This window comes from Roseovarius sp. YIN77 (assembly GCF_057219155.1).
Genome location: NZ_JBXVVI010000001.1, coordinates 171,789 through 228,920, shown reverse-complemented (window position 1 = coordinate 228,920; position 57,132 = coordinate 171,789). Strand labels below are relative to the sequence as shown.

Annotated in this window: 55 protein-coding genes and 1 tRNA gene (1 of these 56 cut by a window edge); 34 read left to right on the top strand and 22 right to left on the bottom strand. The window is 53.2% G+C overall.

Translation table 11 applies throughout. From position 1 onward, the window contains the following. Positions 1–221: 221 nt before the first annotated feature. The 5 genes from AC2D8P_RS01085 to purC form a co-directional block, all read right to left on the bottom strand. Positions 222–1,553: a sigma-54-dependent transcriptional regulator gene (locus tag AC2D8P_RS01085; protein WP_484699708.1), complete on the bottom strand. Its 1,332-nt coding sequence runs from the start codon at positions 1,551–1,553 to the stop codon at positions 222–224. A 7-nt stretch (positions 1,554–1,560) separates the two neighbouring features. Continuing rightward, positions 1,561–3,318, bottom strand: a complete 1,758-nt coding sequence (locus tag AC2D8P_RS01080) for a sensor histidine kinase (RefSeq protein ID WP_484700568.1) — start codon at positions 3,316–3,318, stop codon at positions 1,561–1,563. A 79-nt stretch (positions 3,319–3,397) separates the two neighbouring features. Next, entirely contained in the window at positions 3,398–4,066 is a 669-nt protein-coding gene (gene purQ / locus AC2D8P_RS01075; protein WP_484699706.1) for a phosphoribosylformylglycinamidine synthase subunit PurQ, read from the bottom strand. Then, complete coding sequence (gene purS / locus AC2D8P_RS01070; protein WP_484699704.1) at positions 4,066–4,305, bottom strand: phosphoribosylformylglycinamidine synthase subunit PurS; 240 nt, start codon at positions 4,303–4,305, stop codon at positions 4,066–4,068. The genes purQ and purS overlap by 1 nt, the downstream gene beginning before the upstream one ends. A 14-nt stretch (positions 4,306–4,319) precedes the next feature. Continuing rightward, positions 4,320–5,084 carry a phosphoribosylaminoimidazolesuccinocarboxamide synthase gene (purC, locus tag AC2D8P_RS01065; protein ID WP_484699702.1) on the bottom strand — a complete coding sequence of 255 codons (765 nt, stop codon included), beginning with the start codon at positions 5,082–5,084 and terminating at the stop codon, positions 4,320–4,322. A gap of 157 nt (positions 5,085–5,241) precedes the next feature. Between purC and AC2D8P_RS01060 the strand changes: the two genes are divergently transcribed. The 3 genes from AC2D8P_RS01060 (at position 5,242) to AC2D8P_RS01050 (ending at position 6,926) form a co-directional block, all read left to right on the top strand. After that, entirely contained in the window at positions 5,242–5,556 is a 315-nt protein-coding gene (locus tag AC2D8P_RS01060; protein ID WP_484699700.1) for a DUF1476 domain-containing protein, read from the top strand. Positions 5,557–5,683: 127 nt separating this feature from the next. Then, on the top strand, positions 5,684–6,694 hold the full coding sequence (gene bmt / locus AC2D8P_RS01055; RefSeq protein WP_484699698.1) for a betaine--homocysteine S-methyltransferase: 1,011 nt from the start codon (positions 5,684–5,686) through the stop codon (positions 6,692–6,694). Then, positions 6,648–6,926 (top strand): methionine synthase, encoded by a 279-nt coding sequence (locus AC2D8P_RS01050; protein ID WP_484699696.1) that lies wholly within the window; start codon positions 6,648–6,650, stop codon positions 6,924–6,926. Before bmt ends, AC2D8P_RS01050 begins: the two co-directional genes overlap by 47 nt. Here the strand turns inward: AC2D8P_RS01050 and AC2D8P_RS01045 are convergent. Continuing rightward, positions 6,923–7,990 (bottom strand): PA0069 family radical SAM protein, encoded by a 1,068-nt coding sequence (locus tag AC2D8P_RS01045; protein ID WP_484699694.1) that lies wholly within the window; start codon positions 7,988–7,990, stop codon positions 6,923–6,925. The genes AC2D8P_RS01050 and AC2D8P_RS01045 overlap by 4 nt on opposite strands. Positions 7,991–8,209: 219 nt before the next feature. On the opposite strand from AC2D8P_RS01045, the gene AC2D8P_RS01040 reads away from it, so the two are divergent. Both AC2D8P_RS01040 and AC2D8P_RS01035 read left to right on the top strand, forming a co-directional pair. Continuing rightward, on the top strand, positions 8,210–8,911 hold the full coding sequence (locus AC2D8P_RS01040) for a corrinoid protein (protein ID WP_484699692.1): 702 nt from the start codon (positions 8,210–8,212) through the stop codon (positions 8,909–8,911). An 84-nt stretch (positions 8,912–8,995) separates the two neighbouring features. After that, positions 8,996–9,634 (top strand): DUF1638 domain-containing protein, encoded by a 639-nt coding sequence (locus AC2D8P_RS01035; protein WP_484699690.1) that lies wholly within the window; start codon positions 8,996–8,998, stop codon positions 9,632–9,634. Between the two features lie 98 nt (positions 9,635–9,732). Here the strand turns inward: AC2D8P_RS01035 and AC2D8P_RS01030 are convergent, their stop codons facing one another. Next, positions 9,733–10,164, bottom strand: coding sequence for a SufE family protein (locus AC2D8P_RS01030; RefSeq protein ID WP_484699688.1), 432 nt, complete (start codon positions 10,162–10,164; stop codon positions 9,733–9,735). A 127-nt stretch (positions 10,165–10,291) separates the two neighbouring features. Here AC2D8P_RS01030 and AC2D8P_RS01025 point away from each other — a divergent pair, with 127 nt between their 5' ends. Beyond that, positions 10,292–10,741: a hypothetical protein gene (locus AC2D8P_RS01025; RefSeq protein WP_484699686.1), complete on the top strand. Its 450-nt coding sequence runs from the start codon at positions 10,292–10,294 to the stop codon at positions 10,739–10,741. Positions 10,742–10,820: 79 nt separating this feature from the next. Here AC2D8P_RS01025 and AC2D8P_RS01020 read toward each other — a convergent pair whose 3' ends face one another. The 3 genes from AC2D8P_RS01020 to prfA form a co-directional block, all read right to left on the bottom strand. Beyond that, positions 10,821–11,372, bottom strand: coding sequence for a DUF4167 domain-containing protein (locus AC2D8P_RS01020; RefSeq protein ID WP_484699684.1), 552 nt, complete (start codon positions 11,370–11,372; stop codon positions 10,821–10,823). A 234-nt stretch (positions 11,373–11,606) separates the two neighbouring features. Next, positions 11,607–12,440 (bottom strand): peptide chain release factor N(5)-glutamine methyltransferase, encoded by an 834-nt coding sequence (gene prmC / locus AC2D8P_RS01015; protein WP_484699682.1) that lies wholly within the window; start codon positions 12,438–12,440, stop codon positions 11,607–11,609. Then, positions 12,437–13,492, bottom strand: a complete 1,056-nt coding sequence (gene prfA, locus AC2D8P_RS01010; protein ID WP_484699680.1) for a peptide chain release factor 1 — start codon at positions 13,490–13,492, stop codon at positions 12,437–12,439. The genes prmC and prfA overlap by 4 nt, the downstream gene beginning before the upstream one ends. 62 nt (positions 13,493–13,554) lie before the next feature. Here prfA and AC2D8P_RS01005 point away from each other — a divergent pair, with 62 nt between their 5' ends. From AC2D8P_RS01005 to AC2D8P_RS00990, 4 genes are all read left to right on the top strand, one after another. Continuing rightward, positions 13,555–13,842, top strand: a complete 288-nt coding sequence (locus AC2D8P_RS01005) for a hypothetical protein (protein ID WP_484699678.1) — start codon at positions 13,555–13,557, stop codon at positions 13,840–13,842. An 87-nt stretch (positions 13,843–13,929) separates the two neighbouring features. Next, positions 13,930–14,760: a nucleoside triphosphate pyrophosphohydrolase gene (gene mazG, locus AC2D8P_RS01000; RefSeq protein WP_484699676.1), complete on the top strand. Its 831-nt coding sequence runs from the start codon at positions 13,930–13,932 to the stop codon at positions 14,758–14,760. Between the two features lie 57 nt (positions 14,761–14,817). Then, positions 14,818–15,852, top strand: coding sequence for a Fe(3+) ABC transporter substrate-binding protein (locus AC2D8P_RS00995; RefSeq protein ID WP_484699674.1), 1,035 nt, complete (start codon positions 14,818–14,820; stop codon positions 15,850–15,852). A gap of 207 nt (positions 15,853–16,059) precedes the next feature. Next, on the top strand, positions 16,060–17,364 hold the full coding sequence (locus AC2D8P_RS00990; protein WP_484699672.1) for an isoprenylcysteine carboxylmethyltransferase family protein: 1,305 nt from the start codon (positions 16,060–16,062) through the stop codon (positions 17,362–17,364). A gap of 51 nt (positions 17,365–17,415) precedes the next feature. On the opposite strand, the gene AC2D8P_RS00985 is transcribed toward AC2D8P_RS00990, so the two are convergent. After that, positions 17,416–19,074: an NAD+ synthase gene (locus AC2D8P_RS00985; RefSeq protein WP_484699670.1), complete on the bottom strand. Its 1,659-nt coding sequence runs from the start codon at positions 19,072–19,074 to the stop codon at positions 17,416–17,418. Positions 19,075–19,310: 236 nt separating this feature from the next. Between AC2D8P_RS00985 and AC2D8P_RS00980 the strand changes: the two genes are divergently transcribed. From AC2D8P_RS00980 to AC2D8P_RS00945, 8 genes are all read left to right on the top strand, one after another. Beyond that, the gene (locus AC2D8P_RS00980; protein WP_484700567.1) at positions 19,311–20,672 is read left to right on the top strand and encodes an MORN repeat-containing protein; all 1,362 of its coding nucleotides are present in this window, start codon (positions 19,311–19,313) and stop codon (positions 20,670–20,672) included. Between the two features lie 245 nt (positions 20,673–20,917). Next, positions 20,918–22,465: a 2-isopropylmalate synthase gene (locus tag AC2D8P_RS00975; RefSeq protein ID WP_484699668.1), complete on the top strand. Its 1,548-nt coding sequence runs from the start codon at positions 20,918–20,920 to the stop codon at positions 22,463–22,465. Positions 22,466–22,678: 213 nt separating this feature from the next. Next, entirely contained in the window at positions 22,679–23,719 is a 1,041-nt protein-coding gene (locus AC2D8P_RS00970) for a rod shape-determining protein (protein WP_484699666.1), read from the top strand. A 25-nt stretch (positions 23,720–23,744) separates the two neighbouring features. Further along, the gene (gene mreC, locus AC2D8P_RS00965) at positions 23,745–24,659 is read left to right on the top strand and encodes a rod shape-determining protein MreC (RefSeq protein WP_484699664.1); all 915 of its coding nucleotides are present in this window, start codon (positions 23,745–23,747) and stop codon (positions 24,657–24,659) included. Continuing rightward, the gene (locus AC2D8P_RS00960; protein ID WP_484699662.1) at positions 24,652–25,182 is read left to right on the top strand and encodes a rod shape-determining protein MreD; all 531 of its coding nucleotides are present in this window, start codon (positions 24,652–24,654) and stop codon (positions 25,180–25,182) included. Before mreC ends, AC2D8P_RS00960 begins: the two co-directional genes overlap by 8 nt. After that, entirely contained in the window at positions 25,179–27,098 is a 1,920-nt protein-coding gene (gene mrdA, locus AC2D8P_RS00955) for a penicillin-binding protein 2 (RefSeq protein WP_484699660.1), read from the top strand. The genes AC2D8P_RS00960 and mrdA overlap by 4 nt, the downstream gene beginning before the upstream one ends. Next, positions 27,095–28,234 carry a rod shape-determining protein RodA gene (rodA, locus tag AC2D8P_RS00950; protein WP_484699658.1) on the top strand — a complete coding sequence of 380 codons (1,140 nt, stop codon included), beginning with the start codon at positions 27,095–27,097 and terminating at the stop codon, positions 28,232–28,234. The genes mrdA and rodA overlap by 4 nt, the downstream gene beginning before the upstream one ends. Before the next feature lie 3 nt (positions 28,235–28,237). Next, positions 28,238–29,170 (top strand): 2-hydroxyacid dehydrogenase, encoded by a 933-nt coding sequence (locus AC2D8P_RS00945; RefSeq protein WP_484699655.1) that lies wholly within the window; start codon positions 28,238–28,240, stop codon positions 29,168–29,170. Here AC2D8P_RS00945 and AC2D8P_RS00940 read toward each other — a convergent pair. After that, positions 29,167–29,961, bottom strand: coding sequence for an SseB family protein (locus tag AC2D8P_RS00940; RefSeq protein WP_484699653.1), 795 nt, complete (start codon positions 29,959–29,961; stop codon positions 29,167–29,169). The genes AC2D8P_RS00945 and AC2D8P_RS00940 overlap by 4 nt on opposite strands. Positions 29,962–30,028: 67 nt before the next feature. Further along, a complete protein-coding gene (locus AC2D8P_RS00935; RefSeq protein ID WP_484699651.1) occupies positions 30,029–30,631 on the bottom strand; it encodes a uracil-DNA glycosylase family protein in 603 nt (200 codons plus the stop codon). Between the two features lie 76 nt (positions 30,632–30,707). On the opposite strand from AC2D8P_RS00935, the gene AC2D8P_RS00930 reads away from it, so the two are divergent. The 8 genes from AC2D8P_RS00930 to AC2D8P_RS00895 all read left to right on the top strand — a co-directional run bounded on the left by AC2D8P_RS00930 (position 30,708) and on the right by AC2D8P_RS00895 (position 40,031). Next, the gene (locus AC2D8P_RS00930) at positions 30,708–31,052 is read left to right on the top strand and encodes an ArsR/SmtB family transcription factor (RefSeq protein WP_484699649.1); all 345 of its coding nucleotides are present in this window, start codon (positions 30,708–30,710) and stop codon (positions 31,050–31,052) included. After that, positions 31,045–32,085, top strand: coding sequence for a permease (locus tag AC2D8P_RS00925; RefSeq protein ID WP_484699648.1), 1,041 nt, complete (start codon positions 31,045–31,047; stop codon positions 32,083–32,085). Before AC2D8P_RS00930 ends, AC2D8P_RS00925 begins: the two co-directional genes overlap by 8 nt. A 340-nt stretch (positions 32,086–32,425) precedes the next feature. Continuing rightward, entirely contained in the window at positions 32,426–33,079 is a 654-nt protein-coding gene (locus AC2D8P_RS00920; RefSeq protein WP_484699646.1) for an ABC transporter ATP-binding protein, read from the top strand. Beyond that, complete coding sequence (locus tag AC2D8P_RS00915; protein ID WP_484699644.1) at positions 33,063–34,616, top strand: KpsE/RkpR family capsule polysaccharide export protein; 1,554 nt, start codon at positions 33,063–33,065, stop codon at positions 34,614–34,616. The genes AC2D8P_RS00920 and AC2D8P_RS00915 overlap by 17 nt, the downstream gene beginning before the upstream one ends. A gap of 1 nt (position 34,617) precedes the next feature. Beyond that, complete coding sequence (gene kdsA, locus AC2D8P_RS00910; protein ID WP_484699642.1) at positions 34,618–35,451, top strand: 3-deoxy-8-phosphooctulonate synthase; 834 nt, start codon at positions 34,618–34,620, stop codon at positions 35,449–35,451. Between the two features lie 9 nt (positions 35,452–35,460). Then, complete coding sequence (locus AC2D8P_RS00905) at positions 35,461–36,960, top strand: phosphomannomutase/phosphoglucomutase (protein WP_484699640.1); 1,500 nt, start codon at positions 35,461–35,463, stop codon at positions 36,958–36,960. An 88-nt stretch (positions 36,961–37,048) separates the two neighbouring features. Beyond that, positions 37,049–37,123 (top strand) — tRNA-Gln (locus AC2D8P_RS00900). Between the two features lie 517 nt (positions 37,124–37,640). Beyond that, positions 37,641–40,031 (top strand): hypothetical protein, encoded by a 2,391-nt coding sequence (locus AC2D8P_RS00895; RefSeq protein ID WP_484699638.1) that lies wholly within the window; start codon positions 37,641–37,643, stop codon positions 40,029–40,031. Positions 40,032–40,560: 529 nt separating this feature from the next. Here AC2D8P_RS00895 and AC2D8P_RS00890 read toward each other — a convergent pair. Both AC2D8P_RS00890 and AC2D8P_RS00885 read right to left on the bottom strand, forming a co-directional pair. Beyond that, positions 40,561–41,181 carry a hypothetical protein gene (locus AC2D8P_RS00890; RefSeq protein WP_484699636.1) on the bottom strand — a complete coding sequence of 207 codons (621 nt, stop codon included), beginning with the start codon at positions 41,179–41,181 and terminating at the stop codon, positions 40,561–40,563. Positions 41,182–41,420: 239 nt separating this feature from the next. Further along, positions 41,421–42,047: a ribbon-helix-helix domain-containing protein gene (locus AC2D8P_RS00885; protein WP_484699634.1), complete on the bottom strand. Its 627-nt coding sequence runs from the start codon at positions 42,045–42,047 to the stop codon at positions 41,421–41,423. A 134-nt stretch (positions 42,048–42,181) separates the two neighbouring features. Between AC2D8P_RS00885 and AC2D8P_RS00880 the strand changes: the two genes are divergently transcribed. Then, complete coding sequence (locus AC2D8P_RS00880; RefSeq protein WP_484699631.1) at positions 42,182–42,877, top strand: recombinase family protein; 696 nt, start codon at positions 42,182–42,184, stop codon at positions 42,875–42,877. On the opposite strand, the gene AC2D8P_RS00875 is transcribed toward AC2D8P_RS00880, so the two are convergent. From AC2D8P_RS00875 to AC2D8P_RS00865, 3 genes are all read right to left on the bottom strand, one after another. Then, the gene (locus AC2D8P_RS00875) at positions 42,856–43,197 is read right to left on the bottom strand and encodes a hypothetical protein (RefSeq protein ID WP_484699629.1); all 342 of its coding nucleotides are present in this window, start codon (positions 43,195–43,197) and stop codon (positions 42,856–42,858) included. The two genes, AC2D8P_RS00880 and AC2D8P_RS00875, sit on opposite strands and share 22 nt — an antisense overlap. Positions 43,198–43,433: 236 nt before the next feature. After that, positions 43,434–44,765, bottom strand: coding sequence for a hypothetical protein (locus AC2D8P_RS00870; RefSeq protein WP_484699628.1), 1,332 nt, complete (start codon positions 44,763–44,765; stop codon positions 43,434–43,436). Between the two features lie 509 nt (positions 44,766–45,274). After that, positions 45,275–47,011: a DUF6538 domain-containing protein gene (locus AC2D8P_RS00865; protein WP_484699626.1), complete on the bottom strand. Its 1,737-nt coding sequence runs from the start codon at positions 47,009–47,011 to the stop codon at positions 45,275–45,277. A 910-nt stretch (positions 47,012–47,921) separates the two neighbouring features. Here AC2D8P_RS00865 and ettA point away from each other — a divergent pair. Continuing rightward, the gene (gene ettA / locus AC2D8P_RS00860) at positions 47,922–49,577 is read left to right on the top strand and encodes an energy-dependent translational throttle protein EttA (protein WP_484699624.1); all 1,656 of its coding nucleotides are present in this window, start codon (positions 47,922–47,924) and stop codon (positions 49,575–49,577) included. A 533-nt stretch (positions 49,578–50,110) separates the two neighbouring features. On the opposite strand, the gene AC2D8P_RS00855 is transcribed toward ettA, so the two are convergent. Both AC2D8P_RS00855 and AC2D8P_RS00850 read right to left on the bottom strand, forming a co-directional pair. After that, positions 50,111–50,665 carry an REP-associated tyrosine transposase gene (locus AC2D8P_RS00855; protein WP_484699622.1) on the bottom strand — a complete coding sequence of 185 codons (555 nt, stop codon included), beginning with the start codon at positions 50,663–50,665 and terminating at the stop codon, positions 50,111–50,113. A 35-nt stretch (positions 50,666–50,700) separates the two neighbouring features. Further along, entirely contained in the window at positions 50,701–51,057 is a 357-nt protein-coding gene (locus AC2D8P_RS00850) for a BrnA antitoxin family protein (protein ID WP_484699621.1), read from the bottom strand. Positions 51,058–51,235: 178 nt separating this feature from the next. Here AC2D8P_RS00850 and AC2D8P_RS00845 point away from each other — a divergent pair, with 178 nt between their 5' ends. From AC2D8P_RS00845 to AC2D8P_RS00835, 3 genes are all read left to right on the top strand, one after another. Beyond that, positions 51,236–51,367: a hypothetical protein gene (locus tag AC2D8P_RS00845; RefSeq protein ID WP_484699620.1), complete on the top strand. Its 132-nt coding sequence runs from the start codon at positions 51,236–51,238 to the stop codon at positions 51,365–51,367. Positions 51,368–51,434: 67 nt separating this feature from the next. After that, a complete protein-coding gene (locus AC2D8P_RS00840) occupies positions 51,435–51,800 on the top strand; it encodes a hypothetical protein (RefSeq protein ID WP_484699618.1) in 366 nt (121 codons plus the stop codon). Positions 51,801–51,840: 40 nt separating this feature from the next. Then, positions 51,841–52,407, top strand: a complete 567-nt coding sequence (locus AC2D8P_RS00835; RefSeq protein WP_484699617.1) for a gamma-glutamylcyclotransferase family protein — start codon at positions 51,841–51,843, stop codon at positions 52,405–52,407. On the opposite strand, the gene AC2D8P_RS00830 is transcribed toward AC2D8P_RS00835, so the two are convergent. Further along, complete coding sequence (locus AC2D8P_RS00830; protein ID WP_484699615.1) at positions 52,381–53,778, bottom strand: MATE family efflux transporter; 1,398 nt, start codon at positions 53,776–53,778, stop codon at positions 52,381–52,383. The genes AC2D8P_RS00835 and AC2D8P_RS00830 overlap by 27 nt on opposite strands. Positions 53,779–54,014: 236 nt before the next feature. Between AC2D8P_RS00830 and AC2D8P_RS00825 the strand changes: the two genes are divergently transcribed. Both AC2D8P_RS00825 and AC2D8P_RS00820 read left to right on the top strand, forming a co-directional pair. Then, positions 54,015–54,284, top strand: coding sequence for a PepSY domain-containing protein (locus AC2D8P_RS00825; protein ID WP_484699614.1), 270 nt, complete (start codon positions 54,015–54,017; stop codon positions 54,282–54,284). 59 nt (positions 54,285–54,343) lie between these two features. Further along, a complete protein-coding gene (locus AC2D8P_RS00820) occupies positions 54,344–54,859 on the top strand; it encodes a helix-turn-helix transcriptional regulator (protein WP_484699612.1) in 516 nt (171 codons plus the stop codon). Here the strand turns inward: AC2D8P_RS00820 and gltX are convergent. After that, positions 54,856–56,181 carry a glutamate--tRNA ligase gene (gltX, locus tag AC2D8P_RS00815; RefSeq protein WP_484699611.1) on the bottom strand — a complete coding sequence of 442 codons (1,326 nt, stop codon included), beginning with the start codon at positions 56,179–56,181 and terminating at the stop codon, positions 54,856–54,858. The genes AC2D8P_RS00820 and gltX overlap by 4 nt on opposite strands. Positions 56,182–56,306: 125 nt before the next feature. Between gltX and AC2D8P_RS00810 the strand changes: the two genes are divergently transcribed. Continuing rightward, positions 56,307–57,132 carry the 5' portion of a class I SAM-dependent methyltransferase gene (locus AC2D8P_RS00810; protein WP_484699610.1) on the top strand. Its footprint extends 29 nt past the window's final position, so only the first 826 of its 855 coding nucleotides appear in the window; its start codon is at positions 56,307–56,309; its stop codon lies beyond the right edge, outside the window.

Genomic DNA, 57,132 nt, shown 5'->3' with positions numbered 1-57,132 from the left:
TTGGGTCCACGGGCAAATATCGGTCTTTCGACCCAATCGGTCTGTTGTGAAATCAGCGGTTTTTACCTGCTGCGCCTCACGAACAGCGAAACTTTCTATGCGGTCCGTATGTTGACGGAACCCTGCACGGTCAACATACGTTCGATTGTTCGGCAATTACAATGGGGAAAATTACAATGCACGAGAATTGATCACGCATTCCGACCATCCCATTCTCGGGCCTACAAATAATCCGCCCGCTGCAAACCGTATTTGGCCATTTTTTCGTTCAAGGTCCGGCGCGGTAATGACAGTTCCTCCATCACCTTGACGATCGATCCTTTATGCCTGCGCATTGTGTTGTCGATCAGCATCCGTTCGAACGCCTCGACATATTCTTTTAGGGGTTTGCCTTCGGTGGTGACCACAGGCTGTATTTCGTCACCATCCGTCATCAGCAGGCTGGCGATACTGCCCGATCCGCGCCGGTTTTGCAAAACCGCCCGCTCGGCCACGTTTTCCAGCTGCCGCACATTACCGGGCCACGGGGCCTGCATTAATTGCGCGGCCTCCTGCGCAGTGACTGCCGGGGTTTCACAACCATATTCCTCTGCAAATTGCTCTGACAAACGCATGAATAGCGTCAGGATATCTTCGCCCCGGATGCGCAACGGCGGCAATGTTATCCGCATGGCCGACAACCTGAAAAACAGATCCGATCGCAACACATCTTCTAACGTCTTGCCCGGTTCCTGTAGGTTGGAAATCGCTACAATCCGGGTTTCAGGCGGGTTGCCCTGATCATTGATATAGGTCAGCAGTCTGACTTGCGCAGCCGTGCTTAGTGCATCGATATCTTCCAAAACCAATGTCCCACAGCGCGCTTCCTCGACCAAGGGGATCTTGTCCGAACCATCATCTGTGCCGAACAGTTTTTTCAGAAGCGTCTCCTCGTCATACGCCGCGCAGGAGACCAGCGAAAATGGTTTGCTGGCCCGGGACCCGACAGCGTGCAGGGCGTGGGCCACCAATGACTTGCCAGTTCCGGTTTCGCCTTCGATCAACACATGGCCATCGGCCTGCCCCAAATCCAGAATATCCTCGCGCAGTCGGTTCATCTCTGCCGATTTGCCGATCAGTTTTTCCATGATTGAGGTTCCGCCGGACAGCTCCTTGCGTAAGGTCCGGTTGTCCAGGGTCAGGCGCCGCCGTTGTGACGCCTTGCGCACCAGTGCCGTCATTTTGTCAGGGTTGAACGGCTTCTCCAAAAAATCATAGGCGCCAACCTGCATTGCCTCGACGGCCATGGGCACATCGCCATGCCCGGTGATCATAATCACCGGCAAGCCACTATCGGCCCCCATCAGGCGTTTCAGAAACTGCATCCCGTCCATGCCGGGCATACGAATGTCGCTGACCACAACGCCGGGATAATCTTGACCGACAACTTTTAGCGCGTCCTCGGCGCTGGCGAATGTCTCTGTCTCGAACCCGGACAGCGACAGCCACTGACTGATCGATTGGCGCATGTCCTGTTCATCATCGACAATGACGACTTTGATTGCCTGTGCCATTTGGTACTCACTCTGCTGCTTCGATACCTTCGTTCAGTATCGGAAGCTGGATTTCAAACACTGCCCCACCATCAGGGGCATTTCGGGCGATTAACCGCCCACCCAGATCATTGACGATACCCGACGAAATCGCCAATCCCAGCCCCACACCATCTCCGGGTTGCTTGGTGGTGTAGAACGGCTCAAACAAGCTTTCCAGGTCCTCGATCCCATTGCCATTATCCTGCACAGTCAATCGGGCGGTGTCCTGTCCGAAAAGCTGCAGTTCAACTGTTGGGGCGTCTTTTTCCTTTGTTGCGTCAAGCGCATTGCGCAACAGGTTGATGATCACCTGTTCCAACCGCAGCCGGTCGGCCATGACCAAGACAGCCTCGCGCGGGACAGAGGTTTTGATGTTCACCTCGCGCCGCTTCAACTGGGGCTCCATCATCGACAGGGCCGATGACATGGCATGGCGCATATCAACGGGCTCGAACGCCTCGCCCCCTTTTCGGGCATAGCTTTTCAGCTGCCGCGTGATTGCCCCCATCCGTTCAATCAGATCGTCAATCCGTTGAAACGATGATAGCGCCTCTTCGGGTCTGCGGCGACGCAGCAGCAGCTTTGCCCCCGCCAGATAGGTTTTCATCGCCGCCAATGGCTGGTTCAGCTCATGGCTGACCGCGGCTGACATTTCCCCCAAGGCCGCCAATTTTGACGATTGTTCAATCGTTTGTTCAGCGACCTGCAGGTTCTTTTCGGCTTTTTCCCGTTCCGCGATTTCCCGGGTCAAACGTTCGTTCAACGCCCTCAGTTCAACCGATTCCCGTTGAAACACCCGTGATCTGACCAAGGCCTTTCTGGACAATAGATAAAACGCGAGCGACAGCAGGATTGCAAAGCCCATAATCTCTAGCGCGATAACCCCGTTCACCCGGCTGCGAACCGGCGAAAATGTGGTGTAGGAGGCCATCTGCCAGCCCCGAAACGGGATGCGCGCCTCTTGCCGCATCACGGCTTCGCCCCTCAGATAAGCATCAGGTGGCAGTGCCCGCCAATCGGCCGTCGCCTGAATGGCCCGCAAAATGGCCGACGGCGCCGATCGAACCTCTAACGCTTCTTCTTCGGTCAGGCCACGCCAGCGCGGCTCAGTCGACAAAACGATTTTGCCAGAACTGTCTGACACAATCACCGCATCCGAAATCCCCGCCCAGGAACGTTCAAACTGCTTCAGGTCCACCTTGGCAACGATCACCCCAACACTGCGCCCCAAACTGGTCAATCGGCGCGAGTAATAGAAATCCACGGCACCGCTAGCGCCACGCCAAACCGTGAACTGCGACTCTGCCGACCGGATTGCATCGATAAAATAGGGCTCAGATCTATGTGCAGACCCAATTTGTTCGCGAATGGTCGACGCCACCGCGCGCCCATCCCGATCCAGCAGCATCAGGCTTTCGGCTCCAATTTCATCCAGATAGGAATACAGGCGCAATGTCGTTCGCTGATATTCGTTGGTTTCCAGCGCGTTGATCAGCGAATCGTCGCGCGCCAACAATTGCGGAATGACAGAGGCCCGGCGAAGTTCACTCAACAAGTTCCCGGAATACAGCGCCAATCGCACCTGCGCCCGGTTACGGGTGGATTCGGTAAACCGTTCGGTCAGGTAGACATTGGTCATCCACACGATGCCCACCGCCAACGCCATCATCATGATGATAACGATGCGGTTGCGCCACGGCAGGCGTTCTGACGCAGATCGGATCTTATCTGGAACCAATGTCATAGCCAAAGTGTAAGACCGGTTCGAACCGGTCTCAACCCTGCTGACAATATGTGGATCATCCATCGGCGGCGTTCAGCCGTCAGGCCTCGACCAAACCTTCGATCAACGCCCTGAACATCGGGGCCCCATCTGTCCCACCGTGGCCAGCATCTGACGCCCGCTCTGGATGCGGCATCATCCCTAACACGCGACGGTTTTCAGACAGAACACCCGCAATATCGGCGACAGAGCCATTGGGATTGTCGGTATAGCGGAACGCAACCCGATCTTCGCCTTCCAGCCGCGCCACAGTATCTGTATCGGCATTGTAATTGCCGTCATGATGCGCGATCGGGATGTCGATCACCTGACCGGCATTGTAGCCACGGGTGAACAGACTGTCAGAGGTTTCGACCCGCAGGCCAATGGTTTTGCAGATGTATTTCAAACCGGCATTGCGCAGCAACGCGCCGGGCAAGACCCCGGTTTCGGTCAATATCTGAAAGCCATTACAAACCCCAAAAACATGGCCGCCACGATCCGCAAAATCTACGACAGACCGACAAATGGGCGACTTCGCCGCGATCGCGCCGCAGCGCAGGTAATCCCCAAATGAAAACCCGCCCGGCACACCAACGAAATCCAGCCCATCCGGCAAGGATGTTTCCTTGTGCCAGACCATCTGCACATCGGCACCAGCGGCCTTCAGCGCGACAGCCAAATCGCGGTCACAGTTGGAACCGGGGAAGACAATGACAGCCGCCTTCATTACGACAGCTCCACCGAATAGCTTTCGATCACGGTGTTAGCCAACAGCTTTTCACACATTTTGGTCACGGTAGCCTCGGCAGTGGCTTTGTCGGTCTCGGCCAGATCCAGCTCGATCACCTTGCCCTGACGCACGCCCTCGACGCCATCAAATCCCAAAGACCCCAGCGCATGGCGCACGGCCTCCCCTTGCGGGTCCAAAACGCCATCTTTCAGCATGACATGAACGCGGGCTTTCATTTTGGGCAGACCTTTCAGTTAACAATCGTTGGTTTTGCAGCGGCATGAGTGATGTTGGTGGGCAGAACCCCCAAACGGCGGGCAACTTCGGAATAGGCATCGGACAGGCTGCCCAAATCACGGCGGAACACGTCCTTGTCAAGCTTTTGTCCGGTTTCGATATCCCACAGGCGGCAGCTGTCCGGGCTGATCTCATCGGCCACGATCAGGCGCATGAAATCGCCCTCATAAACCCGGCCGACCTCAATCTTGAAATCGATCAGCTTGATCCCGACACCATACATGACACCAGACATGTAATCGTTCACGCGCAAGGCCAGCGCGATAATGTCGTCCAGATCCTGCTGCGTCGCCCAGCCAAAGGCGATGATGTATTCTTCTGGCACCAGCGGGTCACCCAATGCATCGTCTTTATAGCTGAACTCGATGATCGGGCGCGGCAATTGCGTGCCCTCTTCCAGACCCAGACGTTTAGACATGGATCCGGCCGCATAGTTGCGCACGATCACTTCCAACGGCACAATCTCGACCGACCGGATCAGTTGCTCTCGCATGTTCAGACGTTTCAGGAAATGCGTCGGAACCCCGATATGCTGCAGGCCAGTCATGAAAAATTCGGACAAGCGATTGTTCAGCACACCTTTGCCGTCAATCACGTCTTTCTTTTCCGCGTTAAACGCCGTCGCGTCATCCTTGAAATACTGTACCAAAGTGCCCGGTTCCGGGCCTTCATACAGAATTTTAGCTTTGCCTTCGTACAGTTTTTTGCGACGTGCCATGGGGACCTCTATGCACGCAGGGGGGCGACTCCCCCTGACTTTACGCGCCCTATACGCCATGGACGCAGATGTCGCAAGGACAGGTCACCCCTTGCGGCGGCAGGGCGCAGGCCCCATAACAGAATAAAGACAACCAACGTGACCAACGAGGATAAAAATGACCACATTCGACGATCGCGAAAGCGCCTTTGAAAACAAGTTTGTCCATGATGAGGAATTGCAATTCAAGGCAAATGCCCGCCGAAACAAGCTCGTTGGCCTGTGGGCCGCTGAACTGTTGGGCAAAAGTGGTGATGACGCCGCAGCCTACGCCGTCGAAGTGATAAAAGCCGATTTCGAAGAGGCCGGACATGATGATGTCATTCGCAAAGTGGCCGCAGATCTGGGCAGCCTCGCCAGCGAGGATGAGATTCGTGCAAAAATGGATGAAATGATGACCGTCGCCAAATCTCAGGTCATGGAAGAAGGCTGAGCACAGACAAGCACATCTCGACCTCATAATCATTATGAGAAGAAAGAATTTGATCCCTCGCCTGCATCATGCAAAGCGGGGGCTTGCTTGCAAGCATCACACAATTCGAACCCAGAAGACCTAAATCATGACAAATGCACTCTCTAAATTGCTCTCGACGAACGATTGGCTGCTGGCCGACGGTGCCACCGGCACCACGTTGTTCAATATGGGTCTTCAATCCGGTGACGCGCCGGAACTGTGGAATACCGACGAACCGGAAAAAATCACGGCGCTGTATCAGGGGGCTGTGGATGCCGGTAGCGATCTGTTCCTGACCAATACATTTGGTGGCAACGCGTCGCGGCTGAAACTGCATGATGCGCAAAAACGGGTGCGGGAATTGAACCGTGTCGCCGCCGAACTGGGCCGCGATGTTGCCGAAAAGGCCAATCGCCCGATCGTTGTTGCCGGATCCGTTGGCCCGACGGGCGAGATCATGGAACCTATCGGTGCGTTGTCTCATTCAGAAGCCGTCGAAATGTTCCACGAACAGGCCGATGCCCTGAAAGAGGGCGGTGCCGATGTCCTGTGGGTCGAAACGATTTCTGCACCAGAAGAATTCAAAGCCGCGGCAGAGGCTTTCGCCCTGGCCGATATGCCCTGGTGTGGCACGATGAGCTTTGACACCGCAGGGCGCACCATGATGGGTGTGACCTCTACCGACCTCGTGGGATTGGTGGACAGCCTGCCAAATAAACCGATGGGTTTTGGCGCAAATTGCGGTGTCGGGGCATCTGATCTTTTGCGCACGGTTCTGGGTTTCGCCGCCCAAGGCACAGAGACGCCGATCATTTCCAAGGGCAATGCCGGCATTCCAAAATATGTGGATGGCCACATCCACTATGACGGCACCCCCGAACTGATGGCCGACTATGCCGTGCTGGCCCGTGATTGCGGGGCCCGGATCATTGGCGGTTGTTGCGGCACAACCGCCAAACACCTACGCCATATGCGCACCGCGTTAGAAGAGCGCCCCGCCGGCGAGCGTCCCTCGCTGGAGGCGATCACCTCTGCCCTTGGGGCGTTTTCTTCCGCCTCCGACGGCACGGATGACGATGCACCTGCACCGCGCCGCAGCCGCCGGGGCCGACGCTGATCTGTTGAGGCGCCTCTTCTACATCCTCGGCAGCCTTGCCCTAATCGTCTGGGCTGCCGGTTATATCTGGATATCGGGCCTGGCTTGCGCCTTCGCGCAAAGCCAGAATTGCACAATCCCTGCCCCCTGGTCGCTGCGTGGCGAAGATCTGATTATCATGGCCCTGATTCCGGGCGGCATCACTGCCACGCTATTCCTGATCGGATGGGCGTTGGGCCGCAAGCGCCCTTAGAACAACGACAACTGATCCCCAACGCGCGCTGGTACCCGGAACAGATCCGTTCGAAGCGCCGGTTGTTTTTCCGCCAGACCAAGACGCCGGAGGGCCAGTTGAAACCGGCGCTGCAACAGCTCTGAATACTGCCCCTGCCCCCGCATCCGATGCCCCCAATCGGCCAGATAATCCTGCCCATCATGCATCTCTCGGATTTTCCCCATCACCTTTGACACCCGATCCGGAAATTCCCGCGACAACCATTCCTGAAACAGCTCTGATACCTCCAAAGGCAGGCGCAACATGATCCAGCTGGCGCTTGTGGCCCCGGCCTTGGCCGCTGCCTCTAAAATCCGCTCCATCTCATGATCGGTCAGCCCCGGAATCATCGGCGACGCCATGACCCGGGCCGGTATTCCCGCCCGCGCCAGCGCTGTGATCACAGCCAGCCGTCTCTCCGGTGCAGGCACGCGCGGCTCCATCTGACGCGCCAACCCCCGGTCTAATGAGGTTACCGACACACCCACCCGGACGAGACCCAGTTTCGCCATACGCGACAGGATATCGATGTCACGCTCGATCAAAGTGCCTTTCGTCACAATCGCAACTGGATGTCTGAACCGTTCCAGAACCAACAACAAATTGCGCATGATTTCATGTTCTTTTTCAATCGGTTGATACGGGTCAGTATAGGTTCCAATCGCGATGGGTTGTGGCGCATAACGCCGGGCGCGCAATTCCTTTTCCAAAACCTCGTGGATCCCCGGCCGGGCGATCAGACGGGTTTCAAAATCCAACCCCGGTGACAGACCCAGCCAGGCATGACCGGGCCGCGCAAAACAGTAGATGCACCCATGTTCGCACCCTCGATACGGGTTCACCGATCGATCAAAGGGCAGATCAGGCGAGCTGTTCCAGCTTAGCGCCGATTTTGGACGTTCCAGCCGAACCTCCGTCTGAACCACTTGGCCATGGTCAGAGGCTTCTACTTCCAACGTGGTTGCATAGCGTTCGAACCGTCCTGAGCGATTGCTGATCGCTGCACGCCCACGGGTTTTGAATCGCGACCCATCCACGGTCATTTTAACATCTTTAGACACATGAACATTTATAGAACATTTCTCCCGCGCCGTGCAAGAATGGCGTAAAATCAACCTTCATTGCCGAATTTTATCTTTGGGAGGTAACATTTCGTCGGTAGAAGGGGGATTGATGTCGCAATCGGCCAAGTCGAAATGCGACAGAACGACCATTAGGGGAAAGAAACCCTGCGCATCGCGCCTGAGTTAAAGGAATTATCAATGGCCGAAGAAGACGACGATATCATCCTGTCAGAACTGCCGGACGACGAACTTGTCCTGCAAATGCATGACGACTTGTATGATGGTCTGAAAGAAGAAATCGAAGAAGGCGTCAACATCCTGCTGGAACGCGGATGGCAGCCCTATCAGGTTCTGACCGAGGCGTTGGTCGCTGGTATGACCATCGTCGGCAAGGATTTCCGCGATGGTATCCTCTTTGTGCCAGAGGTACTCTTGGCTGCAAACGCCATGAAAGCTGGCATGTATATCCTGAAGCCTCTGCTGGCCGAAACCGGCGCACCGCGCATGGGTAAAATGGTCATCGGCACCGTGAAAGGTGACATTCACGACATCGGCAAAAACCTGGTTTCCATGATGATGGAAGGCGCCGGTTTTGAAGTCGTCGATCTGGGCATCAACAACCCGGTCGAAAACTACCTGGAAGCTCTGGAAAGCGAAGAGCCAGACATCCTGGGTATGTCTGCCCTTCTGACCACCACCATGCCATACATGAAGGTCGTCATCGACACGATGGTCGAAAAAGGCCTGCGTGACGACTATGTCGTGTTGGTTGGTGGCGCCCCGCTGAACGAAGAGTTCGGTAAAGCCATTGGCGCAGACGCTTACTGCCGGGACGCTGCTGTCGCCGTTGAAACCGCCAAAGAGTACATGTCGCGCAAGCACAACGCGCTGAACGCTTAAGCTCTTCGCGGATCATGCGAATTCAAGCCCCGGCGCGATATACGTGTCCGGGGCTTTTCTTTGGCCGGGTCAGAGGGTGAAACGATGAAACTGAACGATGATATCCTGTCCGAACAAGGCCTTCAGGCAAATTCACCCCAGGGTCGGATATTGCTGATCGCCTGCGGGGCATTGGCCCGTGAAATTCTGGCACTGAAAGATATGCATGGCTGGTCCCACATGGATCTGACCTGCCTGCCCGCCAAATATCACCTCTTCCCGGATAAGATTGTCGAGGCGGTCGAAGAGTCTGTCAAAAAACATCGTGACAACTATCACTCCATCTTCATCGTTTACGCCGATTGCGGTACCGGTGGCCTGTTAGAGGCGAAATGCGAAGAACTGGGCGTCGAAATGATCGCCGGGCCGCATTGCTATTCCTTTTTTGAGGGCAACGACACTTTCGCCGAAATTGCAGAAGAGGAATTCACCACATTCTACCTGACGGATTTTCTGGTTCGCCAGTTTGATTCCTTTTTCTGGAAACCGATGGGGCTGGATCGTCATCCGGAACTACGCGATATGTATTTCGGCAATTACACCAAACTGGTCTATCAGGCGCAGACCAATGATCCGAAACTGGATACCAAAGCCGCCGAATGTGCCGCACGCATGGGTCTGGATTACGAGCGTCGGTTTACGGGTTACGGCGATCTGGAAACGGCGCTGAAGGCACAGTCGTAATACCGACATAATACCGACGCGTCGCAGCATGCCGCTTTTTTGGCTTCAGTTGGCACGCATTAATTCACAAACAACCCGAACGAAAGCCGTGCATCGGTTTAACTTTCGCCGATTTTCTGCCCCGCCAGCAGCCTGATCCGCTCGACCATCGCGCGCACGCCATTGGACCGTTGCGATGACAAATGTTCATCCAAACCTAGGCGGGCCAGTTCAGAATGAGCATCAACTCTCAGCACATCCGACACCGTTAAGCCGTTGAAAAGAGAGGCGAGAACCGCAATCAACCCGCGCACGATCATGGCATCGCTATCGCCGGAAAACTTGAACATCGCCTCTGGGCCCGTGCCCTCGATCTGAGGCAGAATCCAAACCTGACTGGCACAACCGTCAACTTTGGTTGCCGGCACCATAAATGCCTCATCCAATCGATCCATTGCGCCACCCAATTCGATCACATAGCGATATCGATCCTCCCAATCTTCCAGGAAATCGAAATTTTCTGCAATATCTTCAAAGGCTTCCGCGGCCATCTTACTCTCCGGTTTGCTCTCACCCGTATCTATGACACCCGAATAGAAAGGTCCACGCCTACAATCACGGGTTTTCAACTGCCCGTCTTTGGGCTAACCCATGAGAGATGACAAGAGGGACACCTAAATGAAAACCCCAATACTTGCACTGGCCATCTCCGCCATCGTGTTATCGGCCTGTGGTGAGTCGCGTCTTAACCCGTTCAACTGGTTCAAGAAATCCGTAGATGAACCCGCTATCGCCCAGGCAGAATATTTTGACCCCGAGGGCCTGATCGACCGGGTGCTTGAGATGCATATTGACCAAACTCTTGACGGTGCCATCATCCACGCCGTTGGCCTGCCGCCGACCCAAGGATATTGGGACGCAGAGCTTTTGCCGATGAATGACGGAATCCCGGTCGATGGCGTTTTGACATATCGCTTTGATGCCAACGAACCCGTTGGATTCGAACGCGTGGTCAATCAACGCTCCCGCGAAGTTCTGGCAGCAACGAGACTATCCCACGAAGAACTGGAAGGCGTCACCGCCATACATATCATTGCGGCATCAAATAGCCTGATCAGCAGGCGCTAACTCCACACCGCTTCACATTACAATAATTAATCTGATTGGGGATCAGAGGGGCAACGCCCCTCTGTCTAAAGACCTGAAATTATTCAGCCGCTTCCGGCGCGTCTGGTAAGCTGTCTTCTTGAGGAGCAGACTGTTGGGCCTGTGCCTTTGGTGCCCGTGGTTTTCTGGGGCGCTTTGGCTTTGGCGCACTCTCCGGCGTTTCAACCAAACCACTTTCGCCTTGTACAGGTTCAGATACCTGCAGGATATCGGGTTGCTCGCCCTCACCACTTGTCACATTTTCGACGGGATTGTTCTGCTCGTTATCTTGCGTCGAACGCTCCGCGTCACGTTGCGCCTGACGTTCACGTTGCTGTGCTTCATGCTCGGCTTTGCGGGCCTCGGCCTCGCGCGTGGCATCGCCCAACATGCGCGTATAATGTTCAGCATGTTGCAGAAAGTTTTCCGCCGCAACGCGGTCATTTGACAGTTGGGCATCGCGCGTCAGCTGCTGATATTTGTCAATGATCTGCTGCGGTGTTCCCCGCACTTTGCCCTCGGGGCCCGAGCTGTCAAAGACACGGTTAACGTTATTCCCTTGGGAGCGATTGCGATTGTTCTTGCCGCGTGATCTTGATTTTGGTGATCTCATGATATCTTCGTTTTGCCTTGATAGTGCCGACGCCCTAGCCTGTATCTTGATCCCTATGGTTGGTAACCGGGTCAGATAAAATATTGGCTTAACCGTCAGCGTGACTGCAAATTGCGTCGATCGCTGTCTATCTCTGAGTAAACATGACAATCGGGGCAATACAAGGGCATTCTGCTACTTTCACCGAAGTTTGTGCCGGATGGGGCCGGAATATCGCTAAATTTAATCGTTTATTTAGCGAATCCGGCCAAACACAACGCGGTCCCGGTTGTCGAGATCCTTTGAAACCATCACTTGATCCATCCCGGATTCGCGCATGAACGCTGCAACGGCATCGCCTTGTGTCGCGCCGATCTCGACGATCAGTCTTCCCTTCGGTTTCAAATGATCCGCAGCCCGGGCCACGATTTTGCGATAGGCCGCCAGCCCGTCACCCTCATCCGTCAGGGCCATCCGTGGCTCATATCCCAGTTCAACGGATAGTCCCGGCATTTCATCAGCGGTGATATAGGGCGGGTTGGACACAATTAGATCAAAGCGACCTGAAATACCTGAATACCAATCAGATTCGAAGAAATCGCACCGATCAATTATTCCATGCTTTTCGGCGTTTGTACGGGCAACCTCAAGTGCCAATGCAGAAACATCCGTCGCAGTTCCCGTGGTCCCTAGGCGTTCGGCAAGCAGCGTTAGTAAGATGCAGCCCGATCCGGTTCCAAGATCCAGAACCGAGCCAAACGGCTCTTTTAACGCCTCGCGGATCAGGCATTCAGTCTCTGGTCGCGGATCCAACACGCGACTATCGACGTCAAACCGCCGCCCGTAAAACTCGCGATACCCACGTAAATGGGAAATCGGTTCCCCCGTAGCCCGCCGCATCGCCAGTTTCATTGCCGCTTCATGGGCAGGAGCACCCAACGGGTCCCGCGCAATGATTGTGATCCGTCCAGCTTCCACCCCAATCACATGCGCCAAGAGCAATCTTGCCTCGCGCGCTGCGTCTTCATTCCCATGCTCTCGCAGATATCTGGTCAATGACGTCAGAGCATCCTGAACGGTTGCCGTCATCCGTTCATCTCGGCCAGTTTCGCCGCCTGATCATCGGCTGTCAGGGCATCGATGATTTCATCCAGATCACCGCCAACCACCTGATCCAGTTTGTAAAGCGTCAGGTTGATACGATGATCCGTCATCCGGCCTTGTGGGAAATTATAGGTCCTGATCCGTTCAGACCGGTCCCCCGACCCAACTTGTGATTTCCGATCGGCTGAACGTTCCGCATCCACGCGTTGCCGCTCCATATCATAGAGCCGCGTTTTCAGAACCTGCATGGCAATCTCGCGGTTCCGGTGTTGGGATTTTTCGGAACTGGTCACAACAATCCCCGACGGAATATGCGTGATCCTGACCGCCGAATCCGTGGTGTTTACGTGCTGCCCACCCGCGCCAGAGGCCCGCATCGTGTCGATCCGAATATCGCCCGGATCAACCTCGATATCGACATCCTCTGCCTCTGGCAGTACCGCCACCGTCGCGGCAGAGGTATGAATACGCCCCCCGCTTTCGGTTTCCGGCACACGCTGCACCCGATGCACACCGGATTCGTATTTCAATCTGGCAAAGACGTTCTGTCCCTTGATATGGGCCACGACCTCTTTGATTCCGCCCAGTTCCGTGGCGTTTTCTTCTAGAATTTCAAATTGCCACCCACGCCCTTCGGCATAGCGCTGATACATGCGCAGCAGATCACCCGCGAACAACGCTGCCTCTTCTCCGCCTGTGCCCGGCCGAATTTCCAGCAGCGCAGGTTTAGCATCCGCGGCATCCTTGGGCAGCAGCGCCAGTTGCAGGGCGTTTTCCTCAGCAGGCAGGCGCTCGGCAATCTCCCGCAGTTCTTCTTCGGCCAGTTCCTTCATCTCTGGATCATCCAGCATCGCCTGCGCGGCGTCCTGATCCGCCAAAAGCTGCCGATAGGATTGTATCTGATCTACCACCGGCTTCAGGCTGGCATATTCCCGCGCCAGTTCAGCAATTTCATCGCCCGAGGCCCCCTCGGCCATCTTCGCCTCAAGGAACTCAAACCGTTCGGAAATCTGGGTTAGTCTGTCTAAAGGAACCATGTGCCTGATGTCCCCTATCGGGCAGAGTTGGTCAAGCCTCATCCGTATGATATAATTACGCCATGCGATTGTTGGTTCTGATAAGCCTTGTTCTGGCCGCCCCTGCGGTGGCTGATGTGAATTCGCCATCTGGCAAGATCATTGAATGTTTCTGCACCGACAGCACCGGTGGCCGGGTGGAACTGGGTCAGGAGATTTGTTTGTTCGTTGACGGGCGCTCCTTTATGGCGCTCTGTGATATGTCGCTGAACAACCCCACATGGCGTGACACTGGCCGCGATTGCCTGTCTTCTCAACATCGCCCGCCGCTGCAATCCACCCCGTACAATCCTGCCCCAATCAACGGATAGAAATCCCTGGGCGTGCGACAGGACCGACGGTGGACATCTGGATGAACTGATGGCTTAGTGACGCAAAATCACGACACGGTTTGCGCCATGCCCAAAGACAACTCAGCCCTGATTCATGATCCCAACGGCGGAATGCCGCGATTGTTAGAAATCATGCGACGCCTGCGCGACCCCGAAACTGGCTGCCCGTGGGACATCGAACAATCCTTCGCCACCATCGCCCCCTACACGATCGAAGAGGCCTATGAAGTCGCTGATTCCATCGAACGCGAAGCCTGGAATGAACTGAAGGGTGAATTGGGCGATCTGCTGTTTCAATCTGTTTTTCACGCACAAATGGCCGAAGAGGCTGGCTTATTTGATTTCAACGATGTTGCCGACACCATGTCTGATAAGATGGTCGCCCGGCATCCGCATGTCTTTGGCAGCGAGTCCCGCGATAAATCTGCCGAGCAACAAACCAAAGACTGGGAAACGATCAAAGCTGCAGAGCGCGCCGGTCGCGCCGAACAGGGCACGCTAGATGGCGTCGCCATCGGTCTGCCCGCATTGCTGCGCGCGGTGAAATTGCAAAAACGTGCGGCCAGAGTGGGGTTTGATTGGCCTTCCACTGATGAAGTTCTGGACAAAATCCAAGAGGAGGCTGCCGAACTCGTCGACGCGCGCGACAATCTTTCCCACGATGAACTTACCGAAGAATTTGGCGATCTGCTTTTTGTGATGGCTAATCTTGCCCGCCACTTTGGCATCGAACCAGAATCTGCGCTTCGCGCCGCAAATGCCAAATTTGTCAGACGGTTTGAGGGCGTCGAGGCAAAGCTCGCAGAGCGTGGCAAGCGCCCCGAACAGTCTGATTTGTCAGAAATGGATGCCTTGTGGGATCAGGTGAAACTGGATCAGCGAAATTTGACCAAGTGATTTGATCAGGTATTGACCCGACTTTTTTAGTCGGGTTTATAGGCGGCACAAATTATCATGAACGGAATCACTATGTTCAATCGTCTAAATTCCCTGTTCGCCACTGCCGCTTTGTTGGCATCAGCCGCCCCGACCCTGGCAGAAGAGGTCAATATTTATTCTTATCGTCAGCCAGAATTGATTGCACCGCTGACCGATGCCTTCACCGCCGAAACAGGCATCACTGTGAATGTGGTTCATCTGAACAAAGGTATGGTTGAACGCCTAAAGGCCGAAGGCAGCCGTTCGCCTGCTGATCTGGTCCTGACCGTCGACATCTCCCGCCTGTATGCAATAGTCGAGGCAGGCCTGACCCAAGCCGTTGAATCAGACACATTGAATGCCAACGTCCCTGCCCTCTATCGTGACCCGGAAAATCGCTGGTACGGCCTGACAACACGGGCCCGGATTGTCTATGCGTCCAAAGACCGGGTAGCAGAGGGCGAAGTCACCACTTACGAGGATCTGGCAGACCCGAAATGGGCAGGCCGCATCTGTACCCGCTCAGGCCTGAACGCCTACAATGTTGCGCTTACATCTGCAGTTATGCACCACCATGGCGAAGAGGGCGCGCGCGTCTGGCTTGAAGGCCTGAAATCCAACCTCGCCCGTTCCCCCGAAGGCAATGACCGTGCACAGGTAAAGGCCATCTGGGCCGGCGAATGCGATATCTCTCTGGGCAACACCTATTACATGGGCAAGATGCTGTCTGATGAGGAACAAAAAGCCTGGGCCGATAGTGTTCGCATCGTATTCCCCACCTTTGAAAACGGCGGCACCCACGTGAACATTTCTGGCGTGGCCATGACCGCTGCAGCCCCAAACAAGGAAAACGCCCTGAAGCTGATGGAATTTCTGACCTCCCCCACAGCACAGGAAATCTATGCCGAGGCGAACTACGAATACCCAATCGCCCCGGGCACAGAGCCTACAGAACTGGTACAGGGTTGGGGTGAGTTTACTCCCGACGATGTCAACCTGATGACACTGGCCGCCGAACGCGCCAATGCCCTGCGCCTGACCGAAGAGGTCGATTTCGACGCTGGCAGCTAACGCCGGCATAAAGTAAGCCAAAAGGCAGATCCTCTGGTTCTGCCTTTTTTTTCATTCGAGACAGATCGGGCCGAACCAGTTTGTATTCCCGACTCCTACTAGCAACAGATCGAAAATCTCGATGAAAGAAAAATTAAATGACTCACGCATTTTTATTCTGCTGGGTTAGTCTTTGGAACGTTCGAATTAGTCCGTTAGGTGAAAACAATGACGCATACAAACGTCAGTCGTCCCCCAAAGTCAGTTACTCGGCAATTTACGGCTACTCTTGGGTTCATTGGTTTCATCATGTCCTTGGTCGTACTCGGTAGAGTAGATTACAGCAGAACCAGCGAAACTTTATTCGCTATGATCGCAACAGCATTACCGATGATTGTGTATGAACTGTTCGTTGTAAAATCCTACAAGGAATCCTCTTCTGGTCTTTCAATTGGCCATATGCCAACAATCAAAGAAATAAATTGGCCAAGAGTTTTTGTTAAGCTGATCGGCTTATGGGGAACACTTCTGTCAATCGGCATACTTTATTGGTTATTTCCAGAGTATCAGAAGGACTTCTATCAGCCATTCCATGATACATGTCTGAAGTATCTACCAGCATACCTGATCTGCGCGATCCCATACTTTATATATCTTGACCGCCATATGAATGATCCAAACGACGGCTACTGGCATGCTGGAAAGTTGTTCACCGCGGACTTTGAGTCGATCGATTGGACTGAACTCAAATCATACGCGTTAGGCTGGATTATCAAGGGCTATTTCTTGCCTTTAATGTTTGTTTTTTTCATTAGCAGTGTCGAATATCTATCCAGCACATCGCCAATGGTCGTATTTGAATCAGTGCCGGGAATGGTACGCTACGTGGGCAGCGCCACGCTAGGCATAGATTTGGCTTTTGTCAGCATTGGATACGTGCTCACCTTGCGACTTACGAATTCGCACATTCGCTCCCCGAACCCGATGTTTTGGGGGTGGACCGTAACATTGATTGTTTACACGCCATTCTTTTCACTTATTAGCAGCAGTTACCTTGACTATTGGGATGACAGCAATTGGGTCGACATGCTGAGTTCATCCGGGACATTTTTGATAGCGGCATGGGGCATTGCCATCGCCGTAACAAAGATTTTCTGGGCATGGTCTACAGTCAGCTTCGGGTTGCGGTTTTCAAACCTAACAAATAGAGGCATCATCACCAACGGGACTTATCGTTGGTTCCGCCATCCATCTTACATATCAAAAAACGTGTCATGGTGGCTAATCTCCGTTCCATTCTTTTCAATTGAAAGCACAGAGAATGCGATCCGGCATTCAGTATTGCTGATCTTTATCAATATTATTTATTTCTTAAGGGCCAAAACAGAGGAACAACATCTATCAGAAGACCCGGTATATGTGGAATACGCACTCTGGATAGAGGAACACGGAAAACTGCGTTGGATCAGAAAAATATTTCCCTTTGCAAGCTACCGTCCACCCGCGACATTCGTTCGTGAATTGGCTGATTAACCATAAACAATCAACCGTATCTGCATAGTTGAGCGATGCCTTACGAGCGGTTTAACCACTGTCCCGCCAACGATTTACAATCGGATACCGCCGATCCAACCAGAAGGCGCGCGGCGTCAGGCGCGTACCCGGGGCGGACTGAAAGCGTTTGTATTCAGAGATGTAAAGCAAGTGTTCGACCCGTTTCACCACATCCGGATCATATCCCTGATCGATAACTTGCTGAACACTCAGCTCCTTGTCCACCAAGCCTTCCAGAATACCATCAAGGATATCATATGGCGGTAGGCTGTCTTCGTCCTTCTGGTCTGGCCGCAATTCTGCCGAAGGTGGCTTGTCGATAATATTCTCTGGAATAACAACGCCTTCTGGACCTTTCATCCAATCACGATGTACCCGGTTTCGCCAACGACACTGCTCAAACACGCGGGTTTTGTAGAGGTCTTTGATCGGGTTGTAGCCGCCATTCATATCACCATAAATCGTGGCATATCCCACGGCGACCTCGGATTTGTTCCCGGTGGTCAACAGCATTTCACCAAACTTGTTCGACAGCGCCATCAACAACACACCACGCAGGCGGGACTGAATATTTTCCTCTGTCAATCCGGGCTCCAGCCCCTCAAACAACGGGGCCAGCGTTTCGGTCACAGCCGCGCGGCTTTGTGAAATTGGTACGAAATCATACCGACAGCCCAGATTTTCTGCGACGGCCTTTGCATCATCCAGCGAAGACTGGGATGTATATTCCGATGGCAACATCACACAGCGCACATTTTCCGCCCCCAGCGCATCCACCGCGATGGTCGCGACAATGGCACTGTCGATACCGCCTGACAGGCCTAACAACACTTTCTCAAAACCGGTCTTGCCTACATAATCACGCAAGCTTTCGACCATGCAGCGATAGTCCTGTTCCCATTCGTCAGGCAGGGTTGCGAAAGCACCCGTTTCTACGCGCCAGCCCTCGTCCTCACGTACCAAATCGACATGAGCGATCGCCTCATCAAACACGGGCATTTGCAAAGCCAATTCACCACCGGGGTTTAGAATGAAAGTTCCACCGTCAAAGACCTGATCATCCTGCCCGCCAACCATGTTCAGATAGATCAGGGGCATACCGGTTTCGATCACTCGGGCGACCATCAGATTTTGGCGGGTCTCCATCTTATTTCGGTAATAGGGCGATCCGTTGGGAACCAATAGAAACTCTGCGCCGGTCTCTTCCAGTGTTTCTGCAACATCTTCGTGCCAGGCATCCTCGCAAATCGGGCTCCCGATCCGCACGTTTCCAACGGAATACGGGCCGCCCAAAGGCCCGGCATCATAAAGCCTGACCTCGTCAAACACTGTCTCGTTGGGCAGATGATGTTTCAAAACCCGACTCATCACTTTGCCGTCTTTTACAATGTAGTAGGCGTTGTAGAGCGACTCACCTTCAAGATACGGCCCGCCAATTGCCAATACTGGACCATCTGCGCATTGTGCTGCCAGTTCCTCAACATGGTGCATCGCGTCCTCGGCAAAGGCACGTTTTCGGATCAAATCCTGTGTGTTGTAGCCCGTGATGAACATTTCAGTCAGGGCGACCAGATTTGCACCGGCATCCCTGCCCTGCTCCCACGCAGATTTTGCCTTGGCCGCATTGCCTGCCAAATCCCCTAAAACTGGGTTTAACTGCGCCAGTGTTATACGAAATCTGTCGGGCATTTCCGCGTCCTTTGTATGATTAACACCTCTATTACCAGACCCAAGCTCAGACGAAAGAGCGAACCTTGCCTGAATTCGATGATGATCGGCAAAAGCCGTTGTTTCCGGCGCGTGGTACGGTTAGGTTTGCGCTGACAAACAGCCCGCGAAGAGCAGAGGAAAGCCAGGTGAGCCTTTCAGGTAAATCCAAAAACTATGGTCGATTTGCTGCGGCGATGGCTGCGTCTTTTCTGTTGATGGCCAACGATGTGACCGCGCAATCCAACGATGATGTTTCTCGTGTCAAGGATGAAGTTGGTGGCATCTATGAGGGCACCTTTGAAAATGGCAAGCAGCATGGGCGTGGCATCTATACCCTGCCCTCAGGTTTCCGTTACGAAGGAGAGTGGGTAGACGGCACCATACAGGGCCGCGGCATCGCGCAATATGCCAATGGCACAGTTTATGAAGGTGAATTTGTCGACGGTGAACCGCACGGTTTTGGCAAAATCGTGTTTGCCGATGGCGGAACATACGAGGGCGACTGGTTTGATGGGTCCATCACAGGAAATGGTATCGTAAACTACGTTAATGGCGTGGTTTACGAGGGCGGATTTCTGGACGCCCAACATCACGGTATCGGAACGCTGCGCAACCCAAACGGCTTTGTCTACCAAGGCGAATGGGAAAAAGGTCTCCGCCATGGCTTGGGTATAATCACCTATCCAGATGGGTCTATCTATGACGGTGAACATGTCAACGGTATCAACGAAGGCACCGGAACTCTGACCACCCCTGACGGTCTGCGTTATGACGGCGACTGGGCTGGCGGGGCGATGAATGGCATAGGCACCCTTATTCTGCCCAATGGCGACAGATTCGAAGGCACGCTGGCCAATGGCAAACGTCAGGGCCAAGGCGTCATGACATACGCAAATGGTGACGTGTACGAAGGAAACTTCAACAACGACCGTCGCGATGGCAACGGCACCATCACATATGCAGAAGGTGACAGCTACACCGGGGATTGGGTCAATGGCCGACTGGAAGGATTCGGCGTTAGAACCTACCCGGACGGATCTGTCTATGCTGGCGAGTTTGTCGATGATCTGGTCGAAGGCAAAGGCAAGATCACCTATCCTGACGGGTCCACTTATGAAGGGGACTGGTTGGCCGGTGTGATCGAAGGAACCGGACTTACACAATATTCCAACGGCATTGTGTATGACGGTGAATTTCGCAATGCGCTGAACCACGGACGCGGCAAAATCACCTATCCCAGCGGGTTCAGCTATGATGGCGATTGGGTCGAAGGCCGCCGAGAGGGCAACGGCACAACAACTTATTCAGACAACAGCATCTATACCGGCCAGCACCGTGATGGCAAACCTCACGGGCAGGGCGAAATCGCAATGCCTGATGGATTTACCTATTCCGGTCAGTGGCAAGAAGGCGAGATCCATGGCCAAGGCGTCGTAACCTATGCCAATGGCGACGTTTACGAGGGCAGCTTTGCCAACAACACCCGTCAAGGGATGGGTATTATGCGCTATGCATCTGGCGAAACAGCCGAAGGCGAATGGCAGGATGGCGCATTGGTTGACGGTGGCGACCAATAACCTTCCCCATGAACCGCAAAAAATGAAATTGGCCTCTTTTCTTCTTTGTTAAAAGTCATATTATCGCGCGCATGACGAACCGCACTCATATCCCTGCTGATAGCCGCCGCATCACCGATGTGTCGTGCCTTGGTGCTGTTCTACTCCTAACCCGCCTCTGAGCGTGCCGTCTCGGCGCGACCGCTCAGAGGATATGCCTTCGCGCCAGAACCACGGGTATAGGACAATTCAGAAAGACCAAGACCATGACTAATACTTCCACGCAGGACCGCGTTCGGATTTTTGACACCACATTGCGCGATGGCGAACAAAGCCCCGGCGCCACCATGACTCATGAAGAAAAGCTCGAAATTGCAGAGCTGTTGGATCAGATGGGTGTTGATATCATCGAGGCCGGCTTTCCCATCGCGTCAGAGGGCGACTTCAACGCTGTATCGGAAATTGCCAAGCGTTCCCAAAACTCTGTGATCTGCGGCCTTGCCCGCGCACAGTTTGGGGATATTGATCGGTGTTGGGAGGCTGTGAAACATGCCGCCCAACCGCGCATCCACACTTTTATCGGCACATCCCCCCTTCACCGCGCCATTCCGAACCTGACAAAGGACGAAATGGCCGATCGCATCCATGAAACCGTCACCCGCGCCCGCAACCACTGTGACAATGTTCAATGGTCCCCGATGGACGCGACACGCACAGAGTTTGATTATCTGTGCCGGGTGATCGAGATCGCGATCAAGGCTGGCGCTACCACCATCAACATCCCGGATACGGTCGGCTACACAGCCCCCCGTGAAAGCGCCGATTTGATCCGGCGCCTGATTGAAACCGTCCCCGGCGCGGATGACGTTTACTTCGCAACCCACTGTCATAACGATCTGGGAATGGCGACGGCCAATGCTCTGGCAGCGGTGGACGCAGGTGTTCGCCAGATTGAATGCACGATCAACGGCCTTGGGGAACGCGCAGGCAATACCGCGTTGGAAGAAGTCGTGATGGCCATGAAGGTTCGTAACGACATCATGCCCTATCATACCGGTATCGACACGACCAAGATCATGAATATCAGCCGTCGGGTGGCCGCGGTATCAGGCTTTGCCGTTCAACATAACAAAGCCATCGTCGGCAAGAACGCTTTTGCCCACGAATCCGGCATCCATCAGGATGGGATGCTGAAGAACGCAGAGACATTTGAGATCATGCGTCCCGAGGATGTGGGCCTGTCGGAAACCAGCATTGTCATGGGCAAACATTCCGGCCGCGCCGCGCTGAAATCCAAACTGTCTGATCTTGGATATGAGCTGTCCGACAACGAATTGAAGGATGTCTTTTTCCGCTTCAAAGCTTTGGCTGACAGAAAGAAAGAAGTGTATGACGACGACCTGCTCGCACTGATGCGGAACACGTCTGCGGATGGCGAGCATGAGCGGATGCAGGTCAAGTTCCTGCGTGTGATTTGCGGGACCGAAGCCCCGCAATCCGCCGACTTGACCCTGACCATCGACGGTGTTGATCACCAGGTAACGGCACAAGGTGACGGCCCGGTTGATGCGACATTTAACGCAATCAAGAAATTGCACCCTCACAAAGCGCGCTTAGCGCTTTACCAGGTTCATGCTGTGACCGAAGGCACCGATGCACAAGCAACGGTCAGCGTGCGGATGGAAGATGAAGGTTTCATCGCCACCGGACAGTCAGCTGATACAGATACAGTCGTTGCCTCTGCCCGGGCTTATGTTAATGCCCTGAACCGTTTGGCGGTCAGAAGCAAAAAATCAGCTCCAAATATGATGTAATCCCAATATGGGCCGATCATTGTGAGGATTAGCCCATATTGTTCGTTATGTATCAGAAAAGGGCATAAAGCCGCTTATAGATCGGATGTTTTGGTTCTTTATGTCCGACACCTCTTTACTGTTGTTCGACATAATACGATAACAATTTAACCCTTGCGGCGCTTCAGGCCCGTACGGGGTAGCGGGCAGATGATTTAAGAGGCAGTACAGGCAATGTTTAGCTTATTTGGCGGCATGTTTTCAGCAGACATGGCGATTGATCTGGGGACAGCTAACACCCTGGTTTATGTCAAGGGTAAAGGGATCGTTCTGAACGAACCCTCCGTGGTGGCTTACCACGTGAAAGATGGCGTTAAAAAAGTACTCGCCGTCGGTGAAGACGCCAAGCTGATGCTGGGTCGAACACCCGGTTCCATCGAAGCAATCCGTCCTATGCGAGAGGGCGTGATTGCAGATTTTGATACCGCCGAAGAGATGATCAAACATTTCATTCGCAAGGTTCACAAACGCTCTACCTTCTCAAAACCAAAGATCATTGTTTGCGTCCCCCACGGGGCCACCCCAGTTGAAAAGCGCGCAATTCGTCAATCCGTCATGTCCGCCGGGGCCCGCCGTGCGGGTCTGATCCCCGAACCGATTGCCGCAGCGATTGGTTCCGGAATGCCAATTGCAGATCCGACCGGCTCTATGGTTGTCGATATCGGTGGCGGCACAACAGAGGTTGCGGTTCTTTCACTCAGTGACATTGTCTATGCTCAATCGGTGCGTGTCGGCGGTGACCGTATGGACGAAGCGATCATCAGCTATTTACGTCGCCAGCAAAATTTGCTGATTGGGGAAACCACAGCAGAGCGGATCAAAACAGCAATCGGAACGGCCCGGATGCCCGATGATGGTCGTGGTGCTTCTACACAGATTCGCGGACGTGATTTGCTGAACGGTGTGCCCAAGGAAACCGAAATCAATCAGGCCCAGGTCGCCGAAGCGCTGGCCGAACCGGTTCAACAGATTTGCGAGGCGGTCATGACGGCGTTGGAAGCCACCCCTCCCGATCTAGCCGCCGACATCGTTGATCGTGGTGTGATGCTGACCGGTGGCGGTGCGCTGTTGGGTGATCTGGATCTAGCCCTGCGCGAACAAACAGGGCTTGCCATTTCAATTGCAGATGAATCTCTTAATTGTGTGGCCCTCGGCACCGGCAAAGCTCTCGAATATGAAAAAAACCTGCAGCATGTGATAGACTACGACAGCTGATGCCAAAGGCAGAAAACAGGTCGTCATGGCACGAGACCAGATAAAAGGCGATTTCTACACCCGACCGATCCGGCGAATCCTGATCAGTTTGCTGATCTTTGCGCTGCTGGCGGTGTTTTTACTGTGGCGCATCGACAATCCACGTATGGAACGGTTTCGCGCGCATGTGGTGGATCGGGTTGTGCCCAATCTGGAATGGGCGATGACGCCGATCACTGCCGTTGCAAATATGATCGGGGACTTTCAAAGCTATCAGCGCGTATACCAGCAAAATCAGGACCTGCGACGCGAATTGCAGCAAATGAAGGCCTGGAAAGAGGCCGCCCTGCAGCTTGAACAAAAAAACGCACGTCTGCTTGAACTCAACAACGTTCAACTCGACCCACGACTAACCTACGTCACCGGGGTCGTTATGGCGGACAGTGGGTCGCCGTTTCGCCGCTCTGTTCTGCTGAATGTCGGGTCTCGTGATGGCATCCGTGATGGCTGGGCCACGATGGACGGTATCGGCGTTGTCGGGCGCATTTCAGGGGTCGGAAATCGCAGTTCGCGTGTCATCTTGTTAACCGATTCCAACAGCCGCATTCCTGTTCGCATTCAGCCCACCGGTCAAACAGCACTTTTGGCCGGTGATAACAGCGCAATGCCATTACTTGATCTGCTTGAACGGCCAGAAGATGTCAGGCCCGGGGATCGGGTGATATCCTCTGGCGATGGTGGCGTGTTTCCTGCCAACCTGTTGATTGGTCAGGTCACCCAAGGGCGCGATCAAAGACTACGCGTTATTTTGTCTGCTGATTATCAACGGCTCGAATTTCTCAGGGTTTTACGCAGCCGCGATGGTGAACAAATCGGTGAAACCGGTGACCTGTTGACGCCTCTCGCCCCAGTGACGCTGGATCAAGTAATTGAACCCAAGGATGAAGAGGTCGATGGTTGAAACCAATACATATCGTCGCCTTCTGTTTTGGGCCATTTATTGTGGGCTGTCGGCATTCGTCGGGTTTTTATTCCTGCTACCGCTGAATTTCACCGGCCCACATTGGACTGCACCCGATCTGATCTTGGGGCTGACATATGTCTGGACGCTGCGCCGACCACATGACCTGCCCATCATCCTGATCGCAGTTGTTGTTTTCATGTTCGATCTGTTGTTGCAACGGCCACCGGGGCTTATGGCGGCAATTGTCGTGGTCGGATGCGAATTTTTGCGCAGTCGCGCGCCATTTCTACGCGAGGCGCCCTTTATCGTAGAATGGTTTGTCGTGGGGGTTGTCATAACAATTTCTTTCGCCGCTAATCGATTGATTTTGACATTGGTCATGGTGCCAAAACCTGCGCTGTCGACCGAATTACTACATACACTCGTGACCGTGATCAGCTTTCCAATCATCGTGGTGCTGTTTCGATGGGCACAAAATCTAGGTCGGGCTTTTTCCGACGGGCGAAAGGTTTCTTCATGAAACGTTCACCCAAAGATACGGTCGATAGCCAGGTTCGCATCTCTCGACGTGCTCTTGTTTTGGGTGGCATTCAACTTGCGTTCGCGGGAATGCTTGCTTTGCGCATGCGCCACTTGCAGGTCGATCAGGCCGACGAGTTCCGTTTATTGGCAGAAGAAAACCGGATCAATATCCGCCTCGTACCACCGGCGCGCGGCTTGATCTTTGATCGCAACGGCCTGCAACTGGCAACCAACTCACAAAATTACAAGGTGGTAATCCGACGGGAAGATGCAGGTGACGTGGACAAGGTCCTAAGCAATCTGGCCAAGTTAATCCCTCTTAGTGATGAAGAGATCGAAAACATCAAAGGTGAGATTTTCGACCGTCGCGCCTATGTTCCGGTGACGGTAAAGGACCGGTTGACTTGGGAAGAATTGTCGCGCGTCGCCGTCAACACACCCGCTCTGCCCGGCATAACGACCGAGGTTGGCCTATCACGCGAATACCCGATCGGCCCCGACATGGCGCATGTGGTGGGTTATGTCGGGCCGGTCAGCGATTATGATCTCGGTCGGCTAAATGACCCCGATCCCCTTTTGCAAATTCCAAGATTTCAAATCGGCAAAAGCGGCGTCGAAGTGAAAATGGAACATGTGCTCCGAGGCAAGGCAGGCTCCAGTCGCATAGAAATCAACGCCGGGGGCAGAGTGATGCGAGAGCTCAGCCGTGTTGAGGGCGACCCTGGCGCAGAGCTACAGTTGAGTGTCGATACCGCCCTGCAAAATTTCACACTCGCACGGCTGGAGGGTGAAAGTGCCGCCGCTGTCGTTTTGGACGCCCAAACCGGGGATGTATTGACCGCCGCATCGGCACCGTCGTTTGACCCCAACAAATTTGTACGGGGCATATCCGTATCTGATTACCGGGATCTAACCCAAAACAAATATCGACCATTGGCCGGTAAAGCGGTTCAGGGGGCGTATCCGCCGGGTTCTACCTTCAAAATGGTTACCGCGCTTGCCGCGCTGGATGCAGGCGTTGTTGGCTATGACGAAACCGTGTGGTGCCCAGGCCACATGCAACTTGGGCGTCGCCGTTTTCACTGTTGGAAGCGGGGCGGCCACGGGCATGTTGATCTGAACAAGAGCCTGCAACAATCCTGCGATGTTTATTACTACGAGCTTGCTCAGCGTGTTGGTATCGACCGGATCAGTGCGATGGCGGTGCGTTTGGGTCTTGGGCAAAAATATGATCTGCCAATGTCTGCGGTCAATGCGGGGCTGGCACCGACCCAGGCATGGAAACAGGAAACCCGTGGCGAAGGATGGCGTGTTGGCGACACGCTCAACGCTTCTATCGGCCAAGGCGATGTTCTGACATCCCCATTGCAACTGGCTGTTTTATCGGCCCGTCTGGCAACTGGGCGTGCTATTGTTCCGCGACTGATCAAATCCATCAATGGCATCGAACAAGATATCAAAGGTGGCGAAGATCTTGAGTTAAATCCTCACATGCTAAACCGGGTTCGTCAGGCCATGTATGACGTTTCAAACAGCCGTCGCGGCACGGCCTATGGATCGCGCATCATCGAAGATGCATTCCGAATGGCGGGCAAGACGGGAACAAGCCAGGTTCGCAGCGCACGAGTCGACAATAAAGAGGTTCCTTGGGAACAACGCGACCATGCTCTTTTTGTTTGCTTTGCGCCCTATGAAGAGCCGAAATACGCCGTTTCGGTCGTCGTTGAACATGGCGGCGGCGGCTCAAAGGCCGCGGCCCCCATTGCACGTGATGTGATGCTTCAAACACTTTACAATGGCTATCCCCCGCTTGATGCCTATCCCGCGAAAGATCGCGAACGCGTAAAGCTGATGCAGGAAACGTTACCGCTGCGCGATCCCGCGACCCTAAGACGTAGGAGCGGACGGGCATGAGTTATCTCGACACTCAGATCAAGTATGCCCCCAGTGGTTTTCGCAAACTTCTGTATTTAAACTGGCCGATCATCATTCTGCTGTCCACCGTCGCCGCCATCGGATTTTTGATGCTTTATTCCGTGGCTGGTGGCGACTTAAGCCGCTGGGCTGAACCCCAGATGAAACGTTTCGCGCTGGGAATGGTGGCCATGATCCTTGTGGCGATGGTGCCAATCTGGTTTTGGCGCAATATGTCTGTTTTGGCCTATCTGGGTTCTCTTGCCTTGCTGCTTGCCGTTGAATTGTTCGGAGTCGTCGGCATGGGGGCACAACGCTGGATCGATCTGGGCTTCATGCGTCTGCAACCGTCAGAAGTGACAAAAATCACTTTGGTGATGGTTCTTGCTGCCTATTACGATTGGCTGGATATTCGAAAAGTCAGCCGACCCCTTTGGGTGTTGATCCCGTTGATCCTTATATTGATCCCCACCGCTATGGTCCTGAAGCAACCTGATCTTGGCACGGCAATTCTATTGGTTGCAGGTGGCGGGATCGTAATGTTCGTCGCGGGCGTCAGCTGGTACTACTTCGGAGTCGTTGCTGCCATGGTCGTGGGTCTGGTCACGGCCGTATTCAAAACGCGCGGAACAGAATTTCAGTTTTTAAAAGACTATCAGTATCGCCGCATTGATACATTCCTTGATCCGGCCTCTGATCCCTTAGGGGCCGGGTATCACATCACACAGTCGAAAATTGCCTTGGGGTCCGGGGGTTGGTCAGGCCGCGGTTTCATGCAAGGCACCCAATCTCGGCTAAATTTTCTGCCCGAAAAGCACACAGATTTTATTTTTACCACTTTGGCAGAGGAATTTGGCTTTCTCGGTGGATTTTCCCTGCTTGGCCTGTACGTCTTGATCCTCGTCTTTTGTGTTGCTTCTGCTGTGCGCAATCGTGATCGATACGCGTCGCTTCTGACCATTGGTATCGGGGCAACGCTGTTTCTGTTCTTTGCGGTCAACATGTCCATGGTAATGGGTATGGCGCCTGTGGTCGGTGTTCCCCTGCCGCTGGTGTCTTACGGCGGTTCTGCAATGTTGGTTTTGTTGGCTGCCTTTGGATTGGTCCAAAGCGCCCATGTTCACCGACCGAGGTAGATGATGACAATGAACGTACTTTTTGCCGGTCGCGCAGATCGGTGGGCGGATTACCAGAGCGAACTCAACCGAGCCTGTGCGGCAATCGGCGTAGAGGCAAACATCTCCCCAGATCATGTTCCCGAAGACGTTGATTACATTATCTTTGCCCCGAACGGGCCAGTCTCCGACTTTTCTACCTTCACCAATCTCAAGGCAGTGCTAAGCCTTTGGGCAGGGGTTGAGCAGATCGTATCCAACCCTACACTAAACGTCCCGTTGACCCGGATGGTTGATACGGGCCTGTCCCATGGTATGCGCGAATGGGTCACAGGCCACGTGTTGCGGTACCATTTGGATATAGACATCGACATCTGCCGGACAGATGCGACTTGGGACGTTCATGTCCCACCACTGGCATCGGAAAGAACCGTTGGGATATTGGGGTTGGGGGCCCTGGGCAAGTCCTGTGCCGCAGCATTGTCCGGGTTGGGGTTTGACCTATTGGGTTGGAGCAGGACGCCCAAATCCATAGAGGGCGTTCATTGTCTTTCCGGTGATGAAGGTTTGGCGGAAATCTTGCAACGGTCGGAAATATTGGTGCTGTTGTTACCAGATACACCGGCGACCACAGATTTGCTGAGCTCCGAACGTTTGTCGATGATGCCCAAGGGCGCACGCATTCTAAACCCGGGCCGTGGTCCCCTTATCGACGATCAGGCGCTGCTGGAGGCCTTGAATTCGGGTCACATTGCGCATGCGACACTGGATGTGTTTCGGATCGAACCCTTGCCGTCTGACCATCCTTACTGGGCCCATCCCAATGTTACGGTCACGCCACATATTGCCGCCGAAACCCGCACCCGCAGTGCATCAGAGGTCATCGTGGAAAATCTGCGCCGCGCCCAAAACAGGGAGCCGCTATTGTATCTGGTGGATCAAACCAGCGGATATTAGCGCAGGATTGGTGGTTTCTTTGGATCAAGTCCCGGCGCCACTGGGGTACTTGCTTCTGTGACCCATAGTTGGGGCAGATCAAACCGCAAGCCAACCTTTGCCAAACGTGCGCTGACCACATCAGACGCACGGAAAAACGCCGTGTCGATAGCGCCTGCCTCGATACCTGAAAACATCAGGGCTTCGGACACGGCGCGCGCCAGCACGTTCTCGGCACCGGGCATAGGATCAATCAACGCCAGTAGATGCCCACGTGTGCCGTTCTGAAACACCGCGCTAACCAGATAAGCCGACTCCGCCAGCCCCTCTAAACGCGCGAGCTTTGCATCCAAAGCCCGCAACAATTCTTCTGGAACACCTACCGGGGGCGCGAATTCCGTAATGTTTTGCTGCACTTCGTCGGGGGATTGCTCGATCATCCCGGCCAACCAGTCAATGGATGACGCATCGAGCAATGTTGACGACGGTGCGACCTCCAGATTGATCCCCAAACCGATGCCCTGCCCGGCCAGCATTTCGATCAATTGGCGCCCCGGTAGAACTGCCGAGGCAGACGCTGTCCCCACAAAGTCCGCAAGCCGTTCCGCCAGATCAAATGCTAAGATGACCGGGCCACTTTGCAGATCAAAAATCCGCGGTTCAATCTGATCCCCATCAGGCTCTGATTGCAACAGCACCACAAGTTCGCAATCCAATAGCCGCGCATAATATGCCAGCTGGGCCGTCTCAGCACCCTTGGCAGCATCAACAGCTGCTTGGGCATGATCCAACGGTGTTGTGATGTTTGACATGTCCATCCCAAATTGGTTGTTCACCACATGTGTTGCTATGGGGCATTCACGAAAACCGCAAGCCTGCTTAACCCAACACCTCTGATACTCTATGCCTTAAATCGGGGAGCAGTTCCCGATCAAACCACGGGTTTCGCTTGATCCAGGCATTGTTTCGCCACGATGGATGCGGAAGCGGATAAACCGATGGCGCATGGTTTCGCCACGCCAGAACAGTTTGGGTAACGCCATGACGGGCCAAACCGGCCAAGTACCGCTTTTGCGCATACCCTCCAACTAACAGCGTTAGTTTCACATCAGGCAAATGCGTCATGACGCGGTCATGCCAGGTTCTGGCACAAATTGGCGGTGGGGGAAGATCTGATCCCTTGGCATTGTACCCTGGAAAACAAAACGCCATTGGGACAATGGCAACTTTGTCTCTGTCATAAAAATCTACCTCAGACACACCCATCCAGTCCCGAAGCCGATCCCCCGACGGATCTGTGAAAGGTCGACCAGATTGGTGAACCTTTATCCCCGGTGCCTGCCCTGTAATCAGGATACTTGCCGAAGGACGAAACCAGACCACGGGTCGCGGGATGTGCGCCGTATGTGTCTTTAAGAACCGATCGCGACAAATATCGCAACGGAATAGCTGTTTAGACAGTTGTTCAAATTCAGAGCTCATAAGCCCGAGATAGCAGAATATAATGTCGGAATCATTCACACTTGCATTATTTCGATATTTCTATAATTTTAGAATCATGAAAATAATACGCGATCCCTCACTCTCCGTCGAACAAGCTGCCTCAACATTTGCTGCATTGGGGTCTGAACAACGCCTGATCGTCCTGCGCACCCTTGTTCGAGCAGGGCCAGAGGGGATTACAATCGGAGAGCTGGGCGACCGCAGCGGCGTCACCGGTTCCACCCTAACCCATCACATGAAAATCCTGTCTCAGGCGGGATTGGTCACGCAGTGGAAGCACGGGCGTTCGATCATATGCATCGCCGCCGCCTATGAAGATTTGGAAGCATTGCTGCAATTTATCACCTCCGAATGTTGCGCAGACGCGCCGCATCAATGTGAAGGACACGATCATGACTGATCTCACACATTCTCACAGCACCGGAACCGTGACCCTATGGCGCAAAGTCGACAAAGCCTGGCTGATGTCGATCGCAATTTTGGTCGGGCTGGCCATTCTTGACTACAGGCAACTCTGGCCCAGCATCTCCTTCACCGGCGGTGCGCTGCTTCACACGGCACCTTTTATTATGTTTGCGATCCTCAGCATCGGATACCTCAAAGCCACAGGCGCCGAGGCCATTGTCGCCAAAGCGTTCCAAGGCAAAGAACTTAAAATGATCGTATTTGCCGCCGCCCTCGGCAGCCTTGCCCCATTTTGTTCGTGCGAGGTTATTCCATTTATTGCAGCCTTGCTTGCCATGGGGGTGCCATTATCCGCAGTCATGGCATTCTGGCTATCCTCTCCCATCATGGATCCGGCGATGTTTTTGATCACATCAGGCACGTTGGGGTTTGACTTTGCCATCGCCAAAACAGTGTCCGCCATGGGAATGGGGCTGCTGGGCGGGTTTGTCGTCATAATCTTTGCCCGATCCGCCCTGTTTGCAGATCCGTTGCGCGCCACGACTGCACCGTCCTGCGGCAGCTGCTCAGGCACTTCACCATTTGAATCGCGGGCTGAATGGGCTTTTTGGAGATCGTCAGAACGGCGCTCCACCTTCCGCGACGCAGTCCTCAGCAATGGTCTATTTTTGTTGAAATGGTTGACCTTGGCCTATCTGATTGAGGCGTTAATGATCCGCTACGTTCCTGCCGAACTGATTTCTGGCATACTGGGTGGCGAGGGTATCGGACCGATTATATTGGGCGCATTGGTGGGCGGACCGGCTTATTTGAATGGCTACGCCGCCGTGCCTCTGGTCGCGGGAATGCTCGAACAAGGCATGTCGAACGGGGCCGCAATGTCGTTCGTCCTGGCTGGCAGTGTAAGCTGTGTTCCTGCTGCAATCGCTGTCTGGGCACTGGTCAAACCACGGGTGTTTGTCGCCTATCTGACCATCGCATTTATCGGTTCGGTTCTGGCTGGACTTGCCTGGAATGTTGCCGCCTGAGCATTGGAGCCACCATATCGCCGTATCTCTCAGCGCGGTCCATGGCCCCAATTTGTTATGTCTAGGATCGTCAGTTCAGTGCGCCAGTAAGAATGGTGCGCTGTTCAGTTTTTAACTGTAATTCTCTCTCTGATTGCGAGGCGCCATTTCCAAATAGAAAAGAAACATCCTCCCAGCCTCGACACCCAATGAGATGCAAATGATACGGTTGCGGGAAAACCGTCGAAGATGTTTGATTTCCACAGAAATTCGCCCATAATGCCGCAAAACAGGTTTCTATATCGGTCGTTAACACACCACCGGTAAAAGGAACGGGCCGGAATAGGCCAAAGGCGGGCAGATGATCGAGTTTTTGAATGTCAGCAAGTCCTTCTGGACTGGGACACAGCGCAAGGTGATCCTTGATCAGGTTTCCTTTCGGGTGGAGCTTGGGAATTCGCTCGGCATTCTTGCCCCCAATGGCACGGGCAAATCCACGCTGATCAATATGATGGCGGGGCTTGAAAAACCGGATGAGGGCGAGATTCGGCGCCACTCTAAAATCTCTTTCCCGTTGGGTTTCATGGGAGGCGTATCCGGCACACACACAGCGCGTGAAAATTGTCGGTTTATTGCGCGTATGTATCGGCTTGATCCCGACTATGTCGAAGCGTTCTGCCGTTGGTTGTGCAATCTCGAAGAGTATTTCGAAATGCCTGTTGCCACCTACAGTTCTGGAATGAGCGCGCGGTTTTCATTCGCCCTTATGCTCGCGTTGGATTTCGACATTTACCTGATCGACGAAGGTATGCCTGCCTCCACCGATGTGGAGTTTAACCGCAAGGCCGGGCAAATACTGCGTGAACGTTTGGAAAGTACCACAATTGTAATCGTTTCACACCAACCTGAGGTTCTAAAGAAACTCTGTCGTTCGGCAGCGGTGTTGCGTGACGGGCAGTTTTACATGTTCGATACTCTGGAAGAGGCGAGGCGACTTTATGACTACGACGCCTAAAGCCCCGCGGTTCCATACGCGCCGCCGCCAGTATCCTGATCAGGCGGACACATCCACCGAACGGGAAGAACCGATAACATCGGCCGACAATAAAACGGCACCAGATCAAAAGAGTTATGAAGATCAAATTGCAGAAATCCGGGCAGAAGGGTTGACAGGTCGGCAGCTTCGCATGGCGCGGCGCATCGCACAACGCCACGGCATTGATGCCAGTTCAGATTATGATGCCGTCCGCCTGCTGCGCGCCAGGGGCATTGATCCGTTCCAACGCAGTAATATGCTGGAAATGATCGTCTCTGAACCGGCCAAAACCACCCCCACTCCGGCCAACGTCGCCCAGGCATTTGGACCTGCCAATGATTATTTGCCAGCAACCGAGGTAATCGCAGACGAGGCTCGCAGCCGCCATATCCTCAAAATTCAACAAGACATCGCCCGCCGGCGTCGCGGCAAGTTGATCGCGCTACTGGCGCGTTTGGCCGTCTTTGTTTTGCTGCCGACCATCCTTGTCGGGTATTACTTTTTTACGATCGCCACCCCGATGTACGCGACAAAATCGCAGTTCAGCATTAAACAAGCCTCTCCTCAGGGTGTGGCAGGCGGATTGCTGGCAGGCACAGTGCTTGCGACGGCGACAGATTCGATTGACACGCAGGGATATCTGCAATCGCTCGAGGCGATGATCGCACTGGATGAAAAGCTCGGATATAAACGGCACTTTTCACAGGAAGATATCGATTTTCTGAACCGTCTTCCACCGGATGCATCGAATGCTCAGGCTTACAAATCCTATTCCGACAATGTGAAGATTTCATTTGATCAGACCGAAGGCGTATTACGAATGGAGGTGATCGCCACCGACCCAACAACCAGCGAGGCGTTTTCGAGGGAACTCATCGCTTTGGCCGAGGACAAGGTCGACAAACAATCCCTGCGTCTGCGCGAGGATCAGATGAAAGGTGCGCGATCAAGTTTTGAGGCCGCCGAGGAAAACATGCGCGCGGCCCAGCGTCAGGTCATTGCCCTGCAAGAACAGTTCAATGTCATCAGTGCCGATGTAGAGGTCAGCCTTCTGACCTCCCGCATTGCAGGGCTGGAACAGCAATTGACACAGGATCAATTGACGCTGGACGAAATGCTTTCAAACACGCGCCCAAACATGGCACGCGTTGAACCCCTACAACGCCGTATCGCGGCATTGGAATCAACCATCGCAGATTTGCGATCGGAACTGACAATTGGTAGTCAGGAAGATCTTTCACTTGCTCGCATCGGCAGTGAGTTGCAAGTTGCCCAGGTAGAACTTGAAACCCGGCGTCTGCTGATGCAAGAAGCGCTCAGTCAGTTGGAAACAGCTCGGATAGAGGCAAACCGCCAAACCCGATATCTATCAACTGGCGTCACACCGCTGGCCCCGGACGAACCGACCTACCCACGGGCCTTTGAAAATACATTGGTCGCATTTTTAATCTTTTGCGGGATTTATCTGATGATTTCCCTGACGGTTTCCATCCTGCGTGAACAGGTTTCTTCTTGATATGAAACATATTGATCTCCACAATTTTCGCATCGGCACTGACCTGCCGCTGACCGTAATTTCCGGCCCCTGCCAATTGGAAAGCGTGGATCACGCCCTGATGATCGGCGAAACGGTGAAGGCCGCTTGTGACAAGGCCGGCCTGAACTACATTTTCAAGGCCTCTTATGACAAGGCCAACCGCACGTCGCTCTCCGGCAAACGTGGCCCCGGCAAAGCCGAAGGTCTGGCGATGCTCGCCGAAATCCGCAACAGACTAGGCGTGCCGGTGTTGACCGATGTACACACTGCCCCCGATTGCGCAGAGGTCGCCCAAGCAGTCGATGTCCTACAAATTCCCGCCTTTCTGTGCCGTCAGACTGATCTGCTTTTGGCGGCTGGTGAAACCGGCGCCGTCGTGAATGTCAAAAAAGGGCAATTTCTGGCCCCGTGGGATATGGCCAATGTGGTGTCAAAAATCGAAAGTACCGGCAACGAACGCATCCTTTTGACCGAGCGCGGGACCAGCTTTGGCTATAACACACTAGTCACAGACATGCGCGGTCTCGCGATCATGGGGCAGACGGGTTATCCCGTTGTCATGGACGCGACCCATGCCGTGGCCAGCCCCGGGGGCAAGGGCTCATCATCAGATGGGCAACGCGAATTTGCCCCACTGTTGGCCCGTGCGGCTGTAGCGATCGGGATCGGAGCTGTCTTTCTGGAAACCCATGAAGACCCCGATAACGCACCATCTGACGGGCCAAATTCAATTTATCTGTCCGATATGCCGGATTTAATAGAAAATTTAGCTGCATTTGATCGACTGGCCAAAGCCAACCCGATTAGCATTTAAGAGTTCCCCATGGCCAATTCCCCCATCCAGTCCGTCACCCAAAACTCTTGGGAGTTTTTGCGCGACCCGATGATCACGCCCACCGGGTTTCGCGAATATGACGCGCGTTGGAAATATCCGGAAGAAATCAATCTACCTGGCATGACCGCCTTGGGCTTGGGTCTGGGCACTCAAATCCGTAAACGGGGCTTGGAACCCGTCATTGCCGTGGGCAATGATTACCGCGACTATTCCGTCGCCATCAAAAACGCACTGGTCGTGGGGCTGATGCAGGCAGGGATACATGTCAAGGATATCGGCCCCGCCCTGTCGCCTATGGCGTATTTTTCACAGTTTTATCTGGATGCACCTGCTGTCGCGATGGTCACTGCCAGCCATAATCCCAACGGATGGACCGGGGTAAAAATGGGCTTTGAACGCCCGCTGACGCACGGCCCTGATGAAATGGCCGAGCTAAGGGAAATCGTCCTGGGTGGCCACGGGCAGGCCCATCCCGGTGGTGGATATGAAACAGTTCCCGGGGTGAAAGAGGCGTATCTGGACGATCTGGTTGGCGATTTTCGCATGACCCGCAAGCTGAAGGTCGTCTGCGCCACCGGCAACGGCACGGCCTCGGCCTTCGCACCGGAACTTTTTGAACGCCTTGGCGTCGAGGTCGTCCCCAGCCACAACCGGCTCGACTACACTTTTCCAAACTACAATCCGAACCCCGAAGCCATGGAAATGCTGCATGACATGTCCGCATCGGTCAAAGCCTCTGGCGCAGACCTGGCATTGGGCTTTGATGGTGATGGAGATCGCTGCGGTGTTGTCGACGATGAGGGCGAAGAGATTTTTGCCGACAAGGTTGGCGTCATCATGGCGCGTGATTTGTCCCGGCTATACCCCAATGCGACCTTTGTGGCCGACGTGAAATCCACAGGCCTATTTGCCTCTGATCCCGAGCTCATCGCAAATGGTGCCAAGGCGGATTATTGGAAAACCGGTCACAGCCATATGAAGCGTAGGGTCAAGGAAATTGGCGCCCTCGCCGGATTTGAAAAATCCGGGCATTACTTTCTGGCTGAACCGATCGGCCGGGGCTACGATTGCGGCCTGCGTGTCGCGGTGGAAATTTGCAAACTGTTGGATCGCAACCCAGACAAATCCATGTCCGATCTACGCCTCGCCCTGCCCCGCACTTGGTCCACGCCAACCATGTCGCCCTATTGTGCAGATACTGAAAAGTATCAAACATTGGAACGATTGGTTTCCAAACTAGTGAAACGTCACGCCGATGACGGCCAACTTGGCGGGCGCATGATCACCGAAGTTATCACCGTCAACGGCGCACGCGTCATGCTGGACAACGGTGCCTGGGGGTTGGTGCGTGCCAGCTCAAATACGCCAAATCTGGTCGTCGTCTGCGAAAGCCCGACGAGCGAAGATGAACTCCGTGCAATCTTCCATGATCTTGACGCAGTGATCAGGACTGAGGATAATGTCGGCGAATATGACCAAACAATCTAAGCGGAAATATTTCTCTGACGAAGTCAGATTTTTTCGCATTTGAGGGCTTGCACAGCGAAGCGCAGAGTCGTATTTAGCCGCTCACAGTTGGGATGTAGCCAAGTGGTAAGGCAACTGTTTTTGGTACAGTGTACCGTAGGTTCGAATCCTACCATCCCAGCCACAAACACTTCTTCCTTTAAAATCAATTAGTTAGCACCACTATATGTGTTCGGCTTGTAGCAGTGGTAAGCAGCAACATGCATTTGCAACGCGAATACATTTATATTGGTCGCATACCCGTGAGGGAAACGATATAAACAGCGCCGCGCGTAAAACCCTTAACCCTGCTTGACGAATGATATCTAGGGTCAGGATCTATAAACAATTTCAAACTTCAATGGCAGATTCTTCTGATAAAGGGCGGATAAATATTTATGGCAGCGACCGAGTTCGAGACGAACCAATCTTTCGTCCGAGCAGCAACAACGGAAGTAAACGGCCCCAATTCGGACCTTCAGCGAGTCGAACGACACTGCAATGCAGCTTTCGCATTGCAGTCATTGGATGACAATGCAAACTTGGTGCAAGAGTGGACGCAGTCAAAAAGGTCAACCCGTGGAACGTGAAGCTAATCTGATCAATTCTAGTGCATCACGCAATGTCGCCAATTACACCTTCCTATAAGGGGAACAAATTCTATGACCCTAAAGGCTGCACTTACCAGCGCCAAAACTGAAGAAGATGTTAAGGACGCATATATCGAGGTGCTTGGCCTCAAAGGTGTAAACAAGGGCCTTGTCGATATCCAAACCAGTGAAATCTGGTTCGAGGCCAAGGAAGCCGCCACACCGCCTCTACTGATGTTTGCGCAATTGCTAGTGTACGTCCGCGCTGCACGAAAACGTGGCGAACCCATCCCCGGCTTCCTATGCGTTATTGATCGCGAGAAGGCGGCCTTGATGGCAACCGAGCACGCTATGCCGCTGCTCGACGATAAGACCATCGACTGGCCAAAATCTGGCTCTGCGGCTGACAAGGTGCTCGCCGCCCAGATCGCCCCAGTCATTGAAACCCATTTTGTCCTCTACGAGATTGCCGAATACGAGGCCGAATTCATCAATGCGACCAAGGACGCGGTCAGCGAAGGCCGGATCATCCGCACGCCCATAACGCCCGACAACCTGCGGCAGGTGTTCGACAAATGGGTTGCGATGGTTGGCGTAGAACTAGGTGTAGTGGACGAGGCGGATTATGCCGTCTTGTTCTTTGCTGACATCATGCACGACGGGCGTGATGAAGCGATGCGCAACCTGCCCGCTCGCCTTTTGTTCAGCGGCAATAAGCCCGTGTTCATCATCGGGGCCGAACAATACGAACTCGCCAGCGAACGAGGCTATCGCAATTTTTGGAACATCTATCACCGCCCGCCTGAAAAGGAACATCGACACTACCTGCTTGAGCGGCGCGACAGCCTGCTGCCGATGGACGATCAGAAATTCAAGGGCGCGTTCTACACGCCGCTCCACATCGTCGACAAAGCCTACGATCAGCTTACGGCCACGCTGGGAAAGAACTGGCAGAAAAAATATATCGTCTGGGACATGTGCGCTGGCGTCGGCAATCTGGAGGCCAAGCACTCCAACCTGCGCAATGTCTACATGTCCACGTTGGACCCCGAGGACGTGACAATCATGCGAAGCAATCCCGCTTTCGCGGGTGCCGAGATTTTTCAATATGATTACCTAAACGACGATGTGGATGATTTCGGGCAGATCGATTACGACTTGTCGGGCAAGCTACCACCCGCGTTACAACAAGCGATTGCCGATGCGCGTGAGGGCAAGAAGGGAGCGAAGCCGATCCTCGTGCTGATCAATCCGCCCTATGCGGAAAGCGGATCAGGGATCGCCAAGGGTGACAAAAACAAAATTGGTGTCGAAAAAACACGTATCAACGGCTTGATGCGCGATATGAACCTTGGCTATGCAAGCAAGGAACTTTTCACACAGTTTCTAGTTCGCATTCAATACGAGTTGCCAACTGCAACACTTGCCATGTTCAGCACTTTGAAATACGTGAATGCGCCGAATTTTGAGGCATTCCGAAATTTGTGGAAAGCAAAATATCTCGGCGGATTTGTTGTCCAAAACAAGGTGTTCGATGGTCTCAAAGGTAGTTTTCCGATTGGTTTTTTGATCTGGAGTCAGAAATCAAGGCTTCCGCTTGCAGATATTCAAACGACGGTAATTGATCGCAATGGCTCACTCATTGGCGAGAAATCCTACGTTGTGAGACCGAACAAGGCGCTACTTAATGTCTGGATGGCCAAAACGAGTGCTAAAGGTGGGCCCGCCTTACCATTGTCGAACGCGCTGACCGTCTCAAACAATCCAAGACCGAAAAGGCAATACGATGGCGCAGTAGGATATCTTTACGCAAGCAACAATGACATGCAGCACGCGGGGCAAGAGACCTTGATCGCATCGTCGATCTTCACTGGTGGCAATGGCGGTGGGATTTGGCTAACTGATGCAAACCTCTGGCAGGCCGCGATTGTTTTTTCAGTCAGAATGCTCGCAGTGCATACATGGGTGAACCACAACGACCAGTTTCTACAACCCTCGCAGCCGCTCACGGATGAATTCAAATCAGATTGCCTGGTCTGGATGCTGCTCGCCGGTAAGAACCTGACCGCCGGAGCCGATGGGCTGCACTGGAATGACCGCGATTGGTCGCTCATCAACCATTTCATTCCTTTCACTGAAACCGAGGTCGGCGTGAATGCGCGCTTCGAGAGTGATTTCATGGTGCGTTACATGGACGGCATGACGCTCTCGCCCGAAGCACAGGCCGTACTCGACCAAGGCCGCAGGCTGTTCCAGCGCTTCCACGCCATCAGCTTTCCCAACAAGATCAGACAGCAATTCAAACTGGGCCGCGCAGATGCAGGTTGGTATCAGGTCCGCCGCGCGCTCGAAGCCTATAGCGATACGGAGTTGACCGACTTCGATCCGTTCAAAGCCGCCTACGCAGATCTAACCGCGAAGCTGCGCCCGCAGGTGTTCGAGCTTGGGTTTCTGCCGAGTTAGGCGGGGTTGAATGGCCGATGGTGCGTTTATGGTTCGCCGTGTAGATGCTGGTAGGCCCCAATGCACCAAAAATTGGCAGATCGGTTTCGGTTATGAACATCCAGCGAAAGTCTGCATTTCGCCAGTGGCGTTAGTAGATTTGCACCCGCAGCGACTGATTGCTTCCCGCCCACGTATGCTGCAGATTTGAGCAAGGCTATGTTTGGAATAATTTCCGTAGACAATCTGAATCGCTGCGACCGTCAAAATTTGCTTATGAACCCAGTTCTTGAAGGTGGTTCTCACCAAATACGGGGTCTAACACCGTATACTTCTCGCCAAACCCTTATAAATAAGGGGTAGCCACATCCAAGGAAGCTACGATTTCCCTTAAAAATAAGGGAAACTGGGTATTCGAACCAGTAAACCATTGTTTTGATACGGGCTTAGCACGTAGATACGGCGGGTTTAGCATCTTCTTTTCATCTGGAAGTGCTCTCATCGGCGTTACTTCTAGAACAGGTGACAAAAGTTGGATAACCCCGCATGATTACATGAATGGCCTTTCAATTTGTCTGCCCCACATTGTCCGGCCTTTCTGCGTCAAATTCCGGGACATGTAAGAAACCGGGAAGTTTTTCTCCCCGTAATTTGCCCAACACATTCCATCTACGGGCGCCGAAAGCATCTCCATCCTCAAAGCAGTTGGCGCAGCAGTTCTGCCGCCTGCAATGTCTCGGAACGCTTTCTTTGCAGATTCATATTCGCCTTGCTCCAGCACTACCACCCCATGAATGTGTGGAGTAACCTTTCTGCCCTTTTTATCACGACCCTCGACTGCCACCCATAGATCCAGATCATTTCTCTTAAGCCTTCGATTAAGGTAGCGCGGTACAGACTGACGAGCCTTATTAAAGACTTCTTTCACGGTATCCGTTTCTACCATGAGCAATTCGGATCCCCCAAGATGTATAGTAAATGCCCATGCCTTCATTCCTGTGTTTGACAAGCTTTTATTGAAAACATTCACTATCATTGAGATTGTAAATGGAACCTTGAGATATTGTTCCAGTTTATCAAATTTGACCCCTCTGCGCCTTCTGTCTTTGAGGGTGGCAACAACATTTCTTGCCTCTCTCTTCGTTATCTCTGCTCTTTCACGTGATGCCATATGCACACTCGTTACGTTTGATTTCTACATTATCGGGTTAATTGTGATCCGCCTACTGATTGCGAATTTCTATCCCGGCGAATTTATTCACAGATCGATCAGCTGAGCCAGTTATCTTTCTGATAATTATTACTTTTACAAAAGCCGGTGTCTGAAGCACCTCAACGTTTGGAAATCACGGTGAATAAATCCGCTTGCTGTGATTCGAGCGGATTTATTCACAAGACACAATGACAGAGCTAACAACTCGCAGCTCTCGCACCCCAATGCAGAGCACTACTAAACTCAGCAGCGATTTGCTCCGGCATAGTGGCTGTGGTTGAAACAACTCCCTCACTCTTGAACAGAAATTTTACCCCACGACCCGCTCGTTTCACTTCGATGCTTTGACAATAGTCCAAACCGTCAATTTGTCGCGGGCAGGCCTCAATTTCACCAGCGCCACCTTCGACCACAACACGAGAGAGCAAATCCGCCAGTTCATGAAAGCGTTCTGGAGTGAAATACAAATCTGACCTGCCATCATAGGCAGCCAAGTAGGCCAAAGTAGATTCATCATCAAGTTTCGCAGTCTTGATCTGCCAACCGGGCGGCGTAAATACATGAGCTGCTTTAATCGCTTCAATCGGACCAAGCGCATTCCTGTCCACTTCGGAAGGATCAGACATTTTCTCGAATAGCGCCGCTTGCCACGGGCTTTCATGTTCATCAGTGGAAACAATATGGCTCAATTTTCTTTCCATCGCTTGATGAATCCATTCCTCGATCAGCTTTGAGGACGTTGTACCCCGCTCAGATGCGAGTTCTGCAAGCTGATCAGCCCTCTCGGGGGCAAGGCTAATTTTTCGTCTTTGTTTCGTTTTCAATGTGGAAGTCCTCACTACAGATACTGACTCCATATTAACATATTTCTTTAATAGGTTCCACATTTAAATTGACGCCAATGCCGTTGCGTATAAACTCTCTACCAACGTTAAGTGTTATTACAGTGGAGATTTTCATGCGGTACATCACATATCTTCGTGTCTCAACTGACAAACAAGGAAAGAGCGGACTAGGTTTGGATGCTCAACGAAAAGCAGTAATTGACTACGTCGGGATACAGGATGAAATTGTCGAGGAATTCGTTGAAGTTGAAAGCGGCAAACGAACTGATCGTCCACAACTTATAAATGCACTTTCGAAAGCAAAAGCTGAGAACGCGGTGCTGCTGATTGCCAAGCTAGATCGTTTGGCCCGAAACGTTGCCTTCATAGCAAACCTTCTTGAAGGAGGAGTTGAGGTTGCGGCGGCTGATATGCCTACCGCGAACAGATTTGTCCTCCACATAATGGCGGCAGTCGCGGAACAAGAGGGAAGAGCAATATCGGAAAGAACAAAGGCAGCTCTTGCCGCATCCAAAAAACGAGGGACAAAATTAGGTTGGTCGATGCCCGAACGACAGGCCGAGCAAAAGCAAGCATCTCAGAAAGGAGCAGCAAAGAACGCTCTCATGGCTGACCAGTTTGCCGTGCATGTGTTGCCCTTTATTGAACAGCTTGCAAGTCAAGGTAAATCGCTGAGGCAAATCGCCAAGGTCCTAAACACTCAGAACATCAAAACAGCCCGCGGCGGGAAATGGTATCCCACAACAGTCCGCAATATCGTAAAAAGAAAAGAACTTTCTATTAGCCTTCAGCAGCTCACTTGTGCGTAAACTACAGGAGCTTGTGTGTATATCGTCCGAAAAGTGTCGGCGCCAATCATCACAACACTATCCACTATCACCCTACATTTAGAAACTTTCTCAATAGCTTGAACACCATGACTTCGCAGAACGGGAGGCGAAGGAACAGCTGTAGTAAAATTGTTAAACGCTGCTCCCCACTGGTTTTGTGACGTCCCGTCTTCTTGAACATGGTAAGCGCCTACCCCGGTCTCTACTATCGTTACCTGTCCTGCTTTTTCGGAATTGAACGGCTGATAAGTGCATCCTGACACCAGTGCTAGAAAGCCGAAAATGATGGCCACTTTCATAAACTATCCCCTAAGCTGAGTGCTAAGTTTGTTACAAAGCGACGACGGGCCGCTCTCTATAATTGCTCGCAAAATATGCCGCTCTATTTATTGGTGTAAATAGTTAAATGGACAGAGAATAGTTTTTTGCGGCAATCTCCACCTAAATCGGTTTCTGTTTTCGTATTTCTGCAAGCCGTGAAAACGATGTCCCCGCTTGGGAAAGCCCCGCGCCAACGATGGCGCGATCATTGTTGCTACTTGGGAACAAAAACATTCGTGACGGATGTCATTACATGCTTAGGCGTGAATCTGTAGTGAACTCGGCTTGAGATTGGATCGAATATCGCATGGCTGATGTTTGGGAAAAGCCCTTCTGGAACAGGAAACTTAGCCCAAGGGTTGTGAAACATCGTCACTGTGTCGCCCCACGCTTCATCGTAATCGTCGGCATCGACATCAGTCGCAAAAGGCTCTGAAGTGACCAAGTCGTCTCCGATCCATATTCCCATCCGCAACATCTTAATGTCATCATCTCCCAGCCCGGCAATCTTACCCATACGACTGAAGGTGGTGGTTGTTGCACCATTGGAAAAAAGCACCGCGCTAACGTTTTCGGCTCCGGGCTGTGCAAAGAAGCGACTCGGTATGGTCTTGTTTCCGTGAGAATGCTTGGTCACTACTTTGATTGACGGCTCAAGGCCGTTTCGACCGACTATCATTCGAGGTCTAACAGTTTCACCTTCGATCACAACGTCATCTCTCACCCCATAAAGATAATTCACCAACCCTGCCCTCGACCAGGTCATCGATCCAGGTGTGTCGCTAGTTGCAAGGCCGTGATAGTCATGGATTGCCAATAGAAATGGATGTCCAGTTACGTGTGGCAAATCCCAGTACTTATTCTTGCGGCTAAGCTTCTTAAACAACGGGCTGCCAAACTTGATAGGCATATAGTCTTTGGATAGCTCGGCGATCTCTGCGGCGTAGTTAGCTGGAATATCGAAGTCGGGATTTTGCCCAACAGTGACTGCTTCCACGAATATTGGAAATCCAAATTTTGATAACGAAAAATCCGGAACGGAGTTCGAGTTGTCGATCTCAAACCCAGATTTATGAAACAGGGCATACAAGAACAGTTCCCACAGCCTCTGATCAAACCCGGTCGATTGAAACTGTTCGATATAGTTACCGTCCACATCAACGAACGAGTAGGCAATCTCCTGAATGAGGTTTCGTGCTGCCGTTCGATTGTCATTAGATATTAAGAACTTGAAGTATGCGTGTTGCTTGTCTTCTGCCACGACTGGCGCAAAGATATCATGCGGCGGTCTTGTTTCATCTCCTTGTGGGTATTCAGAGCGACCATCGTTCTCGTAGGATTGGATCGCGTCGCGCAGAGCCGCTTCGGCTTCGTCTGCAGTGCTGAACCAAGCACCGCCAACCTCGAGGCATCTAAAAATCTTACGACAATCCCGCCCCAAAATTATGTACCCAAAATCTTTATCACTTCGGTCGTAGACTACGATCCCCAAGTTTGACCTGTCTACTGTTTCATAGTGCCTAACTTCTGCTGCCATCAGGCTCATGTAGGGCGCTCTAACGTAACAGAGCGCATCAAAGCGTCTTGGCGAAATGAGCTTCAAAATGGTTCTCCAAAAATGCATCGGGGGCGGCGATTGCATAGAGTGTTGATAGGCGCCAGAATAGTGCGGCTCATAACACTTCTGCGAGGCAGTCGCTCGATCAAACTATCCATCTGTCAACTTGGCGATCAATCGTTGCCAGTCAACTGCTAAAAGCTGCATTTTGGTGTGTTCTAGCCAAAGTTTACGAGGCGCCACACCAATCGGAACGCCTACCATGGGCCGGAGTGGTCGACTGGACACAAAAGTTTGTAGTGTCGGGCAATTTCGACGTCGTAGTCTTGTGGCCAAGGTGCAGCTAGGGCTGCAATGAACACCAAATCAAAACCGAGGACTCAGCTACCAGAAACGACCTCACATCAAGCAATTCACCTCTCCAAGGATCAGCTTGGGCGGCGGGAAATCATGTATAGTATACACCCTAGAGCATACTTTACCTTCCTAGGACTTCACTATGTGCGCCCTTTCAAAACAGGAATTTTCGACCAATCCACACAGTCGAGCGTGACCGTCTCGATCATTGCTTGACGTATTGGCAGGGAAAGAGCTTCCCGCTCTCCATATCCTCCGGTGGTTGATTTTCCAGAATGCCCCAATATTGGTTTTATCTGATCTTCGGTGTGGTTCAATCGCAGCTGATCAATGAAGCTGTGTCGTAGCGAATGGAATACAACATTTCTGCTCGGATCATCTTTCAGACCGATCAACCTAAAGTACTTTTGAAAGAATTTCGAAACGTTCGCGAAAGCTCCGCGAGAATCTCTTTTCGCTTCTGAAAAAACACGCTCTTCACGTTTCTCTTTTTGCACCGCCACGTATTCAAGAAAACCAAGGTTCAACGCTATCGAGTGTATTGGAATGCGACGGCGAGAATACGCATTCTTAACTGACTTCGAAGTATCTGTTCCTTCGTTGGTGATATTCATAAAATATATATCGTCTTCACAACGGATGTCCGAAACTTCCAGCTGGGCCAACTCTCCTTGTCGTGAGCCTGACAACGCAGCCAGAACAGGAATCCAAAATCGCCAATCTCGGACCAGAAAGTCACCACATTCCGCTAAATCCATATTCGTATCGCTCTTACAGCCGACAAATAGAGGTGATGAAAATAGACACTTCATCTGTTCGTCTGTCAGCGGGAACACCTTTTGCACATGCTTTGAAACCTTGGGCATCAATCCCGTGAAAACATTGCCCTCAACATATCCGTCATCAACCAGCCAATCGAACATTGTTGAGAGCTGGGAGACGTATTTGGCAATTGTTCTCTCGCATATTGAATTGACACCAATATCAGTGTTCTTTTCCAGAATCTGAGCAAACGTAAGACCTCTGAATTCCTTTCTCTGATCAGCTTTTACAGGCCAGTTTCTGAGTTTATTTCGCCACTCACGCGCCTGTGCTTTGGTTATGGAAGAAGGTGTTGCTTCATTACCCACAAATTCAACAAAACGCAGAATAATTTTCTCACGTTGGTCTAGCGTGTCGGCCTTTACACTTGCTTCTTGATGCCGGCGATGAAGCGGCAATAGCTCAATCAGCGTAAGCTCTGTCTCATCCGGGATTACCGTTGTCTCCGAAGCGCTCTCAGGGCGCAAATAAGCACCGTTGAGCGCTCGAAATAAGTTATCTGAGGGTTGGCCGCTCATTACGCCAAGATCGTGCTCAGCGAAGCGCTCTGTGGCTTCTATTTCAGCTCGCATCAGCAACTGAGCAAACTCTCGCTTTAGAGGCGATCCCGTTTCGAATCTGAATCCAAACTGGTCTGCCCAATATTTATCATCCACTGCCGCAAAATTGCCAATGGCGAACTGTTTTCGCAGTTCTTTTGCAGCCTTCTTGTATCGCTTCTTCTCATAAACAGACCGAACAAAGGCTGGATCATGAGCTCGCTCAGCCAAGTCATCTTCGATTTGAATTTGATAATATTCGAGCGCTGCTGTTTCCAAATGTTGCCTAGTCGGATGAACCAGACAGGGTTCAGCAGACTTTGCTACAATCTTGCTTGCCAATTCCTTTTGAATATCAGCGATGACCTTATGAGACTTTCGCTCTGCGAGCTTTAGATCAGCTGTTTTTAATGATCGCCAAATCTCTTTTGGACCGCCCTTTTCCTGCAGATCGAGTGGAACAGGATACCTTACTTGGTAGTTGCTGGAGCCCTTTCTCTTTGTAATGTATTTCACAGAATTTTCTCCAACTCGTTTCTCGGTAACTGTAGCACTGACCTGTAGCAGTCTTGATTTACAACACCCTGATTCTAAAAGGTTTCATAGGATACAATTGCTTAAAATGCCAAGGGTGGCGTTCCTACCATCCCAGCCACTTCAATAAAATCCATATAGATCAATGCCTTACGCAACATGCGAGCTAGAGACTTGTAGCACATTTCTGAAGCAATCAAGATACTCCACAATCAGTGCAAAATTTTAAACTCAGACAGCACCCAAAATGAACAGCTTGATATATTTGCCATTCAGCTATTTAGGCTCAAGTTTACAAGATATTGTGATTAAGTGCGGACTAAAACCTTTCTTTCGATCGAAGCCAGAATCATCACAATCGTGATAACCCGCCACAGAAAATCGATATCCATCGACGTTTTTGCTACTTGAACCCACCATTGTCTTTGTATTTCCATGTAACTTGCGTCTGGCCAAAGCTGGGATCCTTCCGACCGCGACTCAAACGTAATCCAATATCTTGGATTCGGGGCCATTCCGGCGCTTAGGACTACGAGGGATAATATGGTTTGATTATTTGCTCCTAGATCGGAAATTTCGGGACCATAAACAACGATACCGTTTATCGGTAAAATTGGATTGTATCGGGCAACAGGTATAGATTCATCACCAACCAGAAGCCCCCGATTAATTGATCATATACAACATCTTCGGAAGTGGCTCCCGATAGTACTACTATAACAGTGCTTGCAAGCTTACTATCGGACCTTACACAATTTGTTGAAACTTATTCTTCTTAAACAACCAATGAGACAGGGTCTGAACGTAAGTGCCTGCTGCAATCCAATTGCCCCCGGCCCCCATCCCCGCTATCACACCCGGCAACATCAGAATCCACGAAGGAATTCCCGCAATGGCATCCTATCAATACGTCTATCACATGGACGGTGTGTCCAAGACCTACCCCGGCGGCAAGAAATGCTTTGAAAACATCCGGCTGTCCTTCTTGCCGGGCGTGAAGATCGGTGTCGTGGGCGTCAACGGTGCGGGTAAATCCACGCTGATGAAAATCATGGCGGGCCTCGACAAGGATTTCACCGGCGAGGCCTGGGCCGCCAAGGGGGCCAATGTCGGCTATCTGCCACAGGAACCCAAACTGGATGAGGCGCTGAACGTGCGCGACAATGTCATGCTGGGTGTTGCGGCGAAAAAGGCCAAGCTGGAACGCTATAACGATCTGGCGATGAACTATTCTGATGAAACTGCCGATGAAATGGCGGAGCTGCAGGATGAGATCGACGCCGAAAATCTGTGGGATCTGGACAGCCAGATCGACGTCGCGATGGAGGCCCTGCGTTGCCCCCCGGATGAGGCCGATGTCAAATCCCTCTCCGGCGGTGAAAAACGCCGCGTGGCCCTGTGCAAGCTGCTGCTCGAAGCGCCCGATATGTTGCTGCTGGACGAACCGACCAACCACCTGGACGCGGAAACCATCGCCTGGCTGCAACAACACCTGATTGACTACAAAGGCACCATCCTGATCGTCACCCACGACCGCTATTTTCTGGATGACATCACCGGCTGGATTCTGGAACTCGACCGCGGCCGCGGCATCCCGTATGAGGGCAACTATTCCGCCTGGCTGGAACAAAAGGCCAAACGCCTGTCCCAAGAGGCGCGCGAGGATAAATCCCGCCAGAAAACGCTGGAACGCGAATTGGAATGGATGCGGCAGGGGCAAAAGGCCCGTCAGGCCAAACAAAAGGCCCGGATCAATGCCTATAACGAACTCGCCAACCAATCAGAGCGTGAAAAACTCGCCCGCGCCCAGATCATCATCCCCAACGGCCCGCGTCTGGGCTCCAAAGTGATCGAAGTCAACGGCCTGAAAAAACACATGGGCGACAAGCTGTTGATCGAGGATCTCAGCTTCTCCCTCCCCCCCGGTGGCATTGTCGGCGTCATCGGCCCGAACGGCGCCGGTAAGACCACGCTTTTCAAAATGCTGACCGGCCAGGAACAGCCCGATGAGGGCACGGTGGAATATGGCGACACGGTAGATCTGTCCTATGTTGACCAGTCCCGCGATGACCTGAACGCCAATGACAATGTGTGGGAGGCAATCGCCGACGGGCTGGATGTGATCAAACTGGGCGACGCCGACGTCAACGCCCGCGCCTATTGCTCCTCCTTCAACTTCAAGGGCGGCGATCAGCAGAAAAAGGTCTCGCTGCTGTCGGGCGGTGAACGCAACCGCGTCCACATGGCGCGCCTGCTGCGTGCGGGCGGCAACGTACTGCTGCTTGACGAACCGACCAACGATCTCGACGTCGAAACCCTCCGCGCGCTCGAGGACGCCCTGGTCGATTTCGCCGGCTGCGCCGTGGTGATTTCCCACGACCGCTTCTTCCTCGACCGGATCTGCACCCACATGCTGGCGTTTGAGGGCGACGCCCATGTCGAATGGTTCGAAGGCAACTTTGAAGACTATGAGGAAGATAAAAAACGCCGTCTGGGTGCCTATGCGTTAGAACCGAAACGATTGAAGCATAAGAAGTTTGTGCGGTGAGGGGCTTGCAATAATCACGAAATGTTCTTATGTTGTTCCTGCCCTTGGAGATTGATGGATGTCGGTCGTTGGGCGGGCTCTCCACTCCAATGGAACACGGACAAGCCTGCACTCGAATTGGGAAGTGCTTATCGGTGCTAAGTCGAAACCTGAGAAGGGATTAGGCGAAGGTAGTCCTGACCGCGTGATGCGCGAAGGGCGGCTACCGAAGGGTGACTCCGAGTGATCATAGGAGAAGCCAACATACTGCCTCGTAAGGGCAGTCTAAATGTACTGAGTGGACTTTAGTTTGCTCATCCGGATGAGCTTCTCAAAGGAATGCTCCGATGAGGATTTCATTCAAAATTGAAGGGCGAATACGGTATGGCGACATAATTGGAACCATCTCGTTAGTTCTAACAATCATAGGGCTTATGCTCTAATTTGGGCGGTCTTCGGACCGCCCTTCTTCGTTTCGATTATCTGTAGGCCGGGGTTTCACCCCGGCACCTCCGACAACACCAACTCCCCAAATGCCGGGGTGAAACCCCGGCCTACGGGAAACGTCCCAACCTTATCTCTCGATGCACCGATGAATACGGCCAATCCTCTGGCCGTTCGACAAACCCGTGTTTGACCGGGTTCATCCAACAATATCGGATGTGGTTTTCATAATCGGCCTCATCACGGATGTGGTGTTCCCAAAACCGGCGTTGCCAGATGGCGCTTTCGCGCTTGTCGACACGTAGGCTGGGCTTCAGCCCGGCATATCTACCATTTTGAACAACGGGCAATTCTTTTGGCATCGGTGCCGGGCTGAAGCCCGGCCTACGATTTGCGTCATTCAAACTCCTCGTAAACCGCGCCTTGATCGCGCCCCATCGGGTGGAATAATCGGCATCTCCGCTCGGCAATGTCCACACCGCATGTAAATGATCCGGCAACACCACCCACGTGTCGATCACAAATGGCCGATCCATCCGCACCCGGTGCACGGCGTCCCGCAATCGATCAATCTTTTGCACCAACAAATCGCTGCCACGATGGGCCAATGCGACGGTAAAGAAAATTCTGGCCCCGTGTACACGTGGGCGGTGGTAATTCGACATACCCAACCCTACGCATTCATGGTTAACGAACCATTTTAATCCCCCCTGCCCGCGCCCTCCAACAACTGCTTTTCCAATATCTCTTCGATCCGCAGAAACTCCCCAATCTTCATCTGCGCCCAGGTGGCCAGTAGCCTGTTGATCCGGGCGTGATAGCCCCGGCCCATGCCCCGGTAGAACCGCGCGACGGATCGGTCGAGGTACAGCGTCACCTTTTCTTTGGGCTCCTCCACATCCAGGTCCAGCTCCAGCGTGTGCCAGGCGTCTGGCACCTCCTCTCTCAAGGCATCATCGACGGCATTGTCGTAACGGATGATCAATAGGTTCTGCATCAGCTTTTCGCGGGCGATGCGTTGGGTTTTGGTCGGGCGTTTGCGTGTGTGATCTGACATGGGGTTACGATTGCGCAAAATTGTTAACGGCGTCGGATCAGGGCGTTCGGCGCTACCGTCACAATACCGACGTTACACCGACGTAACGCCGCCTCACGTGTTTGCCAAAATTTGAAATATTAACGGAAATGGCGCGCGGGCCTTCCCATGTCTTTTACAGACTGAAGGAGATACGCCCATGCAAACCCATGATCGCCGCTTTCGCCCGCCGCAAGATCCGGCTGCCCCGCTCTACCAGCCGCCGGTCGATACACGCCCCGCGCCGCCCACATCGCGCCGGTACCGCTATACGGATTGGGCGTCGATCTGAAGAATAACAGTTGAAATTACAGTGATTTCTGGGCAGGTTTCTGGAAATTCATAGCCAGAGACATCCCATGCCCAAATTGACTTTGCCCGCCTCGATAGGTTTGACACTGGCCCTGATGGCCCTGTTTCACCTGCTTTCCATCCCGCAAATGCTGGGGGCGCATCCGTGGTTCGTGCCCAAGGTCATCCTGATCGGCACTCCGATTGGGTTGCTCATCGGCGCGCTCTTTCGCTATTCTTACCCGTCTTACAAGTTCCGGGTCATCGCAACCCTGATCGCAGTCATCGGCGTCTATTTCGTCACCAAATCCTCTGGCGATCAATTCGCCGCGTCCTTCGCCGAAGACAAGATCGCCGGGCGGTTTTGGTATTTTGGCTGGATCGGAACATCGGCAACGTTGTCCGCTTTCTTCTTCACTGTTGTGTCACGTTAGGCACTGAAAAGTCGCCAAAAAAACAGCGCAAGCACATAATATGAAACGGCATTTTGTCTTTGGTTACGGATCACTGGTCAACGCGGCCACGCATGATTTTGACAATACACAACCCGCAATCCTGCATGGCTGGCAACGGGCTTGGATCAGGTCTCCTTTGCGAAAAATTTGCTACCTTAGCATTGTAAAATCAGACGGCGCACAAATTCGCGGCGCCTTGTCAGAGGTGTGTGATCATCATTGGCCAGAGCTGAATGAACGCGAAGCGGCCTATGATCTGATCGATGCTCAAGAAATGGTAACCGCCGATCAGATACCCTCCGCACAGTTATCGACCTTTGTGATTTCATCTGATCAAGGCCAAACCCCGGATCGCAACAGTCAGGTTTTGCTGAGCTATCTAGACACGGTCGTTCAGGGCTATTTGGCGCTGGCAGGTCCGCAAGGGGTGTCAGAATTTTTTGAGACAACGCAAAACTGGCAAGCCACCTTTATCGATGACAGATCGGCCCCGGTCTATCGTCGGCACCAACAGATAACGGCATCGGAACGTGAGCTCACCGATAAACACCTCGCCCGATTATCTGCGCACATTGAACAGTTGTAAAAACCGGATTTGCCGCTGAAATGGCTTGCCTTCAGGCACAACACCTGACCGCGCAAGGCGAAACACCCGAAAGGCCAACCAGACACTGACCGCGGCAAAAATCACGCCGCCAATGGCCTGCCCGATCAACACGCCCTTGGCCCCAAAACCAGCCGCGCCAACCAATATGAACGGAATGGTGCCCAACGTGTGTCGCCCCCAATTGACCAGAGTCGAATAAAACGGCCGTCCCAGATTGTTAAACGCAGCGTTGGAAACGAAAATCACGCCGTTAAAAAAGAACATCAACGCCAGCGGCCCACAGAACAGAAACACCAGTTCCCGGCTGATCCCCTGTGCGTCAAACAGATTTGCAATTGGGCTTCGCAAAACAAACAGCAATAACGCCATTCCAGAAACAAACACCCCGCAGAATATCAATCCATCGATATAGGCCCGTCGCACCCGGTCGTGATCGCGCGCCCCGAAATTCTGCCCGATCACCGGGCCAATCGCGCCAGACAGCGCAAACAAAACGCCAAAGGCCACCGGCGTCAGCCGCGCCGTGATCGCCATCCCCGCGACGGCGCCCTCGCCAAACTGGGCCATGGTGCGGGTGACAAAGGCCTGGCCAATTGGTGTCGCCAACTGGGTCAGGATTGCAGGCAATGCAATGGCAAATATCGCTGGAAAATCGGAGCTGAATTCCTCTGACGTGGGTTTATCCAGCCCGCCGTGATGGCGATAAATCGGTGCCAACGCGAAAAAGGCAATCGCAAACCGCGCCGCCACACTGGCCAATGCAGCCCCGGTCAGATCCAACCCCAGACCAAAGATCAGGATCGGATCAAGCACGGCATTCACGATACCGCCAGCCACAGTCGCAGTCATCGACCGACGCGCATCACCATGGGCGCGCAGGATCGCACCACCGACCATACCGATCAGCAAGAGAGGAAGACTGGGAATGATGATCTGCAGATACCCCTCTGCCAGATCAAGCGTCATCCCACTGGCCCCCATCAGTGCCGCCAGCGGGCGAATGTTCCACCAGACCACCGCAGAAAATATCGCACCGAAAATCACACCGTATAACAGTGATGTCGCCGCCCGTCGGCGCGCCTTCTGTTCATCCCCCTCACCCAAGGCGCGCGCCACCAGTGAACCGGCAGCAATTGCCATGCCGATCCCGAACGAAGAGGTGAAAAACAGGATCGCGCCTGCATAACCCACAGCCGCGGCCAGCTCTGCCTGACCCAGCATCGAGATAAAAATCATATCAACCAGATCAACGACAAATATAGCCATCAGACCGATAGAGGCCGTCAGCGCCATCGTGGTGATGTGTCGAAACAGGTTTCCCTCTAGAAACACCGCCTGTTGTTGTGCCATTGCGCGCCCCTCTTTGCCCCAGAATGACGCTTTATCCCCCTGATCACCATAGGGATACGCGCACAATTCCGGTGCATATCTGTGCAAAAGGGTGAATTGGCGCACAAACTGCATAATCCTTGGCCCAATGGCCCCCTGATTAAGCCCGGGTTATATGGCGATCAGGCGCTTTCATTCCGAAATCACTCTCACCGCCACACCGGCGGACATGCAAAGCGAACTGAAAGGATCACCCAATGAAAGACACCGTCAAAGCAACCCTGCTCACCACCGCAATGATCAGCGCCCCTGTTCTGGGCCTTGCTGCCGCGAACACCGGCGACACGCTGGGCGTGGCAGAAGCCGACATCCGTGCCGCGTTAGAGGCACAGGGCTACGTTATCCAGGAGTTTGAGATCGAAGATGATGAACTGGAAGTAGAGGCAAGCCTGAACGGCATCCTCTATGAGATTGAAATTTCCCCGCAAACCGGCGAAATTCTGGAAATCGAAGAAGACGACGACTGAACCCGAATCCGGTGGGGCATCCGAAGGTGCACCGGATGCCCACCACACGAGGAACAGGAATGGCCCAGAAAAAATATGTCTACTTAACCGGGCTGATCGCCCTTCAAGGCTTCTGTGCGATATTTTTTGCCGGTGACGCCATGCATGATTTTCTGTTTGAGCGTGGGACCCCACAGGCCGAAAGCTTCGACTGGATGGAATATATTGTTTCGGCCACGCTTGTGATCGGTTTGGGATTTACAATCTTTGAGCTGCGCAACATGGTGCGGCGGGATCAGCGGTTAAGCCAGCAAATCGGGCTGGCCTCTGGTGCTTTTGCCGAAATATTAGAGGCACAGTTCGACAGTTGGGGCCTGACCAATGCCGAACGCGATGTCGCGCTTATGGCGATCAAGGGCTATTCCGTTGCCGAGATCGCGGAGCTGCGTAAAACCAAGGAAGGCACGATCAAGGCCCAAAATGCCGCGATTTACCGCAAGGCCGGGGTCACCGGGCGCACGCAGCTGCTAAGCCTCTTCATCGACGATCTAATGAATGATGACCTTCTGGCCGGGAAAACGGCTGGCGCGGCTTAACCCCGCGCCTTGATCACCTGCAACAGCGGCAACACCTGCGACATATCCGGCCCGTGGCTTTGCCCTGTCAGCGCCTTGCGCAGCGGCATGAACAGCCCCCGTCCCTTGCGCCCTGTCTCTGCCTTCACTGCCGCAGTCCACGCCCCCCAGGTTTCCCCTGTCAATGGCCCTTCGGGCAGCATTGACATCGCAGTGGCAACAAATTCCGCATCTTCGTCCTCGATCACCGGATCGGCCCCATCGCGGAACAAGCTCCACCAGCCGCCCAGATCATCCAGCACGGTGATGTTTTCACGGGTCACGGCCCAGAACTGTTCTGCCAGCCCCGCCGGCACACCCAGATCCGCAATCCGCCCGGCAACTGTGTCAAAACCCAAACCTTGATTGATCTTTGCGGTTAACGGGAACAGATCCTCCACGTCAAACTTCGTTGGCGCCGACCCAAAGGAAGACAGATCAAACCCATCAGCCAGTTCGTCAATGTTTCCAGCAATCTCTACCGGTTTCGACGACCCCAGTCGCGCCATCAGGCTGAGCAGAGCCATCGGCTGCACGCCACGTTCACGCAAATCGCGCAGCGCCAGCGTGCCCAGACGTTTTGACAGCGCCTCGCCCTGCGGCCCGGTCAGCAGAGAATGGTGCGCAAAAGACGGGACAGCCCCCCCTAGTGCCTGAATGATCTGAATTTGCGTGGCGGTATTGGTCACGTGGTCAGACCCGCGCACCACATGTGTCACGCCGAAATCCACGTCATCACAGACAGAGGCCAAAGTATACAAAAACTGCCCGCTGGCTTTAATTAGCACCGGGTCCGACACAGACGCCGCGTCGATCGACAAGTCACCCAAGATGCCATCAGCCCATTCAATCCGTTCCTGATCGAGCTTGAACCGCCAATGGCCATTGCCCCGCTCTGCCCGCAGCTTTTCCTTATCCGCATCTGACAGCTCCAGCGCAGCGCGGTCATATACGGGCGGCTTGCCCATATTCAGCTGCTTCTTACGCTTTAGGTCCAGCTCTGTCGGGGTTTCAAAACACTCATAAAACCGCCCGATCGATCGCAACTCATCTGCCGCGGCTTCATAGCGTTCCAACCGATTAGATTGCCGCTCCAGCCGGTCCCATGTCAGGCCCAGCCATTCAAGGTCCTCCATGATCCCATCTGCATATTCCTGCTTGGACCGCTTTGGATCGGTGTCATCCAGCCGCAAGATAAACTGACCACCCGACTGGCGAGCAATCAGAAAATTCATCAGCGCGGTACGCAGGTTGCCAACATGGATATAGCCGGTCGGCGACGGTGCAAAACGGGTTACGATCATCGGGGTCTCCTTTGTCCGTCCGTTTTTCACAGCATCAGGGAATTGTCCAGAATTTGCGTGGAGAAGTTGACAAAATTGGCTTTGTTGTCAGCATGAGGCCTTCAAGCGACGCAAAGGATTTGATCATGACCGTATGGGCCAATCAGGAACAGGCCGACTATTGGGCATCAGCGTCTGGGCTTAAGTGGATCACATACGAGTCTGAGATTGACATCTGCCTGCGCAATGTAAATCTGGAACTCATCCAGCATTCCAATCCTCAACCCGGTGAACGTGTTCTGGACATTGGTTGTGGCACCGGTGCCACCAGCCGCGAATTTTCCAAACATCTTGCCCCTGGCGGCGCCATCACCGCGATCGACATTTCAGAACCGCTATTGAACCACGCCAAATCAAACAATTCACCACCGAGTGTCGACATTCAGCATCATCTGCTGGACGCCCAAACCGCTGACATCCCCGGTGCCCCATTTGATCTGGTAATCTCGCGCTTTGGCGTCATGTTCTTTTCTGATCCGGTCGCCGCTTTTGCGAACATCCGGCGGCACATGAAACCGGGTGGGCGCATGATCCTGTCGGCCTGGGCGGCGCTGGAGTTCAATCCGTGGTTTTCGATCCCCGCAACAGCCGCGATTAAACATTTTGGTCCGATGCCAGCATCAGACCCAACCGCTCCAGGTCCATTGGCCTTTCAAAACATCAATCACGTCGTTGATATTTTGACCAAGGCCGGATTTCCGAATGCAAAAGGGGCAGAGGTCGACCTGAAACTCCACCACCCCGGCCCGTTGGAAACCGTGGTCAACCTGGCCTCAAATCTCGGCCCCGTGGCACGGGTGATGAACCATTTTCAAGGCGCCGATCAAGATCGGAAAGTCATCCGCCAATCCATTTCACAAGAGATTGAAACATACGCTGACGCCACCGGCATCAATATCCCAGCGCGCCTGA

Bases quoted from the DNA above. Each gene is read 5' to 3' on its own strand.
- AC2D8P_RS01085 (WP_484699708.1), bottom strand. From the start codon at position 1,553: ATGGCACAGGCAATCAAAGTCGTCATTGTCGATGATGAACAGGACATG.
- AC2D8P_RS01080 (WP_484700568.1), bottom strand. From the start codon at position 3,318: ATGACATTGGTTCCAGATAAGATCCGATCTGCGTCAGAACGCCTGCCG.
- purQ (WP_484699706.1), bottom strand. From the start codon at position 4,066: ATGAAGGCGGCTGTCATTGTCTTCCCCGGTTCCAACTGTGACCGCGAT.
- purS (WP_484699704.1), bottom strand. From the start codon at position 4,305: ATGAAAGCCCGCGTTCATGTCATGCTGAAAGATGGCGTTTTGGACCCG.
- purC (WP_484699702.1), bottom strand. From the start codon at position 5,084: ATGGCACGTCGCAAAAAACTGTACGAAGGCAAAGCTAAAATTCTGTAT.
- AC2D8P_RS01060 (WP_484699700.1), top strand. From the start codon at position 5,242: ATGACCACATTCGACGATCGCGAAAGCGCCTTTGAAAACAAGTTTGTC.
- bmt (WP_484699698.1), top strand. From the start codon at position 5,684: ATGACAAATGCACTCTCTAAATTGCTCTCGACGAACGATTGGCTGCTG.
- AC2D8P_RS01050 (WP_484699696.1), top strand. From the start codon at position 6,648: ATGACGATGCACCTGCACCGCGCCGCAGCCGCCGGGGCCGACGCTGAT.
- AC2D8P_RS01045 (WP_484699694.1), bottom strand. From the start codon at position 7,990: ATGACCGTGGATGGGTCGCGATTCAAAACCCGTGGGCGTGCAGCGATC.
- AC2D8P_RS01040 (WP_484699692.1), top strand. From the start codon at position 8,210: ATGGCCGAAGAAGACGACGATATCATCCTGTCAGAACTGCCGGACGAC.
- AC2D8P_RS01035 (WP_484699690.1), top strand. From the start codon at position 8,996: ATGAAACTGAACGATGATATCCTGTCCGAACAAGGCCTTCAGGCAAAT.
- AC2D8P_RS01030 (WP_484699688.1), bottom strand. From the start codon at position 10,164: ATGGCCGCGGAAGCCTTTGAAGATATTGCAGAAAATTTCGATTTCCTG.
- AC2D8P_RS01025 (WP_484699686.1), top strand. From the start codon at position 10,292: ATGAAAACCCCAATACTTGCACTGGCCATCTCCGCCATCGTGTTATCG.
- AC2D8P_RS01020 (WP_484699684.1), bottom strand. From the start codon at position 11,372: ATGAGATCACCAAAATCAAGATCACGCGGCAAGAACAATCGCAATCGC.
- prmC (WP_484699682.1), bottom strand. From the start codon at position 12,440: ATGACGGCAACCGTTCAGGATGCTCTGACGTCATTGACCAGATATCTG.
- prfA (WP_484699680.1), bottom strand. From the start codon at position 13,492: ATGGTTCCTTTAGACAGACTAACCCAGATTTCCGAACGGTTTGAGTTC.
- AC2D8P_RS01005 (WP_484699678.1), top strand. From the start codon at position 13,555: ATGCGATTGTTGGTTCTGATAAGCCTTGTTCTGGCCGCCCCTGCGGTG.
- mazG (WP_484699676.1), top strand. From the start codon at position 13,930: ATGCCCAAAGACAACTCAGCCCTGATTCATGATCCCAACGGCGGAATG.
- AC2D8P_RS00995 (WP_484699674.1), top strand. From the start codon at position 14,818: ATGAACGGAATCACTATGTTCAATCGTCTAAATTCCCTGTTCGCCACT.
- AC2D8P_RS00990 (WP_484699672.1), top strand. From the start codon at position 16,060: ATGACGCATACAAACGTCAGTCGTCCCCCAAAGTCAGTTACTCGGCAA.
- AC2D8P_RS00985 (WP_484699670.1), bottom strand. From the start codon at position 19,074: ATGCCCGACAGATTTCGTATAACACTGGCGCAGTTAAACCCAGTTTTA.
- AC2D8P_RS00980 (WP_484700567.1), top strand. From the start codon at position 19,311: ATGGCCAACGATGTGACCGCGCAATCCAACGATGATGTTTCTCGTGTC.
- AC2D8P_RS00975 (WP_484699668.1), top strand. From the start codon at position 20,918: ATGACTAATACTTCCACGCAGGACCGCGTTCGGATTTTTGACACCACA.
- AC2D8P_RS00970 (WP_484699666.1), top strand. From the start codon at position 22,679: ATGTTTAGCTTATTTGGCGGCATGTTTTCAGCAGACATGGCGATTGAT.
- mreC (WP_484699664.1), top strand. From the start codon at position 23,745: ATGGCACGAGACCAGATAAAAGGCGATTTCTACACCCGACCGATCCGG.
- AC2D8P_RS00960 (WP_484699662.1), top strand. From the start codon at position 24,652: ATGGTTGAAACCAATACATATCGTCGCCTTCTGTTTTGGGCCATTTAT.
- mrdA (WP_484699660.1), top strand. From the start codon at position 25,179: ATGAAACGTTCACCCAAAGATACGGTCGATAGCCAGGTTCGCATCTCT.
- rodA (WP_484699658.1), top strand. From the start codon at position 27,095: ATGAGTTATCTCGACACTCAGATCAAGTATGCCCCCAGTGGTTTTCGC.
- AC2D8P_RS00945 (WP_484699655.1), top strand. From the start codon at position 28,238: ATGACAATGAACGTACTTTTTGCCGGTCGCGCAGATCGGTGGGCGGAT.
- AC2D8P_RS00940 (WP_484699653.1), bottom strand. From the start codon at position 29,961: ATGTCAAACATCACAACACCGTTGGATCATGCCCAAGCAGCTGTTGAT.
- AC2D8P_RS00935 (WP_484699651.1), bottom strand. From the start codon at position 30,631: ATGAGCTCTGAATTTGAACAACTGTCTAAACAGCTATTCCGTTGCGAT.
- AC2D8P_RS00930 (WP_484699649.1), top strand. From the start codon at position 30,708: ATGAAAATAATACGCGATCCCTCACTCTCCGTCGAACAAGCTGCCTCA.
- AC2D8P_RS00925 (WP_484699648.1), top strand. From the start codon at position 31,045: ATGACTGATCTCACACATTCTCACAGCACCGGAACCGTGACCCTATGG.
- AC2D8P_RS00920 (WP_484699646.1), top strand. From the start codon at position 32,426: ATGATCGAGTTTTTGAATGTCAGCAAGTCCTTCTGGACTGGGACACAG.
- AC2D8P_RS00915 (WP_484699644.1), top strand. From the start codon at position 33,063: ATGACTACGACGCCTAAAGCCCCGCGGTTCCATACGCGCCGCCGCCAG.
- kdsA (WP_484699642.1), top strand. From the start codon at position 34,618: ATGAAACATATTGATCTCCACAATTTTCGCATCGGCACTGACCTGCCG.
- AC2D8P_RS00905 (WP_484699640.1), top strand. From the start codon at position 35,461: ATGGCCAATTCCCCCATCCAGTCCGTCACCCAAAACTCTTGGGAGTTT.
- AC2D8P_RS00895 (WP_484699638.1), top strand. From the start codon at position 37,641: ATGACCCTAAAGGCTGCACTTACCAGCGCCAAAACTGAAGAAGATGTT.
- AC2D8P_RS00890 (WP_484699636.1), bottom strand. From the start codon at position 41,181: ATGGCATCACGTGAAAGAGCAGAGATAACGAAGAGAGAGGCAAGAAAT.
- AC2D8P_RS00880 (WP_484699631.1), top strand. From the start codon at position 42,182: ATGCGGTACATCACATATCTTCGTGTCTCAACTGACAAACAAGGAAAG.
- AC2D8P_RS00875 (WP_484699629.1), bottom strand. From the start codon at position 43,197: ATGAAAGTGGCCATCATTTTCGGCTTTCTAGCACTGGTGTCAGGATGC.
- AC2D8P_RS00870 (WP_484699628.1), bottom strand. From the start codon at position 44,765: ATGAGCCTGATGGCAGCAGAAGTTAGGCACTATGAAACAGTAGACAGG.
- ettA (WP_484699624.1), top strand. From the start codon at position 47,922: ATGGCATCCTATCAATACGTCTATCACATGGACGGTGTGTCCAAGACC.
- AC2D8P_RS00855 (WP_484699622.1), bottom strand. From the start codon at position 50,665: ATGTCGAATTACCACCGCCCACGTGTACACGGGGCCAGAATTTTCTTT.
- AC2D8P_RS00850 (WP_484699621.1), bottom strand. From the start codon at position 51,057: ATGTCAGATCACACACGCAAACGCCCGACCAAAACCCAACGCATCGCC.
- AC2D8P_RS00845 (WP_484699620.1), top strand. From the start codon at position 51,236: ATGCAAACCCATGATCGCCGCTTTCGCCCGCCGCAAGATCCGGCTGCC.
- AC2D8P_RS00840 (WP_484699618.1), top strand. From the start codon at position 51,435: ATGCCCAAATTGACTTTGCCCGCCTCGATAGGTTTGACACTGGCCCTG.
- AC2D8P_RS00835 (WP_484699617.1), top strand. From the start codon at position 51,841: ATGAAACGGCATTTTGTCTTTGGTTACGGATCACTGGTCAACGCGGCC.
- AC2D8P_RS00830 (WP_484699615.1), bottom strand. From the start codon at position 53,778: ATGGCACAACAACAGGCGGTGTTTCTAGAGGGAAACCTGTTTCGACAC.
- AC2D8P_RS00825 (WP_484699614.1), top strand. From the start codon at position 54,015: ATGAAAGACACCGTCAAAGCAACCCTGCTCACCACCGCAATGATCAGC.
- AC2D8P_RS00820 (WP_484699612.1), top strand. From the start codon at position 54,344: ATGGCCCAGAAAAAATATGTCTACTTAACCGGGCTGATCGCCCTTCAA.
- gltX (WP_484699611.1), bottom strand. From the start codon at position 56,181: ATGATCGTAACCCGTTTTGCACCGTCGCCGACCGGCTATATCCATGTT.